The following is a 57671-nucleotide window of genomic DNA, read 5'->3' as shown; positions in this document are numbered from 1 at the left end:
TAACCTGCTTCTAAAATTTCTCTCATGTAACGATACAAAAATGTGAGTAGTAGCGTTCGTATATGCGCTCCATCCACATCAGCATCGGTCATAATAATAATTTTATGGTATCTTGCTTTTTCGATATCGAAATCTTCTCCAATACCTGTTCCTAGTGCGGTGATGATCGCTCTAATTTCCGTAGAGGATAAGATCCGATCTAAGCGTGCTTTCTCTACGTTAAGAATTTTTCCGCGTAAAGGTAAGATGGCTTGATAGTGTCTATCTCTACCTTGTTTTGCGGAACCGCCCGCAGAATCTCCCTCGACGATATACAATTCGCTAATGGAAGCATCTTTTGATGAGCAATCCGCAAGCTTACCAGGAAGTGAACTTACTTCTAATGCGTTCTTCCTTCTTGTGAGCTCTCTTGCTTTTTTAGCTGCTTCTCTTGCTCTCGCTGCTTGCAATGATTTTTCGATCAATTTTTTTGAAATCGCAGGGTTCTCATTCAAAAATTCATGCAGTTTTTCTGCAAAACTAGATTCTACTATACCACGAACTTCACTGTTCCCTAATTTCGTTTTGGTCTGTCCTTCGAATTGTGGTTCAGGTATTTTAACGGAAATGATGGTAGTTAGACCTTCTCGAACATCATCTCCAGTGAAATTAGAATGATTATCTTTAACTAAATTGTTTTTACGAGCATAGTCATTAATGACTCTCGTTAACGCACTTTTAAATCCAGATTCATGCGTCCCACCTTCATGCGTATTAATGTTGTTCGCAAAGGAGTATATGTGCTCGCTATAGCTAGTGTTATATTGCAAAGCAATCTCAAATTGAATATGTTCCTTTTCACCTTCAATGTAGATCGGTGCTGGGTGAATGGGTTCTTTAGAACGATTTAAATATTCTACGAATGAAACGATTCCACCATCATATTTAAACGTATCACTTTTATCTGATCGTTCATCGATTAACACAATTTCTATGCCTTTATTCAAAAAAGCTAATTCCCGTATTCTTGTTTGTAATGTTTCATATTCATAGACGATCGTATCCGTGAATACTTCAGGGTCTGGCTGAAAAGTAGTGATCGTACCGGTCTCTTCCGTTTCCCCAACAATTTTCAAATCGTATTCTGGAACTCCTCGACGATATTCTTGTTGATAAATGTTGCCGTCTCTTTTTACTTTTACTATTACTTTGGATGACAAAGCGTTTACAACGGACACACCTACACCATGAAGTCCTCCAGATACTTTGTATCCTTCGCCACCAAATTTACCTCCAGCATGAAGAACGGTCATTACGACTTCTAGTGCAGGCTTTTTCATTTTTGCATGTTCACCAACAGGAATACCGCGACCATTATCTTCGACGGTAATACTGTTATTTTCATGAACGATAACGGTTATTTTATTACAATAACCTGCAAGTGCTTCATCGATGCTGTTATCTACAACTTCCCATACGAGATGGTGAAGACCTTTTACACTTGTAGATCCAATGTACATGCCTGGTCTTTTACGAACAGCTTCTAACCCTTCAAGAACTTGAATTTGATTTTCGTCATACGTATGCTGGTTAAGTGTCATGAGTTAATCGTCACCTACTTCTAATTTAACTTTCTTCTTTGTGAGTAAATACTTGCTTTCATACGTTTTCAATGTATAACACGTATCCATAGATACAAGGGTAAATAATTAAAGGTATAGTCTCTTTTTTAAAGTAGAGGAAGAAATGGGTGAATAGTATATTTCTTTCACCGTTATTACGATTGATTTGGGATTTTCTTTCGTAATATAAACAATATTGGATTTGTTATCACTTGAGGTTTGGGAAGTATGATTATCTTTCTCTTGAATATACGGAACAACGGAGCTGTCTAAAATAGCGATAAGCTCGTTTGTATATATTACTCTATCTCCACCAATATGAATATGCACTATTTTTCTCCTTACTTTCTTAAGACATGTGGTTATAACTATATATAAAATGAAAATGATTGCAAACTATAACGTTACGTATAGAAGAACAAATTTTTTACAGCAAGCATAGACTTAAAAATATAAAACATCTCACTAACGTAAAAAAAATAGTATTAAAAATGATCATATGTTAATGAACGTTGCCGTCATGAATTTCAAAAGTAGAGGCTTTTAGCTTATTCGTATCAATACTGTCCGCGCTAGTTGTCGTCACAATCGTTTGTAATCTCCCATTGAATGTATCGATCAACTGATTTTGTCTAAATTGATCTAATTCGGATAGTACATCATCTAATAAAAGTATCGGATACTCTCCAACTTCTTGATGAATTAATTCAATTTCCGCGAGTTTAATGGATAGAGCCACCGTACGTTGTTGACCTTGTGAGCCGTATATGTTGGCTTCTTTATCATTTATATAAAAACGTAAATCGTCACGATGAGGTCCTACTAATGTCATTCCTCTTTTGATTTCTTGTTTTTGCATCTGTGTTAACTTTATCATAAATTGCTCCATTAACATAGATGCATCTTTTATATCCTCGAGTGGAAGCCCTGTTTCATATTTAATGCGTAACTGTTCTTTACCGTTGCTTATACTGAAATGAATTTGATTGGCCCAACTTTCTAACGTCTTTATAAATTGTTGACGTTTCAAGATGATTTTAGTACCTTCTGTCGCTAATTGTTCATTCCATATCGCAAGCATGGCTTCATCTGAAGATGACTGTATCTTTTTTAAGCAATGATTCCGCTGGGTTAAAATCTTTTGATATTGATAAAGATGATGGACGTAAGTTGGAAAGACTTGCCCTATCTCCATATTCAGAAATCTTCTTCTTATCGCAGGAGAACCTTTTACAATATTCAAATCTTCTGGCGCAAATAAAACGACGTTTAGAGCCCCGATATACGTGCTTAATTTTTTTTGCTCTAAATGGTTAACTTTTGCCTTTTTCCCTTTTTGTGATATGGATAAATCCAATTGAATAGGACCATATTTTTTTTGTATTTCTGCACTCAGTTTTGCTTCTTCATGCGACCACTGAATAAGTTCTTTATCATTGTGTGTTCGATGTGATTTGGTTAAAGCAAGCACATAAATTGACTCTAATATATTCGTTTTACCTTGTGCATTCTCCCCAATAATGAGGTTAATAGATGGATCTAGTTCAATATGTGCTTGATTGTAGTTTCGATAATGAGCGAGCTTGATTTCTTTTACAAACAACACTACTCCCCCTGTAGGATGTTAATCAAATCAGATTTTCATGATACAGAAGTAATGTATACAACCACTTAATTTTTCGAAATGGTATACGTATCATGTCCTTCTATTTCCACTTTATCTCCGATGTAACACTTACGTCCTCTTCGTTGATCATGTTCACCATTCACTCTAACCACTACATCTTGTAAAAACATTTTTGCTTGACCACCTGTGGATATGAGATCCACCATTTTCAAAATCTGTCCTAGTGTAACAAACTCATCTTGAATATTAATTGCTTTCATCTTTACCATCCTTAAGCATATTTAAATTTTATAGTGCATAGATTTAGCCTGTACGATAAGGAAGGATAAGAAACACACATTCGTTATCATCTTCTGGTGTTATTAAGATAGGACTCATCGCACCTGTAAATTTAATTTTCACTTGCTCAGCGTCTAGCACTTTCAAAACGTCCAGCATATATTTGGAGTTAAACGAAATGTTAACTTCATCTCCAGAAAACTCATCCATTTTGATTTCTTCATTTATTTTTCCAAACGTGGAGGAACTGGAAGAAATACTAATGCCATTGTTTTCGTCTACTGTCATTTTTACGATGTTTGTGTTTTGTTCTCGAGACAATAAACTAGCTCTATCAATCGCTTGCAGTAATTTTTGTTTATTTACAATGACATCTGTTTTGCTTTGAGCAGGGATGATTCTCGTCGTATCAGGATACACTCCATCTAAAATGCGACTGTAAAATAATATATTATTTATTTTAAACAATATTTGGTTATCTGATACGATAATATGAATGGCTTCGCTTTGTTCGGATAAAATTTTATACAACTCATTCAAATTTTTACCTGAAACGACGATATTTTTGAACGTAATATCAGCTGCGCTTTCCACATGCATTTCTTTTAAAGCTAATCGATGACGATCTGTTGCTGTAAACGTTAATTTGCCATGATCTAAACTAAACATAACTCCAGTTAAGATAGCTGCACTTTCATCATGTGAAACGGAGAAAATAGTTTCTTTAATCATTAATTTCAAAATATCACTGGAAATAACCAACGTGTTGTTTTCATTAATACTTGGTAATAGTGGATATTCTTCTGGATCAAGCCCGTTGATTTCTACTTCCGTTTGTCCAGATCGAATCATCGTTTGAAAATTATCTTTTACTTCCACTTCCACTTGTTTATTAGGTAACTTTCGAATTAATTCTGTTAGTAATTTAGCAGGTAGAACGACACTTCCTGTTGCTGTAATTTCTGCGATAACATGTTCTTCATCTTCTAATGGAATGTGAGTTTGAATAGAAATGTTCGTATCACTTGCAGTTAAGTAAATCCCTACATTGGTTGCTTCCATTTTGATTCCCGTTAAAATAGGTATCGTTGTTCTGTTAGATATTGCTTTTGCTGCATGTTGAATATGATGATTTAGCGTTGATGTATTAATAGTAAATTTCATTTTTCAAAACACCTCTTCTTTAAAACTGGTTCTATGTACTGCACAGGACGCATATAATAATAATTTATTATATAGTAATCATAGTAGGGCCTGTGAATTTGTGGATATGTGGTGCATACATACGAAATGATGCCTATCCACATGTTGATAACTTGTGCATAGGCATGGATTGTTTTTAACAAGATCATTTGTTAGTTGTTTGTGTATAAAATACCTCTATAATACGTTGCATGAATTTTTGCATACAACGTATTACCGTTGATCATAAGATAGAGAAATCTCCAAATCACACCTTTTACCTTGCAACTTAGGCGTAAACTTATATCCCATCGTTTTTCTTGTTATATATTAGGTATGATTTTTAATTTTATTAATTAAAAGATTGATGGATTTATAGAGATCGGCATCTTCTTTTATCATTCGTGAAATCTTTTCATGCGCATGGATGACAGTAGTATGGTCTCTCCCTCCAAATGCTTCCCCTATTTTAGGTAAAGAGAAGTCCGTCAGTTCTCTGGAAAGATACATGGCTACTTGTCTTGGGAATGCTACAGCTTTTGTTCTTTTACGTGCTTTAAAATCTTCAATTTTAACGCTGTAGTAAGCGCCTACCTCTTCATGAATTTTTTGAATCGTAATCATTCTTGGCTTATTAACTGGAATAATGTCTTTCAAAGCTTCAGCTGAAAGATGCGCAGTAATATCTTCATTAATTAGAGAAGAATAAGCGACAACTCGAATTAACGCACCTTCAAGTTCACGAATGTTCGTATCGATTTGATTTGCAATATACAGCATAGCTTCATTCGGAATATCTAATTTTTCAGCTTTTGCTTTTTTCCGTAAGATGGCGATCCTTGTTTCCAAATCAGGGGGTTGAATGTCTGTAATGAGTCCCCATTCAAATCGAGATCGTAATCTTTCCTCTAATGTAGGAATTTCTTTCGGTGGTCGGTCACTAGAGATAATAATTTGTTTTCGTGCTTCATGCAGTGCATTGAATGTATGGAAAAATTCTTCTTGTGTTTGTTCTTTTCCAGCTAAAAACTGAATATCATCAATAAGAAGGATGTCTATATTTCGGTATTTATTTCGAAAGCTTTCTGGGCGATTGTCACGAATAGCATTGATAAATTCATTCGTAAACTTTTCAGATGAAATATACACCACTTTCGATTGAGGATTGTGCTCCAATATATAATGCCCAATTGCATGCATTAAATGGGTTTTACCTAATCCTACTCCACCGTATAAAAACAATGGGTTGTATGCTTTGGCTGGTGCTTCAGCCACCGCTAAAGACGCTGCATGAGCGAAGCGATTACCAGAACCAATAACAAAAGTATCGAAAGTATATTTCGGATTGAGCATTTTTGCAAAGGTTGCTTCATTACTTTCTTTCGTAACTGCCTTAGCAACGGGTGCAGTTTCTATATTTTTTTCTTCTTCTTCACTAATAATTTTTAGCTGAAGTTGTTTTCCTAAATATTCTTGCACCGTAGTTTGAATCAAGGTAGTGTATCTACTTTCCAGCCAATCTCTGGCAAAAACAGAGGGAGCACTAATAATAAGTTTACTATCTGTAAGAACGACTGCTTTTGTAGATTTAAGCCAAGTGTCGAAACTAGGCTTACTGATTTTTGTTTGAATAATGTTCAAAACTTCATTCCATATTGAATTGTTCTGGCTTTCCACGATTGTTCACTCCTTCTACCCTTAGCGTGGTAGCCTGTAAATAATAAAAGAAAATGTCGAATAATCCACAATATTATATTATCAACAGATGTATTTATAAGAGGCTAAATGATTTGTTCACAAGTTTATACACACCTTGTGGATAAACTCAGTATAAGATATGATCTATTCACATACAAAAGTAACACTATCATATCAAACTTATACATGATTTTCAATGATGGATACACAACTATCCACAATGTTAATCCAATGTGTATTTTTTTTATTAACAATTCTACATTCTGTTTATAAAATGTTGAAAATGCGACAAAGTTCATGTGTATAAAATAAATTATCCACACATTATTTCGGGGTTATACATCAAATTTCAACGAGAAGAGATGAAGTTGAAGTTATCCACTGTGGAGAAAAAAATAAAAAGGTAACTTTCATGATTTGTGGATATTTAAAATCATCTAACTGAAGGTAGGTAAAATATATTGACTTTTTGTTATGAAAATGATTTAATGTTATAAGGTGTTTTGGGGAAATATAGTTCGTTAAATGATGAATTTCCTCTAAGGAGGTGTGCATAGATGAAGCCAACTTTTCAACCGAATGTAAGGAAACGTAAAAAAGTGCACGGATTTCGTAAAAGAATGAGCACAAAAAACGGTCGTAGAGTCCTTGCATCTCGTCGTCGTAAGGGAAGAAAAGTATTAAGCGCATAAGACAAAGGCCACAACTTGTGGTCTTTTTTCTATGCGTTAAGTTTGAACCATGTAGTTGAGGGAATGATAGAAAGTAAGCTATATGTGATGATAATGGTTCGAAAAGAGAGTAGATTATGGAGAAGAAATATAGATTAGCCAAAAACGAACAGTTTAAGCGTATTTATCGTAATGGTCAATCCATGGCCAATCATCAGTTTGTTGTTTATTCGAAACCTTCAAAAGGAACAGAGCATTTTCGAGTCGGTGTAGTCGTGAGTAAAAAAATCGGAAATGCTGTCGTTCGTAATCGAATGCGAAGAGTCATGAAAGAAATTCTTCGTCATCATAAACATGATATTATATCTAATGTAGATATTATTGTATTGGCACGAAAAGCAACATTAAATATGAACTATAAACAATTGGAAAGCAGCATGAAGCACGTGTTACGAAAAGCGGGTTTAATTTCTAAAAAGCAACGTTGATTGCGTTTTCTTGTGCTGCATTCTATGATATAGTTAGATTAGCAAAATTGGACGAGTTGTTATGAATAGGAGGAACATCATTTTGTCTCGCAAACTTAGAATTATTTTATCCGTCATCCTGTTGTTTTCAGTATTTTTGGCTGGATGTAGTGACATCGGTGAAATTGAGCCCAAAACGACAGAGGAGATAAAAGATCAAGGTTTTTTCTTTAAATATTTTGTTTATCCGATATCTTTTTCATTAGATTGGTTTGCTGATAACTTTATAAATAGTTATGGCATTTCGATTTTAGTTTTGACGATCATCATTCGTTTTGTACTACTACCATTAAATTTGAAACAAGCACGCAGTACAAAGGCGATGCAAAAAATACAACCGGACATACAAAAGGTAAGAGAAAAATACAAGAATGATCCGAGAAAAATGCAAGAAGAAACGATGAAGTTGTTTCAAAAACATGGGGTCAATCCCATGGGTGGTTGTTTACCACTTCTGATACAAATGCCGATATTATTTGCTCTATATTATGCAATTATGTGGAATGTTGAAATAAGAGAAGCGACTTTCTTATGGATGCAATTAGGTGAGCCAGATCCGTATTATATTCTTCCGATTTTAGCTGCATTGACGACCTATTTACAACAAAAAGTCATGATGAGCATGCAACCTAGTGCGATGAAAAACAATCCAATGCAAGTGGTATTTATGATATTGCCTATTGTTATCTTTATTATGGCAATTAACTTTCCATCTGCTCTTCCGCTTTACTGGGTATATAGTAACATCTTTACGATTATACAAACCTATTTTATATATGGGAGACCAGAAAAAGAATAAGGGTGTGATTTCCTTATGAAAATTACTGTGTCAGGTAAATCGATTGAAAAAGCAATTGAAAACGGACTAAAGCAACTAGGGACGACAAAAAATAAAGTCAATATTCATGTAGTTGAACAACCATCTAAAGGCTTTTTAGGCTTAATTGGAAGCAAAGAAGCCAAGGTTGAATTAAAATTGAAAGATCCTATTGAAGAAGCAAAAACGTTTATACATGATGCTATTCATGCCATGGATCTTGATGTTAAAGTCAACGTCATACAAAAAGATGGAATGTTGTATTTTAATTTAACTGGTTCTGAACTCGGTATCTTAATAGGTAAAAGAGGGCAGACACTAGATGCTTTGCAATACTTAGTTAAAATTATTGCAAATCGTTATTCCGACAAATATATAAAAATTGTTGTGGATGCGGAGGAGTTTAGGGCACGGAGAAAAAAGACACTCGAGAAGCTTTCATTGAGGTTAGCAGATAAGGTTATGAAGCAAAAACGAGATGTGATGTTAGAGCCGATGAATCCTCACGAAAGAAAGATCATTCATGCACAATTACAAGACCACAAATACGTCAGGACATATAGTAAAGGTGAAGAACCTAATAGGCGTATCATTATTACGTTAAAGTAATGTATATATTACGTCACGCTTATTTGTACTAGAAGCTTGCTTATAATGGTTGACAGGGGTGTTCTAAACTCATTTTTGAGTAGAATTACCCCTGTTTTATGATATATGAATATGTATGTACGATATGTAAACAAGAAAAAAACCATTTTAAATGACATATTCACATGCAGAATATAAGGTAGCACGTATTTTATATTTTGTATGTTTCTTCATGTGTCATTGCGTTGTTTCTTATATAAATGAAGGGGTTCGGTTACATTATTAGGGAGAAGGTGATGAGAATGAATGCATCAACAGATACAATTACTGCGATTGCTACAGCGGTGGGTGAGGCAGGTATAGCTGTGGCTAGGGTGAGTGGTACAGAAGCGATAAACATAGTGGATAAAATATTTTTAAGCAAAAAGCCACTTACGGATGCACCCTCACACAGTGTACAATATGGGTATATTTACGATCCACAGTCTGGTGAAAAAATAGATGAAGTCCTAGTCACAATCATGAGAACACCCAGATCTTTTACGAAAGAAGATGTGGTGGAAATAAGTTCACATGGTGGGTTTATATCGATTAATGCTATTCTACAAATGCTGCTTGATTACGGTGCTCGTATTGCGGAGCCAGGGGAATTTACAAAAAGAGCGTTTCTCAACGGTCGCATTGATTTGGCTCAAGCAGAAGCAATTGTAGATATTATCCGCTCTAAATCGGATAAAGCACAACAATTAGCTTTGAAACAAGTGGATGGTATGCTATCCAATCGAATTGCATTACTTCGTGATGATTTAGTTAGTTTGATGGCACATATCGAGGTAAATATTGATTATCCTGAACATGATGTGGAAGATCTAACGCACGCTTATATCCGAACTAATTGTCATCAAAGTATAGAGGGGATTTCTTCTTTGCTGCATGCTGCTAAGCAAGGTAAAGTATTGAGAGAAGGCATTGCAACGGCCATAGTAGGGAAACCAAACGTAGGGAAATCATCTTTATTGAATATATTAGTGCAAGAAAGCCGTTCTATCGTGACCGATATTCCTGGTACGACAAGAGACGTAATAGAAGAGTACATTACGATAAATGGTATACCGATAAAATTATTGGACACTGCTGGGATAAGAGAGACAGAAGATATTGTCGAAAAAATCGGTGTAGAGCGTTCTAAAGCTGCTTTACAAGATGCAGATCTTGTGTTGTTTGTTGTGAATAACCACACACCTTTAGATACAGATGAAATAAAGTTGCTACAACAATTAAAAGATCGACAAATGATTATCATCGTCAATAAAATAGATCTGGAGAGTAAAGTCGATTTAGAACAATTGCAGCAGCTAGTTCCTCGTGAACAAATTATAAAAATGTCGGTGGTGGAAGATACAGGATTACGAAAGCTCGAAGAAAGAATTACGGAAATGTTTGCAAAAGGAAATATTGAGTCGAATGATATGACATATATAAGCAATGTTCGACACATTCATTGTTTGAAGCAAGCAATTCAATCTTTACAAGATGCAATCGAAAGTTCTAAAGCAAGTATTCCTATAGATATGATACAAATAGACATTAAACAAGCATGGGAAAGTCTTGGCGAAATTGTCGGTGATACCGTACACGAGTCATTAATAGATCAGATTTTCTCCCAATTTTGTTTAGGAAAGTAAAAGTAATGTTGGAGGTGACCGCATAGTGACATATGTAGCTGGAGAATATGATGTAATTGTTATTGGTGCAGGGCATGCAGGGTGTGAATCTGCATTAGCTGCTGCTCGCATGGGTTGTAATACGATGCTCATCACCATAAATTTAGATATGGTTGCTTTTATGCCTTGCAACCCTTCTATCGGAGGACCTGCGAAAGGGCATGTAGTAAGAGAAATAGATGCACTTGGTGGAGAGATGGGAAAAAATATTGATAAGACATTTATCCAAATGCGCATGCTTAATACTGGTAAAGGCCCTGCAGTACATGCACTTCGTGCGCAAGCCGATAAGTTTATGTATCAGCATAAGATGAAAGAAACGTTAGAAAAAGAGCCAAATTTAAAAATGCATCAAGGTATGGTGGAAGAACTCATTGTCGAAGATGGAGTGTGCAAAGGCGTCATTACGAAAAGTGGGGCAACGTACTACAGTAAAACAGTCGTGCTTACGACGGGGACTTATTTAAGAGGAAAAGTGATTATGGGCGAACTACAATACGAAAGTGGCCCTAACAATCAACAACCTTCACTTAAACTTTCAGAAAGTTTACAGCAGCACGGTTTTGATTTAGTAAGATTTAAGACGGGAACCCCTCCACGTGTGCATCAAGATACGATCGATTTTGAACAAACAGAAATTCAACCGGGAGATGAGAACCCCCGATACTTTTCATTTGAATCAAAAACGGGGGAGAACAAACAGCAGCAACTACCATGCTGGTTGACGTACACTTCGGAAAAAACGCATGAAATCATTAACGAAAATTTACATCGTGCTCCGATGTATTCTGGTGAAATCAAAGGGACGGGACCAAGATACTGTCCATCTATAGAAGATAAAATTGTTCGATTTAGTGATAAACCAAGACATCAAATCTTTTTGGAACCAGAAGGGGAATTCACCTCTGAATATTACGTTCAAGGCCTGTCCACCAGTATGCCTGAAGATGTGCAGCTGAAAATGTTACGCACTATTCCTGGACTAGAGAAAGTAGAAATGATGCGGACAGGGTACGCCATTGAATATGACGCGATAGTACCGACACAATTGTACCCTTCTTTGGAAACGAAGCGGGTTGAAAATTTATTTACAGCTGGACAAATTAATGGCACATCTGGTTATGAAGAGGCTGCAGGTCAAGGCTTAATGGCAGGCATTAACGCAGGTAGGAAAGTACAAAATAAAGAGCCTATCATTTTGGATCGATCATCTGCTTACATCGGTGTACTGATCGATGATCTTGTTACAAAAGGAACGAATGAACCTTATCGCCTGTTAACTTCACGTGCAGAATATCGTCTTTTATTGAGAAATGACAATGCTGATTTACGCTTAACGGATATCGGATACGAAATAGGTTTAATCCAACAAGATCGTTATGCGAAGTTTGAAAACAAAAGAGATATGGTGCAAAAAGAAGTAGAACGCTTAGAACAAGAAAAAATTAGACCGACGGATGAAGTGCAAGCGTTGCTAGAAAAGTTAGAAACGACTTTATTAGATAATGCCATTCCAGCAGCAACGCTATTAAGAAGACCACAAATAAAATACAGTGATCTAGAACTCATTGCACCATCACCATTTCCATTAAATGAGGAAATGAAGGAACAAGTAGAAATTCAAATCAAATATAAAGGATATATAGATAAGCAACTTCAGCACGTGGATAAATTGAGTAAAATGGAAAGAAAACGTTTATCTGACAACTTGGATTACAGCAGTATTCATGGTCTTGCTATGGAAGCGAGACAAAAACTAGCAGAAATCAGACCGTTGTCTATCGGTCAAGCATCAAGAATTTCTGGCGTTACTCCTGCTGATATTTCCATACTACTTGTTTATCTTGAAAATACAGCAAAAGTTGAAGAAGGTAAAATATAATGAGTAACAGTGGGCAACATCTCAAACATTTGTTAGAAAAAGAAGGATTAACGCTTTCTGATGATCAACTTACACAATTTGAAGTGTATTATGAGCAATTAATAGAGTGGAATCAGAAGATTAACCTTACGGGAATTGTGGAAAAAGAAGAAGTGTTTATTAAACACTTCTACGACTCCATAGCTCCAGCATTTTATCTACCCATGAACAATATACAATCTATTATCGACATTGGTGCTGGAGCAGGTTTTCCTTCTATACCATTAAAAATAGTTTTTCCTCATTTACATATTACGATTGTAGATGCATTAAAAAAGAGGATTACATTTTTAGAACATCTTGTTGATGCATTACACATACAAGATGTAAGTTGCTTACACGGTAGGGCAGAAGATGTGGGTCAGCAAACAGAACATAGAGAACATTATGATTTGGCTACGGCACGAGCAGTAGCAAAATTAAATGTATTAAATGAGTTTTGTTTGCCGTTTGTCAAAGTTGGAGGTTGCTTCGTTGCATTGAAGGCCAATATTGAAGATGAAGAACATAAATATGCGGCATCTAGCGCTGTGAAGTTAGGTGGATCGCTAACCTCTACGCATGAATTCACTTTACCTATAGAAGAAGCTAAACGACAAATTATAGTGGTAAATAAAAAAGCAAAGACACCAAAGAAGTATCCACGAAAAGCAGGAACACCTTTAAAAAAACCACTCGTCTAGTGAGTAGCAACAATGAGCTGAATGTGAAGAAGGTTGGACATAAATCTTTTTTTATTGTTTCTAATATGTTTCATTCACAATGTTTCACGTGAAACATTGTGAACAATCTTCATTATGAGCAGGAATCAAGTTGTTTTCGGAGAATTGATTAATAGAAACAATATAAATTGAATAAATGTGTTTAACTAACGCATTACTACTATGCATAAGATGAGAAATTGTCTACATCAAGCTTTACGCCTTGGAACGGAGGCGTAAACTTGTATTTCACTATTTCTTCATTTTATATAGATTTAAATCATAGCGTGATATCTTTTTATTTATCTACTTTACTATAGTAAATAAAGTGGTAAGTTTAATAAGATGTATACATCATGAATAACGTCTTAATCATCAAGTCATTAAAGTAGTTCATACTAATGATAGAATATAAGCATTACAATGTAAAAATTTTCATTGCAAAAATAATGGATTGATATGGATAGGTGGTCAAAAGATGAAAGAACATTTCTCAAAAATATTTGGTTTAAACGATAGGGAAGAAGTTGAAGAAGTAAAAGAACTTCCACTAGATAAAATTGTCCCAAGTCCTTACCAACCGCGTACTATTTTTGATGATGAACGTATTGATGAGTTATGTCAAACGATAAAAACGCACGGAGTTATACAGCCTATTATTGTACGTATACAGCAAAACGGAGACATGTATGAAATTATTGCTGGGGAGAGAAGGTTTCGTGCAGTACAAAAGTTAGAAATGGTAACCATCCCAGCGATTATAAAGCAATTTAACGATACACAAGCAGCTTCTATTGCACTAATCGAAAATTTGCAAAGAGAAAATTTAACTTCCATAGAAGAAGCAAATGCATATCATAAATTAATAGAATTACATCATTTAACGCAAGAAAGTTTAGCGCAACGTCTGGGAAAGAGCCAATCTACTATTGCTAATAAACTTCGCTTATTGCATTTATCTGATGTAGTAAAAGAAGCATTGTTGCAGAGGAAAATTACGGAAAGACATGCTAGAGCTTTATTATCATTACAAACAGAAGAACTGCAAAATAAAGTATTAAGCGAAATAATTGAAAAAGAATTGAATGTGAAGCAAACGGAAATGAGAATTAAGTTTTACAACCAAGTTAATGAAAACAAAAAGAGTAAAAGGATTTCTTTCTCAAAAGATGTTCGTTTAGCTGTGAATACAATTCGTCAATCTATTGATATGATTTCAAGTTCGGGAATGAATGTAAAAACAAATGAAAAAGATATGGGTGAACATTACGAAATAACGATAAAAATTGAGAAACAGAAATGATTATAGTAATAGAGTATGTTAAAATAAACAATATAGTCAGATTGCTTGAACAATAAGCAAATTAAATAGAGAGAAATGAAAAAATTCATTCTTTCATTATAAGTAGCTAGCGTTTATAGATATCTATAATTGAGCAGAACATCGCCATTTGCTTCTACTTCAAACAAGCAAATTTGTATGTAACGATGGTATGGAAGATTTAGCATTAGCCGCTATTTTACCTGAATGAGATCCCAATTTTTAAACCCACCTCAAGTTAACTACTACTGGGTGATGGGTCATAACAATATGAATTTTGAGGTGTTTAGTTTGTCGAAAATTGTAGCAATAGCTAATCAGAAGGGCGGAGTAGGAAAAACAACGACGTCGGTTAACTTAGGTGCTTCATTGGCTTCACTAGGCAAAAAAGTTCTTCTGGTAGATATAGATCCACAGGGTAATACAACAAGTGGTGTAGGCATTAATAAAGCGGACGTTGATCAATGTATATACGATGTCATTATTAATGATGTAGATCCAATCGATACCATTGTGGATACTGAATTAGACAATTTAAAAATTATACCTGCAACGATACAATTAGCGGGAGCAGAAATTGAATTAGTACCTACTATATCTAGAGAAGTCAGACTGAAAAAATCTTTATCGCAAATAAAAGATAAATATGATTATATTTTAATAGATTGCCCACCTTCTTTAGGGATTTTAACGATTAATTCATTAACTGCTTCAGACTCTGTTATTATTCCTATTCAATGTGAATATTATGCGCTCGAAGGTTTAAGTCAGTTGTTGAATACGATTAGATTAGTACAAAAGCATCTCAATACAGCTTTGCAAGTAGAAGGTGTTTTGTTAACAATGTTGGATGCGCGTACGAATTTGGGAATACAAGTCATTGAAGAAGTGAAAAAATATTTTCAGCACAAAGTGTATCAAACGATAATACCACGAAATGTGAGATTAAGTGAGGCTCCCAGTCATGGTCAAACGATTGTAACATATGACCCCAAAAGTAGAGGAGCACTAGTATATATGGATTTGGCAAAGGAAGTGATAGCCGATGAGTAACAAAGGACTCGGCAAAGGATTGGATGCATTAATTTCTACTTTAAGTGTAAATGAAGATGATAATATTGTTGAAATACCACTAACTCAATTAAGACCGAACCCTTTTCAACCAAGGAAAACATTTAAAGATGAAGCGATAAATGAATTAGCATCTTCTATAAAAGAGCATGGTGTATTACAGCCTATTATCGTTAGATCTGTATTGAAAGGGCACGAAATTATTGCAGGGGAGAGAAGATGGAGAGCTGCACAAGCTTGTAATCTCGCAACGATACCTGCAGTAGTAAGAAACTTTAATGATCAACAAGTTACAGAAATTGCATTGATAGAGAATATTCAGCGTGAAGATTTAAATTCGTTGGAAATCGCCCAAGCTTATCAACTGATGATGGACCAATTTTCCTTGACACAGGAAGAATTATCTACAAAAGTAGGGAAGTCGCGTTCTCACGTCGCTAATTTTTTGAGGTTATTACAACTTCCAGACGAAATAAAGCACCATGTTTCACGTGGAACAATTTCTATGGGACATGCTAGAGCACTTGCAGGAGTAAGTGATAGTGCAACAAAAACGAAGCTAACTAACTTAATTATTAGAAATCGTTGGAGTGTTAGAGAGTTAGAAGAAGCAATACAAAACATGTCCACTAAGAAACAAAAAACAAAGAAAAAAGCGGCTAAAACAGAAGAGAAACAAGATCCATTTATTCATAGTATAGAGCATGAGTTGAGAAATAAATTTCAGACTGCGGTGAAAGTGAAACATCAAAACACCAAAGGTGTAATTGAATTTTCTTACTACTCTCAAGATGATTTGGAGCGCCTTTTGGAAATACTACAAATTAGTGTGGATTAATTTCAAACTTTGAAATGAAGAATGAACATATTTAAAATACGCAGGAAAAAATATGAACGCCCTATGATGGTGAAGTTAGTTTGCATTGCCATTTATGATGGGCGTTTCATTTTTATTCAAAGAGGAAATGATGATATATAAAGATCGATGTACTACTATTATTTTAAGCATGTAAACATAGAAAGGATAAGGAAGTATGAGCGTTATTTATTTGGATCATGCGGCTTCATCTTGGCCTAAACCTGCTGGAGTAGTAGATGCGATGGTCGAAGCAGTAACAACGTATGGAGCAAACCCAGGAAGAGGAAGTCATCAATTAGCTGTACAGGCAAGCAGAAAACTGTTCCAAACTAGAAGTAACATTGCGAAGCTATGTCACATTAGAAATCCAAACGACATTGTATTTACTAAAAACACAACAGAAGCATTAAACCTAGCTATCTTAGGCTTTGTAAAAGAACAAGATCATGTTGTTTGTACGACGGTCGAGCATAATTCCGTAAGAAGACCGCTTGAGCATTTGAAGCAGCAAAAAGATGTATCCGTCACTTATGTTCAAGGAGATAAACAAGGACATGTAGACGTACAAAAAATAAAAGAAGCCATCAACAGTAAAACTGCATTAATTATATGTAGTCATAGCTCCAACTTATTAGGAACGATATCACCTATAAAAGAAATAGGTGCGCTAGCCAAAGAAAAAGGGATTGTATTTTTAGTAGATGCAGCTCAGACGATAGGGGTTTTACCTATTGATGTGGTGGATATGAACATCCATTTATTAGCCTTTCCCGGTCATAAGTCATTATTAGGGCCGCAAGGAACAGGGGGATTATACGTTCATAATTTGATAGATTTAGAGCCTATTTTGTATGGTGGGACAGGGAGTCAATCGGAATTGATTCACCAGCCAACGGTACGTCCTGATCGTTATGAATCGGGTACCGCCAATACACCGGGTATAGCAGGTTGGAATGAAGGTGTTTTATATGTACAAAAAAAATCAATACAACATATATACGATCACGAGTGGAAATTGACGGAAGAGATGATGAGGGAATTAAATAAAATAAAAGGGGTTTCGTTGCTAGGACCGAGCATAGATGAAAAACGCACCGGGGTTGTTGCGTTTCAAATGGAGGGGATGGATGCATCAGAAGTAGCATTTATTTTAGATCAACATTATAGCATCGCAGTAAGATCGGGATATCATTGTTCACCCCTTGCACATGAAACAGCAGGAAGTATAGATAACGGAGCCATTAGAGCAAGTGTTGGATATTGTACAACTGAAGAAGAAGTAGAATCACTCATCAGAGCGGTAAAAGAAATAAGTCATGCTTATTAGGTTTGAGTTTCATGATCTAATATCTCTGAAGTATATGATGGTGTCGAACGTTTGAGCTGATGAATCACTCTTATTAGCGACTCAGAAATGACGTTAGCAATGTTGATGACGAGGTGTAATCTTGTATTTTGCAATACGAATATTTCCATAAAGCCAGCCACATTCACTACACCTGTTATATGCATATGACCAACAGGTGGCAACTTTTTCTTCACACCTGCACCTGGCTTAATTGGCCCTTGTCCAATAATAATATGACCGATACTAGATATTTGACCTAAACATGCATCAATAGCGATAATATAAGAGTGTGGATGTTGTTGATGAATCATATTTAGTTTGTCTTCTAAATTTACGGCATGGATGGGATCTTCTAGAGTTCCATAGACAGGAACAGATGATGAAATTGACTTTAATTGACTCCCTACAAGTGGTCCAAGGCAGTCTCCTGTAGATCGATCAGAACCAATGCAAACCATAATAATTTCTTTAGATAAAGTCACATTTAATAGATGAGACAACATTCTTTTTTCTACTTCTTCGATCGTTTTTGGTAAGGAATGATCTATTTTAAAAGGTTCTATTTCCTTTTTAGATGGCAAACGAAATAAAGATAAATCCATATTAACCCTCCAATATTATTATGTATATAAAGAAACATTGAATAGTCTTTTATAGTATATGGAATTATTCTATGAAATATACGAATGACAACATATTAAATAGTAATAAAGTAAACTTGTGTTGAAGTTTACGTAAAACAGCCAAATATAAAAACATATAAACACAGCAAACAAGCTGCATATCGTTTTCTTCACTGTGTGAACTGTAGCATGTTAAAATACTACTTATTTAGTGGATAAAATTATAGAACATCGTTACACTATAGTTATCATTTAATAAGGGTGGTAACCATGTTTAATATTATTATTGCATTTGACTCGACGCAGCAGGCATTACTGGCTGAAATGGTGCTGGAAAATGAAGATGTTGAGATTGATACATTGCCGACACCCAAAGAAATAACAGCTGGTTGTGCACTTTCTATCGCTTTCCAAGAAGTAGATATAGATGAAGTAAAACGAATTTTAGTAGATGAAAACGTACAAATAAGAGGGTTATTTCTCCAAGATAACGATACATACAGACCGTTGACATAATAGAGTAGAAGGAGATGATAAGCGATGACAAATGAAAAAAAATATGGATTACATGATGTTGTGCAAATGAAGAAAGGTCATCCATGCGGAAGTAATGAAATGAAAATTATACGTATGGGTATGGATATACGTATAAAATGTGTAGGTTGCGGTCACAGTGTACTTATCCCTAGATCAAAATTTGAAAAGAAAATGAAAAAAGTATTACATGCTGCTACCCCAGAAGAAAATGAGGAATAATATTTCATGCTACTATAATCAGCTTAACATGTTAAGGGCTGAGGTACTTAGGGTTTGTTGTTTTATGATATAACATCTGTGCCCTCCATTGCTCTCATTCACTTCCTATGCTAAAATATTTTTTGTTGCAAATTTGGAAAGGTACCCAAGAGGCTTAAGGGGGCTGACTCGAAATCAGTTAGGCGTTCGTGAGAGCGTGCGTGGGTTCAAATCCCACCCTTTCCGCCACATGTTGACTTATTTATCATGCATTCATGTGATCAATGCTACCAGATGGACAATAGTATCCACCTGGTTATCACCCATTCCATTCCTCATCATAAGCTAATCATTTCTTATTTAAGATTTTATCTTCATGTAAGCAACACCAATATTAATTTTCTCTTTGTTTTCGCTTCCACTTTCGATTGTGATTGGTGGTCTCCGGGAAAGCATCTCCTTTTTGCAAAAAAGTCATTTTGGGATCCGTTATACCCATATGAAACGCTTTTTCTCCAATTTCGATATATCTTCCGTCGTTGGGGACTTTATCGCCTGGCTCAAATTCCGTTTTTTCACCCATGTACAGGATCACTTCCTTTCATTTTCATAAAGATATAAGAATAAGAAATAACGATGCACAAGTTTACGTCTCAGTAGCCAGACGTAAAGGTTGATGTAGAAATTTCTTTATCTTATGCTTAGCGGTAATAAGTTGTTTGAACAACAAGTTCATTCAACTTATCTATAAGATGGAGAAATCACGGGATATAAGTTTACGTCTCAGTAGCCAGCCGTAAAGGTTCTCATCTTGAAATTTCTCCATCTTATGATTAGCGGTAATAAGTTGAACAAATTCATTCAACTTATATATAGTTTTTCAAATACATAAAAATATATGTATGTAAGCTGTTGTAGCCTTGTATAGCGCAGAGCTACATGTTCTTAATGGGCGTAACTTCTGTAACTTCTTTATATTCCATTCCTCTAATTTAAATAGCTTTTAACAAAAGTATTGCAAAAAATCATCACATATAAATTGTTCAATATGGTTCTTGCTATTGCCTATAAAGTTTGGTATAGTAATTGAATGTGAGCAAGTTGGCTCCTTGCTATCATACTCATGATAGCCGTTAGTCCAAAGGGAGGTGAATTAGATGCGTAAATACGAGTTAATGTACATTATGATGCCTGATCTTGAACAAGAAAAGGTGGATACAACGGTCGAGAGATTCCGGAAAATTATCGAAGATGGTAATGGAACGATTGAAAAACATGACTTGATTGGAAAACGTCGTCTAGCTTATGAAATTGATAAGATCAAAGACGGTATCTACACTAACGTTTTCTTTACAGGTACGACTGAAATCGTAAACGAATTAGATCGTGTAATGCGAATTTCAGACGATGTTATTCGTCACTTAATCATTAATGATGTTGCATCATAGGATAAATTACTGAGCCATCGTTAGATCAACGTCTATCGATGATTTGGAGGGGATGTAATTGTTGAATCGTGTTATTTTAATAGGAAGACTAACTAAAGATCCAGAATTACGGTATACACCGTCTGGAGTAGCTGTTACACAATTTACACTAGCCATTGATCGCCCATATAAAAATCAGCAAGGGGAAAAAGAGGCTGATTTTATACCAGTTGTAACATGGAGACAATTGGCTGAAACATGTGCAAATTATTTGGGTAAAGGCAGACTTGTTGCTGTTGAAGGTCGCTTGCAAGTTCGTCATTATGACAATAATGAAGGGCGAAGAGTGTATGTAACAGAAGTTGTTGCAGACAACGTTCGATTCTTAGAATCAAGCACAGCGAAACCGCAAAACAATAACAACATGGATCCTTTTGGAGAACCACCAGCGGAGAGATCTTCTTTTAACGCGAATCAAAATCAAAGCAATCCTTTTTCAGATGACGGTAAGCCTATAGACATTTCAGATGATGATTTACCATTTTGATAATCTAATATAGAAAGGAATGAAGATCGAATGTCAGCTCAAGAAAGAAATAATGAGTCCAGAGAAAGAAGATTCAATGGACGTAGACGTGGTAAGCGCCGTAAGGTTTGCTTTTTCACAGTAAACAAAATCGAATACATCGATTACAAAAACATTGATTTGCTGAAAAAATTCGTAAGCGAGCGTGGTAAAATTCTTCCTCGTCGTGTAACGGGAACTAGTGCAAAATATCAGCGTCAATTAACTAAAGCGATTAAAAGAGCTCGTCAAGTAGCTTTATTACCATACTCATCTGAGTAATGGATAGATAAAAATATAAGCAGTCTGGTATTTTACCTAGCTGCTTATATTTTTTTGTTTATATGAATATAAGTTGATTGAACTTGTTCAATAACTTATTACTGCTAATCATAAGAAGGAGAAATATCAACACCACACCTATACGGCTGGCAACTGAGTCGTAAACTTGTATTCCATCATTTCTCATCTTATATATAAGTTGATTGAACTTGTTCAATAACTTATTACTGCTAATCATAAGAAGGAGAAATATCAACACCACACCTATACGGCTGGCAACTGAGTCGTAAACTTGTATTCCATCATTTCTCATCTTATATATAAGTTGATTGAACTTGTTCAATAACTTATTACTGCTAATCATAAGAAGGAGAAATATCAACACCATACCTTTACGGCTGGCAACTGAGTCGTAAACTTGTATTCCATCATTTCTCCTTCTTATATATAACATCTACATTGCAATACATGACGAAAGTTACATATTCATGTAGATAGTAGCACTAAGGCTTGTTGTAAGAATAGATCATACATGTGATCAGCATAATAATGTGCATATATGTTATAATCATGAGGTATCCAGATATCATAAACAATTAGTCGAAGTAAGAGGTGAATGCGTTGCATCCAAGAGTAAAAAGCTCTTTGGTATGGAGTATAGTATTTATCATATGTATGTTTTTTTCTTACACTACATTGATTTTATTTATTCCTATGATTCCATTACTAATATTAAGATTGAATAATAATATACGCTCCTTCTTGACGTATTATATAGTGAGTGTGTTGTTGTTAGCTTTTATTTTTTCAGACATATTAAGTTTGTATATATCTCTAACTGTATTACTTCCTGTGTTAGTCATGGGGAGGATGTATCATAAACATGAAAAAGCTTTCCCTGCTATCGTGTCAGGTGTCATTGTACTCATCGCTGAGGTCATGGTCGGTATATACATTTTATTTTTATCCGGCATTAGCATTGCGCAAGAAATAGAACAGTTTTTCAATGAGAATATGATGGAGGCTTTACCTGAGCAATTTATGGGTATGCTTTCACCTGAAATGGTTAGTATGTATGCTTCTATGATTGCACAACTTATACCGCTGTTTGTTGTTTTATATGCTGTCACAATGATTACACTGGTTCATGCGATAGCGAAACAAATTTTAAAAAAGATAGGAATGCCATATTACGAATTAAAGCCTGTTCGTGAGTGGATGTTGCCAAGATCGTTTGTACTCTGGTACTTTTTATTTTATGTGATCTATTTATTTTCTTCTACTGACAATAATCAACTGTCTTATTTTTTACTTAACATCATGAGCTTGGCGATGATTACATTTTCTATCCAGGCTATTTCGTTCTTCATGTTTATTGCGAGAAACAAAAGATGGGCTAAGGTCATTCCTTTTTTGGTATTATGTGTGATGTTGATATTCCCTCTTATTATCATGATCATAAGCCTTGTAGGACTTTTAGACACTGCTTTTCCAATTCGAAAGCAATTAAAGAAATGAAACGAATTTCATTTGTATGAGGAGCGTATTACATGCCTAAATATTTCAAAACCCGTTGGCGTGATAATTACAACATAGCTGTTAGCGTTTTTATTCTGCTCATTAGTTCATTGTTCATTTATATAGATTGGATGATTGGCATTGTTGTTCTCATTTTAGGGGCAACCATTATTTATTATTCGTATCTAAAAGAAGTGAAGTTCAATGAACAGATAGAAGATTATATTTTAACTTTATCTCATCGAATAAAAAAAGCAGGCAATGAAGTATTTGATCATATGCCAATAGGTGTCATTTTATTTAATGACAAATGGGAAGTGGAATGGCATAACCCTTTTGTAAAACAAATTTTTAACGAAGATCATTTGTTGAATCAGTCTTTACATGCTTTAATTCCAGAATTAGAACAAACAACAGAGTGGAAAGAACCTATACAACTTCAGTTTTCTAATCAACGGTATTATCAAGTTGAAATGAAGCTCGAAGAACGATGTATGTATATAATAGATAGAGATGATTATACGCAGCTATTAAAGCGTTACGAAAATGAAAAATTAGCTATTGGTATCATTCAATTAGACAATATAGATGAAGTATCCCAAGGCATGAATGATGAAGAGCGCAGTATTATTAGTGCAAAGTTAGCGGGACTGATTACGCATTGGGCTAATGAACATAAAATGTATATTCGTCGTATTGCCGCTGATAAATATTTAATCATCTTAGTACATGAAGCGTTAGTAAACCTTCAAGAAGATCGCTTTTCTGTGTTGGATGATGCGAGGGAATTAACACAAGATTACAAACTACCGGTCACATTAAGTATTGGTATTGCGGCTGGAGATGATAATTTAACAGAACTAGGCAAAGTAGCACAAGCAAGTTTAGATATTGCACTGGGTCGAGGCGGGGACCAAGTGGCAGTTAAAATAGATCAACAACTATCTTTCTTCGGCGGCAAATCTAATGCGATAGAGAAACGAACGAGAGTAAGAGCGCGTGTTATATCTCATGCATTAAGAAACCTCATCCATGAAAGTGAAAATGTAATTATTATGGGACATCGTTTTCCAGACATGGATTCCGTAGGAGCTGCCATTGGTATTTTAAGAGCCGTTAAACTGTGCAACAAAGAAGGTTACATCGTGATAGAGCATGTCAATGAGTCCATAGCGCGATTAATGGATGAACTTAAGAAAGAAGAAGATATATTTAAGTGGATCATTACACCAGATGAAGCCATGCAAATCATGACACAGGGTACGTTAGCGGTTGTAGTAGATACACATAAATTATCTATGGTTGCAGAACCAAAATTAGTGGAAGAGGCAGAACATATTGTAGTCATTGATCATCATCGCCGTGGTGCGGAGTTTATGAATGACGCTGTCCTTATTTATACCGAGCCTTACGCATCTTCTGCTTGTGAATTGGTGACGGAACTCCTGCAATATTTCGATGAGAAGTTGAGATTAAGTGACTTGGAAGCGAATGCCATGCTAGGTGGTATTATTGTAGATACGAAAAGTTTTGCATTAAGAACAGGGTTTAGAACATTTGAGGCAGCCGCCTTTTTAAGAAGGCAAGGTGCAGATTCCACGGTTGTACACCGTATGCTAAAAGAAGATTTACAAGAGTACGTACAAAAAGCAGAAGTGATTAAAAATGCAGAAATATTGCTCGAACACGTTGCCATAGCGACGACGACGCCAGGGCAGGAGCACGCCCAACTTACTGCAGCAAAAGTAGCAGATACATTGCTTAACATGAACAACATTATGGCATCGTTTGTCATTTATGAACGGGGAGACGGTTTGGTTGGAGTAAGTGCAAGGTCTTTGGGTGAAATTAACGTCCAAGTTATTATGGAGCAATTAGGTGGTGGTGGCCATCTAACGAATGCCGCCACCCAAATGGAAGGCACCGTAGAGGAGATCATGGAACAGTTGAAATCGGTAATAGAAACAAAACTAAGAGAAGAGGGGTTACTGACATGAAAGTTATTTTAATGAAAGATGTAAAAGGGCAGGGCAAAAAAGGGGAAGTCAAAAACGTCTCTGAAGGATACGCTCGTAATTTCTTATTTCCGCAAGGACTAGCTAAAGTAGCAACAGACGGGAATGTAAAACAACTAGATCAGCAAAAACAAGCAAATGATAAAAGAAAAGAACAAGAACTTGAAGAAGCAAAGCAGTTTGCAAAGCAATTGGAGGAACTAACGTTAGTCATTCATTCCAAAGCGGGTGAAGGCGGAAGATTATTTGGATCTATTACAAATAAACAAATTGCGCAAGAACTTGCAAAACAAAAGGTAACCATTGAGAAGAGAAAAATAGAATTACCAACACCTATCCGTACATTAGGAGTAAGTAATGTAAAAATAAAATGTTACCCAGGAGTTAGTGCACAACTAAAAGTGCAAGTGGTGGAAGAAAAATGACCGCATTGCATGGGTTAAAAAAAGAGGTACATGCAAATGAGTGAAATGTTATTTGACCGTATTCCTCCACAAAATATAGAAGCAGAACAGGCAGTACTGGGGGCTATATTTTTAGAGAGTAATGCACTAGTAACGGCAATGGAAAAATTAAGAGTAGAAGACTTTTACCAGACTTCTCATCAATATATATATGAAGCGATGATTGAGTTAGGAGAAGAGCAACAGCCCGTTGACCTTGTAACGATAACAACCCGATTACAAGCCAAAAATTTAATGGAAGAAATCGGTGGTGTGACGTACTTAACTCAACTTGCTTCTACAGTGCCGACGGCTGCTAATATTGAACATTATGCAGCAATTGTCGAAGAAAAATCGTTGACTAGAAAATTAATACGTACCGCTACACAAATCGTATCAGAAGGGTATGCAAATGCCGAAGATGTGAGTCAGCTTCTTAATGAGGCGGAACAACGCATTATGGAAATATCCAGTCGTAGAACTTCATCTGGTTTCGTGCAAATTAAAGACGTGCTGATGGATGTTTTTGAAAGAGTGGAGTTCTTATATCAATATAAAGGGACAACAACAGGCATTCCTTCTGGATTTACGGATCTCGATCGGATGACCTCTGGTTTCCAGCCTAGTGATCTCATTATTGTTGCGGCAAGACCATCGGTAGGAAAAACGGCTTTTGCACTTAATATTGCACAAAATGTCGGAGCACGTGCAAAAAAAGGGGTGGCGATCTTCAGTTTAGAGATGTCAGCCTCACAGCTAGTGCAGCGTATGTTATGTGCGGAAGCCAATGTTGACGCCAATAGACTACGAACAGGACAACTGGAAGCAGAAGACTGGGAAAAGATGACCATGGCGATTGGAACACTGGCCGAAGCGGAAATTTACATCGATGATTCACCTGGAATTACCGTTGCAGAAATTCGCTCTAAATGTCGACGTTTGAAGAAAGAAAAAGGTTTAGATATGATTGTCATTGACTATTTACAGTTAATACACGGTCGAGGAAAAAGTGATAACCGGCAACAAGAAGTTTCAGAAATATCGAGAACGTTGAAACAAATTGCCAGAGAGCTAGAAGTACCTGTGATTGCACTGTCACAGTTAAGTCGTAGCGTAGAGCAAAGGCAAGACAAAAGGCCGATGATGTCGGATCTAAGGGAATCAGGTTCGATTGAGCAGGATGCGGACATTGTATCCTTTTTGTATCGTGATGATTATTACAATCAAGAATCAGAGAAAAAAAATATTATCGAAATTATATTGGCCAAGCAGCGTAATGGTCCAGTGGGTACGGTTGAATTGGTATTTTTAAAGAATTATAATAAATTTGTCAATTATGATCGAGCACATGAGGAACAAACACCAATATCGTCATAAAAAACGAACAATTATATGTTGACCAATATAATTGTTCGTTTTTTGTTTGACTTTTTAAATGTCCCTTGATAAACTAAGGAGGTCTGAGCCAACGATAGCTTGGAGAGACGTAGGCAAATTATAAGGTGCAGTTAAACACCAAATGGAGGTATGAAAATGTCAACTGTAGTGGTTGTAGGTACACAATGGGGAGACGAAGGAAAAGGTAAAATAACTGATTATTTGGCTGAGTCAGCAGAAGTTGTTGCCAGATATCAGGGTGGAAACAATGCTGGGCATACGATAATCATAGATGATAAAAAGTATAAATTACATCTAATTCCTTCTGGCATTTTCTATTCAAATAAAGTATGCGTGCTGGGAAATGGAATGGTCATTGACCCTAAAGCACTTTTAGATGAAATAGATTATATTATTGAAAATGGTTTTTCTGTCGACAATCTAAAAATTAGTAATCGAGCGCATGTGATTATGCCTTATCATATTTTACTGGATCGTCTGGAAGAGTCGCGAAAAGGCGATAACAAAATAGGCACAACAGGTAAAGGCATCGGTCCATGTTATATGGATAAAGCAGCGAGAAACGGAATTCGTATAGCGGATTTGTTGGATGCAAAAGTGTTAAAAGAAAAACTCACTTTTATCGCATCAGAAAAAAATAATTTGTTAGAGCAAGTGCATGGTGAAAAGCCTTTAAATATTGAAGAGATGATTCAAACGTATTTAAGTTATGGTGAAAAAATAAAACACTACGTTACAGATACTTCTGTTATCCTTAATGATTCCATTGATGATGGAAAAAGGGTGTTATTTGAGGGCGCACAAGGTGGCATGTTAGATATCGATCATGGTACGTATCCATTTGTGACGTCATCGAATCCGAGTGCCGGTGGAGTCTGCATCGGATCTGGAGTAGGACCGACCAAAATACATCATGTTGTAGGCGTAGCAAAAGCGTACACTTCTCGTGTTGGTGACGGCCCGTTCCCAACGGAGCTTCATGATGAGCTTGGTAATTGGATTAGAGAAAAAGGAAAAGAATATGGCACAACGACGGGTAGACCGCGTCGAGTAGGTTGGTTTGATACTGTTGTAGTAAGGCATGCTCGTCGAGTGAGTGGTATTACAGGTTTAAGCTTAAATTCAATCGATGTGCTTACTGGTCTTGATACCGTAAAAATATGTACGGCATATAAATACAATGATGAGCTTATTGAGTATTATCCAGCAGACTTAAACGTATTGAGTCAATGCGAAGCAGTGTATGAAGAAATGCCAGGGTGGAAAGAAGACATAACAGGAGTAACATCGTTAAGTGACTTGCCTGCTAATGCAAGAGCATATATTGAGCGTATTTCTCAGTTAACGGGTATTCCTATTTCTATCTTCTCCGTAGGTCCAAACAGACAACAAACGAACTTGATTCGACCTATATATGCATAAATGACGAGGAAGATTATTTATCGTAAAAAAGATAAAGAAGATCAAACTCTATACACTTTAAAATGTAATACATTGTAGCTATGTAAATCCTAACGAACAAATCGTTAGGATTTATTTTATGTTTACAGGAATATATTAACATCAACCTCGTCCATACTAGTTAAAGATCATCATTTAACTATATAAGATGAAGAAGTGATGGAATACACAAGTTTACGCCTCGGTAGCCACGCGCAAATGGTAGTGTAGAGATCTCATCATCTTATGCATGGTGGTATAAGTTGGTTGAAAAAATTACAAAATTCATTCAACTTACATAGAGGAGGTATTCATTTGAAAAAAGTTTGGTTTTGGTACATACTACAGTTTACATTTTCAATCTGCTTAGCCGTAAGTATATCATTATCTACGACATGGTTAATGATTAATACGGTAGTGGAACGGTCTATTCAACAATTTATGACAAATGAAATGACGGTGAGCTTTTCTCACTTAATGTCTCAATATATGAACATAGTAGGAGGAAATGCAACAGGAATAAGTAAGAACTTAGACCTGTTGGAAGTAGGAGATAGCAATCAAGAAGAAGCAAAACAAAATGATGATGCAGAATATAATAGCATAGATGAAGAAATATTAAATGAAGCAGCAGTTCCAGTTTTTCAAAATCAGCCGCCACAGTCTGAGCTAGAAGGGGAAGAGGATACTCTATTGTTTTCTGCCGAACAATTAGAAAGTACAAAAGATTCGCTAAGTGATGAGGAAAAGACGCAAATCTTTACATTATTAATTTCCAAGTTGCCGCAAGAACAATTACTTCAATTTTCAGAAATGATGGAAGGTGGAATCACCGAAGAAGAAAGTATAGAAATTATAAACACCATTTCTCAATACTTATCAGAAGAAGAAGTGAGTACTATATCGGAAATGTTAAACATATATTAGAATCGTAACGCTTTCGTAAACTAAACAGCAGTTTTTGTGGCTTTTTCCTACCTTATGATGGTGTTCGTCCAAAACAAAATTTGAACTTAATTGGATAGTATGTTACCCTATTAGAGGAAAATTCTATAATTGAGGGGTATCATATGAATTTTTTTAAGAGAAAAGAAAACTTGGAATCATTCAATCAAGATAAAGACAATAATAGCCGAAAAGTTATGGAATGGATCAAAGTATATCGAGTTCGTTTATCGCTAGTAGTTTTGACAATGTGTGTATTATTTGCTGTCGCGTATGGTGGGTATAGCTACGTCAGTGCGAATGTACAATCCGTTTACCATACATATTTTAATGGAGAGTATGTAGGTGCACTTAGTGACCCAGAGAAAGTCGAAGCATATGTAGAAGGTAGAAAACAAGACATAGAAAAGCAGTATGAAGATTACACGATAGCGTTTAACGATGAAGAAATTGAGTTTGAAATGCAGGAAGGTTTTAAATTAGAAGCAGAAGATGATATGGTTCTCAGTGAATTAGATGCTTTACTTTCATACAACATTGAGGGGTATGAATTGGTTGTTGATGGAGAAGCCATCGCTATGTTGAAGAACCAGCAAGAAGCAGAGCAAATATTAGAGCGACTGGAACAAGAATATACTTCCGATGTGGAAAAGCAAGCATCTGTTGAAAATATAGAATCCGTTTTGTTAAGTATAGAAGATACAAACAGTGAAGAATTAGTAGGACAAAAATTTATTTCTTTAGATAGTGTAGAAATCATAGAAGATGTGGATGTGGAACAAGTTTCGGTTCCTTTAGAGGAATGGTCAGATTCATCCTATGCTGATCCTGAAGAGCTATTTGAATCTATCCAAACTGGCGATGTAACGCCTGTTGTATACGAAGTGCAGCAAGGTGATTGTATCTCTTGTATTGCTACGGACCATGATATACCTCGTTCTGTCATTTATGATAATAATGAATGGATACAGGATGATAAGTTACAAATTGGTGATCAACTAGATCTCACAATTAGAAAACCTAAAATATCTGTCAAAACAGTAAAAACAGAAAATGAAATTGCATCGGTTCATTACGATACCATTTACGAAGAAGATGAAGAGCTGCTTAAAGGCCAGACCGAAATCATCCAGCAAGGGCAAGAAGGGATGAAAGTGATGACTTTTGAGTTAACCTATGTCAATAACCAGCTGTCTTCAGAAACGGTTGTAAATGAAGAGCAAGTGCTTGAACCCGTTGCAAAAATAGTAAGAAAGGGAACCAAGGTGATCCCAGGAATAGGATCAGGAATGTTCTCATGGCCAGTATCTTCCCCAAACATCACAAGTTATTATGGACATCGCTGGGGATCCATGCATAAAGGGTTAGATATGACATCGTCAGATAAAAATATTTATGCAGCAGATAGTGGAACGGTTGTGACGTCAGAATACCACGCTGGATACGGCAATTATGTGGTAATTAATCATAACAACGGTTATCAAACGTTATACGCTCACTTAAGTCAATTAAATGTATCCGCAGGAACTAATGTAGAAAAAGGAACCGTACTTGGCATTATGGGGACTACAGGAAATTCTACAGGTGTTCACTTGCATTTTGAAGTGAAAGTCAATGGCACAAATCAAAATCCTTCTAGTTATTTAAATTAATGATCCAGAAGAAGATAAATAGCATGAAATACACATGATCAAAAGAACAGTCTACGGGCTGTTCTTTTTTTATAAAAATAAAAATCTGTATTTCACATCATTTTCACATCACTTATCTACGAATTGTCCGAATTTATTGTTCATAATAAGCATTGTAACAACAACAAAACAAAATGATAGGAGATGATAAAATGAAAAAGAAAGTGATGAGTATGTTAACAGCAGCAGCGATTATTGGTGGGGTGGTTAGCAGCCCTGCGGCATTTGCAGACGCTTCCACATTAGACAGTGATCAGCAGGTGAATCAAGAGGTATCCAACAAAGATCATGGTAAAGATAAGGGTAAGGATCGTGGTAAAGACCGTGCCAAAAACCATGGCAAGCATAATAAGCATAATGGCGAAGCAAAAAACATCATAGATGAATTGCTGTCAACAGAATTAACGGCAGATCAACAAGGCATAAAAGATAACATAGATGATATGTATACACAATTAGAGACGCAACGATCCATTGTGAAAGAGAAGCGAGAAGCTTTGAAACAAGCAATAGCAGATGGATTAGATGAAGAAACCCTGAGTAGTATGAAAGCTGAATTAGAAGAGCTTAAAGAAGCAATAAAAGAATGGAAGAGTGAAAGCAAAGAACTTCTGGACAGCTTTTTAGAAACTGAATTATCAGAAGAACAACAAGCATTAGTAGCACAGTTACAAGCATTAAAATCCGAACACAAACCTGGAAAAGACGGTCAGCATAAACAGCTAATCAAGCAATTTCTAGAAACGGAGCTTACTACTGCGCAAGAGGAAATTGTTACTGCATTAGAAGCACTTAAAGACCAATATGATGGTGAAGAAGATAAAGAACAAGCAAAAGCTGAACGTGCTGCATTAATTGAGTCACTATTCAATACGGATCTATCTGAGGAACAACAAGCACTTAAAGAACAACTAGAACAACTAAAAGTAAAAGTAGAAAACAACTAAATAACTTCTTCATGCACCGACAACATATAACCGACAACGAATATAAAATCAAATAATAATTTTCATTAGTAAAGTCATCTCAGCCTTTTTTCGGGTAATACCGAAGAAAGGCTGTTTCTATGCAAGAGAGACTTTTATGAATATGATAGAATAGAGTGGTACACTGAGAGTGAAGAGGAGTGTTTGTTGTGTCTAAAATATTAGTTGTCGATGATGAACAGCCTATTGCTGATATATTGAAATACAACCTTGAAAAAGAAGGGTACGAAGTAGCTTGCGCCTTTGATGGTGGAGAAGCGGTTAAACTTGCATATGAACAATTACCAGACCTTATTTTATTGGACCTGATGTTGCCTGTAAAAAATGGCATCGACGTGTGCCGCGAAATTAGGATGCGTTTAAATACACCGATTATTATGTTATCAGCGAAAGACTCTGAAGTAGATAAAGTGGTAGGTTTAGAAATCGGAGCAGATGACTATGTTACCAAACCATTTAGCACGAGAGAAATATTAGCTAGAGTGAAAGCACATCTAAGAAGACAACGAAAATCGGAAGAAGATCAAGAACAAGCAAACCAAAAGAGCCTATTATCTTACAAAGATATTGTGATTGATAATGAAATGTATATCGCATATAAAAATGACATGCAACTTGACCTAACCCATCGGGAGTTTGAACTGTTGCAGTATATGATTAAAAATGCAGGTAGAGTGATGACGAGAGAACACCTGCTGCAAACCGTATGGGGATATGACTACATGGGAGACGTCAGAACGGTCGATGTGACCATTAGAAGAATAAGAGAAAAAATTGAAGATGATCCAAGTCATCCAACTTATATCATGACACGGAGAGGATTAGGTTATATGATGTATAACCCTAATACTGGAGGAACAAAATGAAGCGGGTTCACTTTTATCAAACGATGCAAATGAAGCTAATTATTATTTACGTATTGCTCATTACGATTGCAATGCAAGTAATTGGTGTCTATTTTGTTCGTACGATGGAAGATTCATTATATAAAAGCTTCTCTGATGACTTGCAGCTGAACGCAAATTTATTAGCAGAATATGTTAGCCCTTATTTGCAAGCGTTAGAGGAAGAAGAAGATAACAATTTTAATGAGTTGAAAGATGTCGTCAACCAATTTCAACAAATCATGGGAGCAGAAATCCAAGTCATAGATCGACATGGTGTAGTGTTAAGCTCATCGTTTCAAAAACAAGATATAGGGAAAAAGAGCACGGACTCGGATGTAAGTAGAGCGTTGCAAGGTATAGAAAATAACGCTCGTCAAGTCATTGATGCCTTTCAAGTGAGGAAAAGCGCACTCGCGCTCCCCGTAAAATATAAAAGTGAAACGATAGGAGCTGTGTATATTATGGCTTCGATGGAAGAAATGTTTGCTACTATCGATAGAGTGAAGCAAATTTTTCTTGCAGGAACGATTATTGCTTTAGTACTTACTGCTTTTTTAGGTGTTATTTTATCCAATACCATCACGACACCGATCAAAGATATTACGAAGCGAGCCACGCAAATTGCAGAAGGAAATTACAATCAAAATGTGGCTGTAGCAGGAAATGATGAAATAGCTAACTTGGCGATGACGTTCAATTATATGACCAATCGATTGCAAGAAGCGCTATCTTCCATACAAGAAGAAAAAAACAAGCTAGCCTCTATCTTGATCAATATGAGTGATGGGGTCATTGCGATTGACGACCAAGGAAACATTATATTAATTAATCATAAAGCAAGTGACATGCTGCAAGTGCTAGAGCAAGATATAATAGGAAAAAAAATATCACATTACTTATCTATTCCATATGAACAAATGAAAAGCACACAACATAATACGTACAACGTTATAGAGCTAGAGCATACAGAGCAAAAAAATGTGAAAGTAAGAGTGACGTTCACTTCCATCTATCATAAAGATAGCAGAAAAAAAGATACGATAATTGTGTTGCAAGACGTCACACAACAAGAACAATTAGAGCAATTGCGGAAAGATTTTGTTGCTAACGTATCACATGAACTAAGAACACCATTAACAACGATAAAAAGTTACTTAGAAGCGTTAGAAGAAGGCGCTGTTCACGACGAGAAGCTAGCATTAAAATTTATCGGCGTTACGAGAAATGAGTCCGATCGCATGATTAGAATTGTGAATGATTTATTGCAGTTGTCTCGTTTAGATTCGAGACAAACGACCGCCAATAAAGAGTTTGTATCTATGGAACTGATGCTGGAAGAAGTAGCAGATCGATTTTCATTTCAAGCGAAACAAAAACATATTCACATTACGTGGGAAGTAGAAGACGGTATTGCTGAAGTCTTTATTAATAGAGATTTAATTGATCAAGTGTTGGACAATCTAGTTTCCAATGCGATTAAATATACGTTGGAGTATGGTCGCATTTATTTAGTGGGTAAGCATTTGGATAGTAAACAGATTGAAATCAAAGTACAGGATTCTGGCATTGGTATTCCTCAAGAAGATCTAGACCATATCTTCGAACGTTTCTACCGTGTAGACAAAGCGAGATCAAGGAATATGGGAGGAACGGGATTAGGCTTATCCATTGCCCGGGAAATAGTGAAAGAGCATGGAGGAGACATTTCCATACAATCCAAGTTACAAGAAGGTACAACAGTTACGTTTACCTTACCTGTTGTTGAACGGGGGGAACATAACGTATGAAAGAAAAAATAAAATCAGTATTGCTTTTTCTTCTTATTGTCACTAGCTTATGGCAAAGTTACTTACTTGCGTATTCTCAGCCCAAATTTAGTCCGATTCATTTTGCTACTTATGTGGAAAATGAATTACAAGGGTCAAAAAAAGAAGAATCAGCATTCTTCTTTCCTACATCATTGGTTCTACATTTTGGTGAAAATAAGCAAACGGTGCTTAATCCTGATCATGCATTTTATGAAAAAATCTTTTATGATAAAATTAGTAAACGTAAATTTGAAAGTTTTCAGCTGGTTTCACTGGAAGCGGAAGCGTTACTTGCGTTACAGCGTAGTAGTAGAGGTGTCGAAATTAAGTTTGAACAACTCGTTCCGGTTCCTATTTTGCAAAATATGATGCAGTTGGAAAACAACTATACACTACAATCGGAAAAAATAAAAAGCATATGGATTGGCAGCAACGAAGGTAATGACGAGGTCAACGTCTATTTCTTCGCAGCTAGTAACAATGTATATCAATCTATTAACGCTGATTTTTTACTGGATGATATAGAACAGTATTTAACCTTTGGTCAATATTTAAATGAGCAGGTCAATTACACAAGCGTAGATACGATACATGGGGCCTTTTACTTGCCTGAAAAAGAAATACCTTCAGCAGAGATTACAATGAGCGTAAACGAATATACAGCGGAGTCATTTATTAATAGTTTGTTTGTTGATCCTAGTACGAGTCGAAGCTTTCCACAAACAGACGGTTCGCAAATTTATACTGACGGAAAAAGAGGGTTACAAATCGACGAAAACGGGAACTGGATGAGTTTCACTAATCCTGTAGCACCCACCCAACAATCATCCACAGCATACGCTAATCTAGCAACAGCGATCAAGTTTGTAAATCAACATGGTGGATGGAATGGTACGTACCGTTTATATCGTTTCCCAGAACAAACGGAAGAAATGTTTCGCTTCGTATCTTATTACAATACATTACCTATCATTCAAACAGAGGAAAGTATTTTTGGTTTAGTACAAGTGCAAATGGAAGAAAACGTAGTGACAAGTTATGAGAGATCGATGCTTGAATGGGATGAAGAAATATCTAGAAGCAAATATATGCTCTCTGGTGGGGAAGAACTTACAGCACTCATTAATGACTATAGCGAACCAATTGTGACCGTGTTCCCAGCTTACGAAGTAGTGAGAGAAACAGAGAATGTTACATTCATTCCAAGATGGGCAGTGGAAAAAGAAGACGGTACATTCGATTTTATAGAATAAGGGAGTAATGACCAAATGGAGTGGGGTAGGGCTAAAACGATATTAATTATTGCATTTCTTGTTTTAAATGTGATGCTTAGTTATCAACTATGGACGGATAACAATTTATTTTGGCAAAGTAATGTAGAGACGGAGTTTAAAGAGAGCGTCATGCAGTCATTAAAAGAAAATAACATCACGTTATCCCAAGAAATACCTACCCATACGCCTGAAGTTGGAGAAATTACGATTCAAACTCCGATAGAAGAAGTTGGCACATTTGATTTCTCTCCCCCCGATACCGTAGAACAACTTGAAGTGCAATGGAAGCAAGTATTGGCATTTGGAGATCAGTATGAATGGGATGACTTCAACAGTGCTGATGGCGTGTATGTATATAATCAGCAATATAATGGTTTCTCGATGTTTGAGATGAATGTCGTTGTCGATACACAGCAATCCCAAGCCATCACATACAGACAAATATACGCAGCAGTAAACAGTAACGATAACGATAACCGACAAGAAGTACTCTCTGCTTTTCAAGCATTGAAGTTACTCATCGATAATTACTTACAAATAGGAGCAAACATCACGAGTGTTGAACTAGGATATCACGGAAAAATATTTGATCTAGAGACACAAGTACTCGCTCCCAAATGGCGATTTACATTAGCAGATGGCACGACATATTACGTTCATGCTATCAATGGGGAAGTAGAAGAATTGAAAAAAGGGAGCATGCAGTAGGTGAAAACATTTAAATTTAGTGTACTCGCAAGCGGTTCAACAGGAAATGCTACACTGGTGCAAAATAAAGATACTACCATCATGATAGATGCAGGACTAAGTGGTAAAAAGTTAGAACAACTGCTGGAGCAAAGAAATATGCAAGGGGAGCAGATCGATGCGATTTTTGTTACACATGAACATGCAGATCATATTAAAGGATTAGGTGTCATGTGTAGAAAATATAAACTGCCAGTGTATGCCAACCAAGCCACTTGGAATGCGATGCAAGGTAAGATTGGAGAAATCGATCCACAATTTATGCAAATCATCGAGCCTGGGGAGATGCAAACATTTGGAGAACTGCAAATGAAAGCTTTTCCTATTTCCCATGATGCTGTTAACCCCGTTGCGTACTGGTTTAAAGAAGGAGATAGTAAACTAAGCGTAGCGACAGACCTTGGCTATATGAGCAGCAATGTAAAAAAAGAAATACAAGACTCTGACGTCATCGTATTGGAATCGAATCACGATGTGAACATGCTTCAATTTGGCAAATATCCTTGGAATATTAAACGCAGAATATTAGGAGATACAGGACACTTATCGAATGAAGCAGCGGGACAAGCCATTGCGGACTTATTAGAAGTAGAGCAAGTAAGAAGAATATATTTAGCTCACCTTAGTTTAGATCATAATATGATGGAGCTGGCTAAAGTAACCATTCAACATGAGCTAAAAGAAAAAGATTTGAATTTGGAGCAACATAATGTCAAACTGATGGATACGTATCCATACACACCAACGCTCTGGGATGAAGTAGGCAATTGAGGCTTAACATGCTTAACATATAAGTTAGAGAGGAAGTCAATACAGTGCAATTTGACATCATTACCGTCGGCAAAATAAAAGAAAAGTATTTAGTCCAAGGCATTCAGGAATATGTAAAGCGGATGCAAACCCATGCAACAGTGAATATGATCGAAGTGCCTGATGAGAAAGCGGGAGAACAATTAAGCCCCGCAGAAGCCTTGCAGGTGAAAGAAAAGGAAGCGGAACGCATACTAGCGAAAGTAAAGAAAGATGTGTATGTCATTGCACTAGCTATTGAAGGAAAAGTATGTACCTCAGAGCAGTTAGCGAAAAAAATAGATGACCTAGCCACGTATGGAAACAGTCATATTGTATTTATTATTGGTGGGTCGTTAGGGTTATCTGCTTCCGTACTGCAAAGAGCGAATCACTTGCTCTCGTTCGGCAAACTGACGTATCCACATCAGTTGATGCGCCTTATGTTAGCGGAACAGCTATATCGCAGTATTAAGATCAATCGCGGTGAGCCGTATCATAAGTAGTTGTGAACAAGAAGATTGAGGTAACTGTCCAAAATGTTCAATGGTCTAAGTATATTTCAAACAACGAATAATAACATTTAATCAAAATTAGGGGATATTCTAATGGATAAAATTTATAAAAAAGTTCTTTACTTGTTGAAATATAATTATGAAAGAGGTAATTGGAGTAGTCGCTTAGAAGATAAAGAAACAAATAAAGTTATAACCTCGATAGCTAAACATCCAGAATTCTCAGAGATAATAAACATTGAAGACACTGAGGAATGGTTAGTACAAATATTTAGTTGGTTGGAGTTTCATAAGAAAGAAGATTTTAGTTTAGATGATTCAAAGCAAGTTCTTGATTTACTCAAAGTTAACCTTCAATTGAATGTTAAGGAGTATTGGGTTGTCTTTCCTTTAGTAAATGCAACTTTGAATGATACTATCTGCTTAAGTGAAGATATATACATCATAGGAGGGGAAGATAAGGTATATCAAATGCATTATATAACCAAATTGTCCTCTGATGAGCTTGAATCAAGGTTTGAACATACACTGAATTCTAGATCACCTATCTTTCTATCACATCCATTAATTGCTATAAAAATTACACATCAATATTCTAGTGTTAATCATATTGCTTCTGACCGTGCTTTTTATGCAATCAGCGTATTAAATATACTCTATAGAGCTTATATTTACCCAGAACATGAATACTCCAGAATGCATTTAGCAATAAAAAGATTCGGTGAAAATAAAAGCATGTTAAAAAACATAGACACACTAAACTACCATATAGCAGTCCATGGCGACAAAAACTGGAAACATATACCTATTAATTTTAGTTACAACTGTAGATTTAGTTTAGAATGGTTAAAGAACCAAAAATATGTGGACCGGTTTGTGAAACTTTATCATTGGACAAGAGAAAGTGATAATTTAAATGAGTTAGACTTTCGATTCTTAAGAGCGATAAAATTCTTCATGAAGTCAATTAATAATGGGAAAAAAATAAAATCGTTAGATAGTGAGTCCGATGCAGTCTTATATCTCAATATTGCTGCTGAAGTATTATTCTTGAAAAAACACGAATCGGATAAGAAAAAGAAGTTGAAATTTCACTTGAATCACTTAGTTCGTTTAACTGATATAGACCAAACAATTGCTATTGATAAGATATGTAAATCTAGAAACGATTTTGTACATGAGGGGCTAGAATATAGAGAAGATTATTTTTCTAGAAATGAAGTAGATCCTTTTCTTACCGATGCTAAAGGAGATACCGACTTAGATGTATTTAATAAAATAATCTCTGTCATTATCAGTAAAGCTGATCTTTACGTTGAGTATGCAAATGATAATAAAAAGCATAGTAACTATACCACTAAACAATCATGGTTTAACCTGTTAAAGGATAGCTATGAAAGCTCTCAATATCTTATTAAAGGTATTTAAAAGAGGGCATTTCTAGCCGTCAGCGCTAAGAAACAGTGGAGAATTGAGAGGGTTTTTAGGGCGGTCATTGTATATGAAAGGTACCATGAGTCATGTAAAAAATAAAAATGTGAAATTATCTTAAGCTGTTATGCAAAACCATTTAGTTAGTAAAAGAGAGATCTTATTTTATACTAGTAAAATGTTTGATTAAATGCAAACATTTATGTAACAGTAATTGTTTACATAATCAGTTACAGCAACATAGTGCCTCTTGTTTCACGCTTACCTCGCAACACTTATCATGGTATGACATGCTATAATAATAGATAGCAATGAAAAAGAATGGAGACAACATAGATAAAAAAATCGGAGAGGAATGCTAATGATTAATGAAACTAACATTTTGATTTACCACACAGAAGAAGGAAACACAAAGATAGATGTTAGCTTAGAAAATGAAACGGTTTGAATGACACAGAGGGCAATTGCTGAGCTGTATCAAACAACTTCTCAAAATATAACTCTTTATATAAAAAATATTTATGAAGAAGGTGAATTGGAGGAAGAGGAAACTTGTAAGTATTACTTACAAGTTCTATTTATCTGAAAAAGAAGACAAGCAACTTAACCGTATTGTTACAATGTACTTAGATTATGCGGAAGTGACTTTGAAAAATTCGTAAGGGACAACAGACTAAAGTAATAACAAATGCATTGATTTAATTGAAAAATTAGTGCTTATTTCAATAGCTCAAAATATACAAATTCTAGATGCATCAAGGCATACATGGTATAATGGAATGAAGTACATAGATTTAAGGGCGGTCGGCGTACTTCCTCATAGTAGGAGGTGATGCCATGAAGGTATACGAAGTTATATCCCTTATTTTGAAATTTGGGACATTTCTTATTGCGTTGCTTTCGTTTATCGTGGTATTAATCACCACAATAAAATAGACCTCCCTTAGAGTTTGGAAAGCTCGGGAGGTCTAAACCTTACGACGCCGACTGCTCTTAAAGCAATCTATTGTGCTATACCACAAGTGTTTGCCGCACTTGTGGTTCTTTAATTAGTATAGACAGTTTTATTAATTTCATTATATCACAAACAGTTGAAGTTTACACAATACTTCAATTAGCATTTTTTCTTTCTTTTTTGTTGCAAGCAATTCTGATATTTTCCATGAGTTTATACTATATAAAAAAATAAATTTATCAAATACACAGTAAAATCTCATTATGCTATACATAATAAACGAATCGGCTCCACTTAGCTAATTAAACTTTCTCATTTTTCATGGATTTTCAAAAAAATACTCTCAAACAACTCATCATCGATAAATGCATCTAACTTCCACATGCCACTTTTAGGTAAGGTTAACTCAGATACCATGTGGTCATCTGCGGTAAAGTGTGGAGACAACGAATTAGAATGGCTATGGATTAAAGTTATGGATTCATCGTCTTTTTCGTGTGTGGCAGTAACTTTAACCGTTCCTTGTAATTCTGTTTCATCACCCCAAAGATACCACATACATTTATTTCCTGCATCCGGGTACAAATTAAGAACGTCATAAAGGATTGCAAACCGTCCTTCCTCCCCAATCATTTGACGGTCGTTAACTAAAAATATATCACTTTCCTCCCAATTTGCTGTCGCTTGACAACCAATAACGGTGAGAGAAATAATAAGTGCAAACAAAAAAATAGATAATTTCTTCATCATTATCTCAGCCCCTTTTAAATTAAAACATTCAGTTTAGAAAATAAATGGTGAAGATTTGCTCCACTCTACTCATTACCTGATATCAAAAGAGCACCATTATTCACTCATTCTTCATACTCATGCACTTTCACAAATATACTCCCAAACAGCTCATCATCGATGAATGCATCTAACTTCCACATTCCACTTTTCGGGAGAGAAAAACCTGATGGTAACTTGCGCTTTTCACTACTATTTTGGTATTGCCATGGATCACGATAGCTAAAAAGCGTAATAGACTCTTCATCATCATTTTCATGCGTAGCAGTAACCTTAACATCTCCTTTTAATTCCTCTTCCTCACCCCAGAAATGCCACATATATTTTTGTGGTTTATCTGGATAAAAGCGTATAGCTGCTTCGCTATCATCATAAATAAATCCAATTTTTCCTTCCTCTCCAATAAGCGTATAAGAGCCAGATGTGAATAAATCACTTTCCGCCCAATTTGCTGTTGCTTGACAACCAATAATGGTTAAACACATAAAAATCCCAAACATAACAGTAGAAATTTGCTTTTGCATTATCTCAGCCCCTTTTAAATGAAAATACACCGTGAAGATTAGCTCTACTCATTGCCTGATATCAATAGAGCACCATGATTCACTCATTCTTCATACTCATGCACTTTCACAAATATACTCCCAAACAGCTCATCATCGATGAATGCATCTAACTTCCACATGCCACTTGTCGGGAGAGAAAAAACTGATGGTAAGTTGCGCTTTTCACTACTATTTTGGTATTGCCATGGATCACGATAGCTAAAAAGCGTAATAGACTTTTCATCATCATTTTCATGCGTAGCAGTCACCGTAACAACTCCTTTCAACTCCTCTTCACTACCCCAAAAATTCCACATGTACTTATGTCCTTTATCTGGGTAAAAACGGGCAACGTCGCTATCATCATAAATAAATCCAAGTTTTCCTTCCTCTCCAATAAACGTATAAGATTCTGATGTGAATAAATTACTTTCCACCCAATCTTGTGTTTTACTTTCAGAAGAACAACCTATAACCGCTAAACAGATAGCAATCACAAACAAAGGAATAAAAATGTTCTTTTTCATTGTATTAAGCCCCCTTATATCGATTAACAATTAAAACCATTTTATCATATTTTTCAGATAATTTTGCATACATTCATGCCGGTTCATCTCTATCCATTTATTCAGAGGGAAACATCTAGTTTCATTATTTTCTAAGCTTACATGATTGTGCTAAAGATGGTGATACTAAAAACATCATTGGAAGTAGGGGGCGGCTTATGATTTCTTTTCAACCGAACTGTTGGTCCGAATACGATCCTTTAGAAGTGGTACTTTTATGTACACCAGCTTCGGTAAGTATTACAAATCAAGAAAATGCGAATATGGTGCAATCGAATGCCCCTATTCATCATGAGAAGGCAGCGGAGCAACATCATCATTTTAAAGCTACATTGAAGCAAGAGGGCGTTGAAGTGATAGATGTTGAAGAACAGTTAAGTGATGACATGAAGCAGTTGAGCTCACAGCTTGTACATCGAACCTTTGTGAGAGACATCGCCTGTGTGATAGGGAACAAAGTGATTCCAGGAGTACCTGGGGTTACGATGCGAAGTGCAGAATATGACATGGTGCATAAACTCATGGAAGGCTGGTTCTCCAAAGAAACCTTTCTGTCTGCTAATCAACACATAGATTGGGTGAGACGTACATCACCTTTGGAATTTGGTGACGTATTCATTTTAAATAAAGATGCTGTTTTCATTAACGTTGGTAAACGTAGTAGTGAAGAAAGTGTAGCAAGATTGCTGCCGCATCTAAAGTCGCAAGGGTTTTCGGAAGTCGGCATTATCGATTTGCCACACCAGTCCGATACGCTGCATTTAGATATGAATTGTAATGTAGCAGGGGAAGACATCGTTGTTGCGAAGCAGGGGCTACATCATTTTCCTGTTCGATTAATTACAGAATCCACTCATCAATATATGATGATGGAACAGTTTCTCATGCGTCATGGATTTGAAGTGATATGGGTAGATAAATATGCGGCTATACCCGATTTTAACTTCCTAACGATACATCCTGAAGCCATTGTACTAAGTAAAAATGCAAAAAAATCAGCATTTCGTCATCATGATAAATTAAAACATAAAAAAATGATAGAAGTGGACGTTAATGAGTTAGAAAAAGGCGGTGGTGGTATTCGATGTATGACGCTGCCATTACGTCGAGCTTTGTCATGATGAAAGGTGATATCTAATGGCTGCATCAAAAACAAAAAAAGGGAAAATGGCGTGGTGGCAATTATCTTTACTAGGTTGTGGTTGCACCATCGGTACAGGTTTTTTCTTAGGTTTCAGTTTAGCGATACAAAAGGCTGGACCCGCTGTTATTATTCTTTTCCTATTAGCTGCGCTGGCAACGTATTTTGTATACGAAGCATTAGGGAAAATGGCAGCAAAATATCCGGAAAAGGGCTCCTTCAGAACGTATGCAAAAAAAGCATTTGGCAAATGGGCCGGATTTAGTAACGGTTGGATGTATTGCACATCGGAAATTTTAATTATGGGTAGCCAACTCACTGCACTATCTATTTTTTCTCGGTTTTGGTTTCCGAATGTTCCTTTATGGATTTTTTCGCTCTTCTTTTCTATCGCTGGACTAGCCGTCCTGTTTACGGGGATGAAGGGATTTGAACGTATGGAAAATTTGTTTGGCATCATTAAAACAGCAGCGATTGTCATGTTTATCGTCATTGCGATTGTCATGCTAACGATGGGGGACAAGCAAGCGTTAACACAGGAAGCATGGAGTCAAAATATAGATCAGTTTTTCTCAGAAGGTGCAAAAGGACTATGGTTAGCATTCCTTTTTGCTTTTTATGCCTATGGAGGAATTGAAGTGATGGGATTGCTTGCGATTGATTTAAAACACCCGAAACAAGCCCCTTTGGCAGGCAGCGTGATGATTATTGCACTCACCATTATCTATGTATGTTCTATTGCACTAGCATTATCCCTTTTGCAGTGGGATGAATTTAATATCAAGCAAAGTCCGTTCATTACCGCGTTATCTCCTTACGATATCCCGTTTGTGCCGCACCTTTTTACTGCTATTCTCATTATTGCGGGGTTTTCTACAATGGTAGCGGCGTTGTACGCTGTCATGACGATTGTGATTACATTAGCCGAAGACAAGGACGCCCCTCCTTTTATAGCGAAAAAAGGAAGATGGAACATACCGATTCCTGCTTTTGTTTTTACCAGCATAAGCTTATTATTATCGGTTGTGGTTGCCTTTTTACTCCCCAAAAAAATATTTGAATATATAACGACAGCAGCCGGCATTATGTTGCTTTACAACTGGATATTTATTTTAGTGACGTATTTTAAACTTATGAAGGTGTCCAAATGGAGTATCGTTAAGGTGTGTGTAGGCATAGGGTTTATTCTGATTGCTATATCTGGGACATTAGGGGAAGAGACGAGCAGATATGGTTGGTATGTCAGTATGGCATTCCTGCTCATCATTAGTATTGCCACATGGATACGATACTTTATTTATGAAAGGGACACTGGCTAGGACTAGCTTCATCATCGCTTAAAAAATATTGCTTCCACTCATGGTTATCTCCCTCACCGTACCATTTGAGATCAGGATGAGCGGGAATATCATCGTACTTGGCTAATCTACTGCGTATCGCTTTTTTCATATTGCGACCGAAGGAGGTAGAATCGTTGAGATCTTTAAATACCCATCGTGGCTGAAAGGCAAGCATGAAATAGGGGAAGTAACGGCTTTTTCTTTCTTTATGTGCTGGTGTGGCACAAAAAGCAAAGTAAGGTTCTCCATGAAAACAAAACTCCCATTGATGATCGTTGGGATCTGTTGGGATTTCTTCTGGCCATTCTTTTTTATCGAATGAACGCAACTGATTTAATACGTTCCAAAACATAGCTCTGTAACTTTCCGTATCTGCCTCTTTCCATTTCTGCTGATCATTATGAAAAAACACAACGAGGGATGCATACCTTCCTGTATTTCTGGAACAAGCTGTGTAAGCTTCCATCACGTTTGCTAACGTTTGCACATCTTGTTCCGCATCTTCTATAAAAGCAAAGCGAAGTGAATCCTCTTTCAAACTGGTTCTTCCAGGGATACAAGGATATGTATTCCCTTCATCGTTGACGATGTTTAATAAAGATGAAAATGCTTCTTGCTCCCATGGTTTTAATGCATCCATGTTGCTATCTATCCACGATTTCTTCAATAGTAAATCCATTTTACAACTCCTCCTTTACAACATCAGCATATTAGAGGAAATGAAAATGGGTGACTGTCTATGTATCATACATTTGCGCTACTTTGAACCACGGTGTCTATAAGATGAATGAACTTGTTCAACCAACTTATTACTACTAGGTATTAGATGGCTACTGAGACGCAAATTTGTATCTCATTATTTCTTATCTAATCTATACGTAATGAAGTTACCTTAAAAATATAAGCTTCCACGCTTCTAATCCAAAGTAGACTGCAAATCCAATGAGAAATATTCCAGCGAAAATGGAAGTCCACTGTATCGCAACGGGACTCATAACCTTTTTAAACATACTCGAAATGGCCGCCATAAAAACATCCCATAATACAATACCGACAAAAATACCACCACTATAAATCAACAATTCCATCGAACTATGTAAATGGCTTGTCTTGGCTAGCACCGATCCGTATATGCCGAGCCAAAATATAATGTTTAGCGGGTTAGAGATGGACATAAGAAAACCGCTGCGAAACGATTTTAATTTCGATTCATGAAGGGCAGTGTTTCTGAGCTGTACCGTTTGTTTGGAAGCCGTAATGCTTTCAATACCTGTATACATGAGTATAAAAAAGCCCGCTGTCCATAGAAAAGCTTTCATAAATGGCGTGGTTAAAAAGTGTGCGACACCAAAATAAATGAGCAGCATAAACAAGATATCACCAAACATCGCGCCAATCCCTAGTAACCATGCGTGAAAAAATCCTTGGTGGATGCCTTTGTTAAATTGAGCAGCGTTGATTGGCCCTACTGGCACAGATAATGAAATACCTAATAATAAATAACTTAAAAATGCATTCATATAATTTCCCTCCAACACTCGCTGATAAAAATGAACTTGTCTCATCATTTCTTCATCTAGATAAGTTGAATGAACTTGTTCAAGCAACTTATTACCGCTAATCATAAGATGAAGAAACTACAGTAACCTTTACGCCTGGCAACTGAGGCGTAAACTTATATCTCATTATTTCTTCATCTAGATAAGTTGCATGAACTTGTACTTGTAATATTATATTCAGCGCTATAACTTGTACGACATTTTTGTTTATCATCATAGACAAACTTTATTTTGAATGTTTTGTGACGAGATGGTGAGAAGTTTTCAAAGCGTTGTGTTCACATGTATAATGGAGGAAGTAGAGGATAGAAGGAGAGATTGGATGAAGATCGTACAGTGTGAATGCGGTCATAATAACCCTTATGGTACACAAGTTTGCGAAATTTGTGGCAATCCATTTGACGAAAATGAACAATTGTTGAATATGCGGTATGAAGGAGCTGCTAGACGCTCACAGACGTATAACACAACGATAGTAGATAAAATATGGAACTTTTTCTCTTCTGTCAAAGTTGGAATATGGTTAATTGTATTGGTACTGCTTGGTTCCGTACTTGGCACGGTACTTCCACAACAGCAATATATTCTTAGTAACGCGCCTCCAGAAACCTTTTATGAGGAGCAGTATGGATGGTTTGGCTGGCTGTATTATACACTGGGCTTTCATGAACTATTTAAGTCATGGTGGTTTTTATTATTACTAGCTTTACTAGGGCTATCTTTAATTGTTGCTAGTTTGGATAGGATCATTCCGTTATATCGTTCCTTGAAGAAACAGCGCGTGACACGGAACACTTCTTTTTTAAAAAGACAGCGTTTATTTTCTGCTAGTGAAGTAGAGCATCCAGAGGAATCCATACAAAGCGTGAAGAAACAACTAGAGCAAAAACGTTATAAAGTAAAAGAAGAGAACGGCAATGTGTTAGCTGAAAAAAATAGATTTTCTAGATGGGGACCTTACGTGAATCATACGGGGTTAGTGATCGTGTTATTTGCTGCCATGTTAAGGTTTATTCCGGGCATGTATGTAAATGAAACCGTTTCAATCCGTGAAGGTGAATACATGGCGATCCCTGGAACCAACTATGAGTATTATCTTGAAAATGAAGAGTTTTCTATTGAGTACTACGATCCTACGGATGAAAAATACGAGGCAGCTTTAGAGAGAATAAACGGGCTGCAAGCTAAGACATATCAAACGGATGCTAATTTATATAGAAATATTGGCTCCACTATTCCTGGTGCACAACCAGAACTAGAATTCGTGAAATCAGGGAAAATTATTGTAAATGAACCCTTTACATTTGATAGCATCTCACTCTATCAAACGGGGTATGGAACAGAGTTTTATAAAATGATGTTTCAGTTAGCGAATAAAGAGACCGGAGAGCAATTTGGCACGGTCGAAGTGAACTTGGATAACCCACAAGAAGTACATGATTTAGGCAATGGTTATAAAGTAAAAGTACTGGACTATTTCCCAGACTTCGAGATGAAAGAGGATGGACCAGCGACGAAATCAAAATTTCCGAACAACCCAGGCATCGCTTTTTCTATGATTAGTCCTGAACACCCAGAAGGGGAAATTAGTTTCGTAGCGATTCGAACGAATGTAGAGCTTGGTGATAACGACTACAAAATGGAGTTTATATCCATGCTAAATAGAGATGTTACACAGCTAACAGTGAAAAAAGATCATACGCTTTGGCTTATCGCACTAGGCGGATTTATATTTATGATCGGGCTAACGCAAGGGATGTACTGGAACCATCGTAGAGTTTGGTTGCAGCAAGTAGACGGTGAAGTGTGGATTGCTGCACATACCAATCGTGGATGGGATGGCTTTCAACAAGAGATTACACAATGTATTCAGGATACGAAACTGTCAGAGCCAGTGGATCAAGATGTGACTGTAAAAAAAAGTAAGGAGAGTGAGTAACGTTGTTACAATTAAGCAGTAATTTATTAGGGGTTGCGTTTTTTTGCTATTTATTTGCTACGATCATGTTGTTTGTTGCTTCTGTAAATAAGAGAAAGCAAAACAAAGAGGAGGAATCTACTAAAAAAGGCATGGCTGTGAAATGGGGAATAGTGATCGCATTTATCGGCCTCATATTTCAAATTGCCTATTTTACTACGCGTTGGATTGCCGTCGGACATCCTCCAGTGAGTAATATGTTTGAGTATCTCACTTTCTTTGGCATGATGATCGTTGTCGGATCATTTGTGATTTATTTTATATATCGCAACACATTAGTAGCGTTATTTTCACTTCCTATTAGCATGGTTATTATCGCCTATGCAAGTGTCTTTCCTACCGATATTAAACCGCTTGTGCCAGGTTTGCAAAACTACTGGTTGCCAATTCACGTTTCCACTGTTGCACTAGGACAAGGACTTCTCACTATTAGTTTCATTGCTGGGTTGATTTACTTATTAGCGGTAACCAATCAAAGCAAATCCAGTAAACAAACACGTATGATCGAAGTAGTCATGTACGGTATTTTGAGTATTGTGGCTTTCGCTGTCATCGTACTTTCATTTGAAATCGTAAAATATGAACAGACGTTCACATGGCAAAATGAGCAAGAGCAATCATTAGAGCTAACATATAGTATGCCTGCTATTATTGCTCCTAACGATAGTCAAGTAGTCGGCGATGCTGGAGGATTCACCTCTCTAGTAGAAGCTCCCGCTTGGATGAAAGGTGTTAATGCTGCTCGCAAACTTAATAGTTTCGTGTGGGCGATGCTGGGAGGCCTTGTGCTGTATGGCATGATCCGCTTCATATTGCGCAAACGAATTGGTGCAGCAATACAACCATTATTGAAAAATGTAAGACCGACGTTGCTTGATGAGATTGGATACCGTTCCGTTGCGATTGGATTTCCTATATTTGTACTCGGTGGTCTAGTGTTTGCCATGATTTATGCACTCGATGCATGGTCGAGACTATGGGGATGGGACCCGAAAGAAATTGGAGCCCTTGTCACCGCTTTATTTTATGCGGCTTACTTGCATCTTCGTATATCTAGAGGATGGCAAGGTAACCGTTCCGCATGGCTAGCAGTAATCGGCTTTATTATTATTATGTTGAATACCGTATTCGTTAATCTCGTCATAGCGGGTTTACACTCATACGCATAAGAAGGTGAAAAATAGATGAGTCAGAGTAACAACGTGAAACAAAAACGATTGATACTTCGCACCGTTATTTTAGCTGTGTTTATCATCGTGCTTGGCTACACCATATACAGTAATGTATTTAAAAATCCTGCTCCAGTTCAAGTCGGAGATATTGCACCAGATTTTGAGCTGCAAACGACAAATGGAGAAACGGTGAAGTTAAGTGATTATCGAGGCAAGGGCGTCTTTTTAAATTTCTGGTCTACGTATTGTGAAGGCTGTGAAATTGAAATGCCTTATATGGATAGTCAATATCAATTTTTCAAAGATAAAGGTGTAGAAGTGCTCGCTGTGGATGTTGGAGAACCTGCACTTACAGTGAAGAAGTTTGCGGAAAAGTACAACTTAACGTTTCCTGTTTTACTAGATGAGAAGCAAGAAGTAACGAAACGATATGGCGTATTACCGATTCCGGCTACGTTTATTATTGATAAAGATGGAGTTGTGTTGGATTATATCGAAGGCTCCTTGCCAGAGCAAAGCATTAGAGTGTTGATGTCTAAAATTGTGCCATAGCGTATTTTTCCTTTACGTACATTTACTCCATACAAACAGCCTGTTACAAAGTCGACGATGACTTTCTAGCAGGCTGTTCCATGTGCTACGTGCTACGTTGTGTGCCCATTGGCACGTTTGTACTTTTGCTGCACCCATTTCGTATTGGATAACGAAAAGAGGAGGAGTGCAGACCAAATAAAAGTAAAAGCCACAGCATGATCTTGTGTGAATGATTCCTCATAAAATACAGTGCCGATCAGCAAAGATATCGTCGGAGCAATATACTGCAAAAATCCTAACATGAATAAAGGAATACGCTGCGCTCCATATGCAAATAAAATTAATGGTGTTGCAGTTGCAATCCCACTTCCAATTAGTAGCACAATATCTCTTGGTGAGGAAGAAAGAAAGGAGAAATCACCATTTGCATTACCATATATGATGTAGAGAAGTGCAAAGGGGAATACAATCACTGTTTCCATCGTTAGACTAGTAATCGCATCGAACCTACTTCTTTTTTTAGCTAGACCGTATAAACCAAATGAAATGGCAAGCGTGAGTGCCATCCAAGGCACAGAACCAAACGAAATGGTTAAATATAGTACGCCCGTAAAAGCGAGTAAAAATGAAATCCACTGTAATTTATGTAATCTCTCATGTAAAATAATCATACCTAACAACACACTAATCAGTGGGTTAATATAATAACCTAAGCTTGCTTCTACAATTCTTTCGTTGTTCACCATCCAGATGTACAGCATCCAGTTAATAGAGATAAGTAGCGATGCAGAAAGTAACAGCATCATGGCTTTCTTATGCTGAAGCATATGTTTTGCTTGTAGTAGAAACTGATCCTTTTTATGCAATATCAATACAAGTAAAATAGAAAAAACAAAGCACCAAATGATACGATGTGCTAAAATTTCATCTGCACTTCGATGCCCTAATACCTTCCAATAGACGGGCAAAACACCCCATATAATATACGAACCAGCCGTTGCAATTAAACCGGCTTTGTAATCTACTACGTTAGCGTTGTGCATGGACATGTTGCATCCTCTTTTCTTTATTTTACGATGTTGTTAATTGCTATATAAAGAGCACTCTATATACATAGCATAATGTAAGGCAGATGCAATCTATTATGACATATATACAAGCGTCATACATTATATTTATTTTGTGAATTCCCTATGTAGGAACAAAAAATATGGTATATTGAATAGTATGACTTATCGAATAATTTAGTCAAGTGTACAATAATAATGACATTATCCGATGTAGGTGAAGGACGGTGGCTATATTGCTTAGTGTGAAACAAGAGAAAAACGGAATACATGTTGCAAAAGTAGGCGTAAAGGGTTTGCGCATGACCATTTATATTTATATATACTTGATCGATGATTGTTTAATTGATACGGGACCGAGCAGATCCGGTAAATATATTATTCCTTATTTACAACAAAATCGCTTTGATCAAGTTATACTGACACATCATCATGAAGATCATACAGGCCAAGCCGCATGGATACAACAAAATAAAAATGTGCCACTATACATTCATGAAAAAGGAAAAGCCATATGTGAAGAGAGTGGAAATTACCCTTACTATCGTAAAATGTATTGGGGAAAGCGTGAAGCATTTCAAGCACAAAAACTGCATGACGTATTGGAAACGAAGAACCATACTTTTGAAGTCATTCATACCCCCGGTCATGCCGAAGATCACGTCGTATTGTTCGATAAAAATAATGGTTTTTTATTTAGTGGGGATCTATACATTCTAAGAAGACCGACGAACATTTGGGGATTTGAGAATATGAATGGGATCATCAATTCCATCAAAAAAGTAATGCCATTGGATTTTGAATCTTTATATTGCTATCATGCGGGTGCTATACCAGACGGAAAGAAGCGGTTGAAACAGAAGTTGGAATATTTAGAGGAGTTAAAAGGAAAGACGGTAGCATATAATCAACAAGGCATGACCGAAAAAGAAATTGTAAAGCAATTATCGTTGAAACGTAACATTCTTAGCTATTGGTCGTTTGGTGCGTATTCACCGTTGAATCTGGTGCGGTCTCTATTAGAGGAGGAAGAATAGTAGTGAAGAACCATACAGACAGCCAACTTTAAATTAGCCTTCACCCATATGATACGGTCACTATCATGCTCAAGCATCATATGGGTCATAGCAATTAAAGCAACTTCTCGCCAAGTAATGAGCCTAGTAAGGCGATAGCTACGTTAGCTGTTTTATTTTTTTCATCAAGAATGGGATTGACTTCTACGATTTCAGCTGAAGTAATCAGCTCTGATTCAGCTAGAAGTTCCAGTGCTAAATTACTCTCACGATACGTAATTCCACCTAGTTCAGGAGTGCCTACGCCTGGAGCATCTATCGGATCGAGGGCATCCAAATCTAGGGAAAGGTGAATCCCATCTGTTTTTGGTTTTAAATAATCTATGGTTTTTTCTATCACGCTGGTCATACCAATACGATCAATATCGTGCATCGTAAATGTTTTGATGTTATGTTGTCGTATAAACTGCTTCTCTCCTGCATCAAGGGAGCGTGCACCTATAATAACGATATTTTCTGGTTTAACTTTTGGTGCATAACCAGCAATGGTCGTTAACTTTTCATGGCCAAGACCAAGGCTTGCTGCAAGTGGCATACCGTGTATATTACCTGATGGGGAAGTATCGGGAGTGTTTAAATCTCCATGAGCATCATACCAAATAACACCTAAATTTTCATAATATTTAGATATACCAGCAATGGAACCAATAGAAATACTATGGTCACCACCAATGACAAGTGGAAATCTTTTTCTAATCATGACTTCGTCTATTTTAGCTGCAAGTCTCTCATTTGTATATGCAACAGCGTTTAAATTGCGAATGTTATGGATCATGTCATCGTTGTGGTGTGATGTGGATATTTCCATATCACCGAGGTCGTCTACTTCATAGCCTAATTTCTCAATTCTAGTAATGAGTCCAGCATACCGAATGGCACTTGGCCCCATGTCAACGCCTCTTCTTGTTTGTCCTAAATCCATAGGTACGCCTATAATAGAAAGTTTTTGATTCACGTCAATCATCCTCCCAATCAATTTGGTGGAGCTCTGCTGTAGAATTATATTTTACCATTATCAGATTAATTTTGTACAATTAATTGTCTATAAATCTACAACATACGGCTTGTATAAAGAGCATAAACATGAACGGATTGTATAAATAATAAAAAAGGAAAAATAGTACAAATGAACGAATGTATAAGTTATAAAAGGAAAATGCTTGACTAACTAATTTAACAAATGTAATAATAATTCTAATTATTTATTAATTATTTATTATTTTTTTATTTCGTTTCTTTATATTTTTTTTAGAATTATAAGTTATATATTGTTATTTAAAGCATAATTTACTGATTTTTCTTTACATAGTCAGGAGTGTTGACCATGACATCTATATTGCAGGTTAAAGGATTAAAGACAACTTTTTTTACAGATGAAGGGAATATACCGGCAGTGGATGATATTGATTTCCACTTAGATGAGGGAGAAATATTAGGCATTGTTGGTGAATCAGGTTGCGGGAAAAGTGTAACTTCACTTTCCATTATGGGGCTCGTTCCCAATCCACCCGGTAAAATCACGGATGGAAGCATAACCTTTCAGGAAGAAGATTTAACGAAAGCAAGTGAAAAAAGAATGCGAGAAATTCGGGGCAATGAGATATCGATGATTTTCCAGGAACCGATGACCTCTTTGAACCCTTTATTTACGATAGGTAATCAATTAATAGAAGCAGTGAAGTTGCATGAGAAAGTTTCGAAGCAAAAAGCACTTCATAGAGTGATAGAAATGTTGAAAGTAGTAGGTTTACCTAGAGCAGAAGAAATGGTGAATGAATATCCTCATCAACTGTCTGGGGGCATGCGGCAGCGGGTCATGATTGCGATGGCGTTTATTTGTAATCCTAAAATATTAATTGCAGATGAACCTACCACAGCATTAGACGTGACCATTCAAGCACAAATATTGCATCAAATGAAGGAATTAAATCGAAAGCGTAATACTGCCGTCATGTTAATTACGCATGATTTAGGTGTAGTGGCAGAAGTATGTACAAGAGTGATCGTGATGTACTGTGGACAAATTATTGAACAAGCAGATGTGAACACAATCTTTCAGTCTCCTAAACACCCGTATACAATCGGTCTATTACAATCTGTACCAGATATAAGAGAAAAAAGATCGCGGTTGTTTTCTATAAAAGGTAATGTGCCTAAGCCTGGTTCTATACAGAAAGGATGCAGATTTGCAGGCCGATGTGAGCAAGCTCACGACCGTTGTTTTGCAGAAGATCCGCCATTATATAAAGGAGATGGTCAGGGCCATCAAGTTCGTTGCTTTTTACATGAAAGCATAGAGGAGGCACATCATGTCGAAGACACTATTACAAGTCCATAATTTAAAAAAGCATTTCCCTATTTATGGTGGGATTTTGAATAAAAAAGTAGGCGAAGTAAAGGCCGTGGATGGATTAACATTTTCGGTTAAAGAAGGGGAGACGCTCAGTCTTGTAGGGGAAAGTGGATGTGGGAAATCGACCACAGGCAGACTCATTATGCAATTAATTGAACCCACAGATGGATCTGTTATATTTGAAGACCAATCCTTGACTGAATTATCAAAAAAACAAGTTCGCTTAACGAGAGAGCGCATGCAGATGATCTTCCAAGATCCATATGCATCGTTAAATCCACGTCATAGTGTACAAAAGATATTAGAAGAGCCGCTTATCGTTCATGGCATTGGGTCCAAAGAAGAACGCAAACAGCGGGTAAAAGAAATGCTGGAAGTGGTTGGTCTTAGTAGTTATCATGCAAAACGCTACCCTCATCAATTTAGTGGTGGGCAGCGTCAGCGTATTGGTATAGCAAGAGCATTAATGACAAAACCCAAGCTGATTATTGCAGATGAGCCGGTATCTGCTTTAGACGTATCGATACAAGCTCAGGTGCTCAATTTGTTGCAAGATTTACAGAAGAAATTTCAACTGACCTATATATTTATTGCGCATGATTTAGGTGTTGTGCGTCATATAAGTAAATCAGTAGCGGTCATGTACTTAGGTAGAATTGTAGAAATTGCAGATAGTGAGACGTTGTATAATGGGGCATTGCATCCGTATACCAAAGCGTTGCTATCTTCTGTACCTATTCCTGATCCTACGATTCAAAAAGAAAGTATACCTTTATCTGGGGATTTGCCAGATCCATCGAAACCACCTCAAGGATGCGCGTTTCATTCCAGATGTGAAGCCTGTATGGATGTGTGTAAAACGCAAAAACCTACTTTGATGGAAGTGGAGAAAGATCATTATGTTGCTTGTCATCTTTATGAAGAAGATAAGCAGTTCAATGATAAATAAAGAAAATTAGGGGGAATTTTTTATGAAGAAATGGAAATTAGCAATGATGATGTTACTTATTTTCACCTTGTCTTTTGCACTTATTGGATGTGGTGGGGACGATGATGAATCAGGTAACGGATCAGACGAAGAAAAAATATTGATCTTTGGTCGTGGTGGGGACTCTGTAACATTAGATCCAGCTAAAGCCACCGATGGAGAGTCTTTGAAAGTAACAGCGAATCTGTATGAAAATTTAGTGACTTATGGAGAGGAAGACACATCTATTAACCCACAATTAGCAACAGAGTGGGAAGTAAGTGAGGATGGCCTACTTTTTACGTTCAAGCTGCGTGAAGGTGTAAAATTTCATGATGGCACAGATTTCAATGCAGAAGCGGTTGTAACTAATTTTAATCTATGGGCATCAGATTTAGAGAGTTACTATTATTATAATTCACAGTACGGAGACGGCAACAATGGCACCATTATCGAGGAAGTCAAAGCAATAGATGATTACACTGTGGAATTTAAATTAACAAGATCCCAAGCGACATTTTTACAAAACATGGCGATGGACTCTTTCGGCATAGCAAGCCCAGCGGCCATTGAAAAATACGGAGAAGATTTCAAGAAAAATCCTGTAGGTACAGGTCCATTCAAGTTTGAAGAGTGGAAAGAAGAAGAGCGAATTGTTATTGTGAAAAACGAAGATTACTGGAAAGAAGGGTATCCTAAATTAGATAAAGTCATCTTCAAACCGATTGCAGATAACCAAGCTAGATTGAATGCACTTTTTACTGGTGATATTGATTTAATGGATGGTATTAGTTACACGGACATTGCGCAAGTAACGAGCAAATCAGAGTTTCAAATGTTCGAACGTAAATCCAACACAATCGGTTATTTAGGATTAACGAACACGAGAGAACCGTTAGATAATAAACTTGTGCGACAAGCGTTAAATCACGCAGTGAATAAGCAAGAAATTGCGGATGCTTTCTATGGTGGATACGCAGTGCCTGCAATTAATCCGATGCCACCATTAATTAATGGTTACCATGAAGGTGTGGAGGATTATGCCTTTGATGTGGAAAAAGCGAAGAGTTTACTTGCCGAAGCAGGCTATGGTGATGGATTTGAAATGGAACTTTGGGCAATGCCAGTACCAAGACCATATATGCCAGATGGCAGAAAAGTTGCACAATTGTTGCAAAAGCAATTTGAAGAAATTGGTGTAACAGCAGAGATCGTTTCTTACGAATGGGGAACGTATTTGGATAAAGCCAAAGCGGGAGAAGCGGATGCATTCTTACTTGGATGGACAGGAGATAATGGAGACGCAGATAATTTCTTGTATACGTTGTTAGGTAAAGACAACATTGGTAGTAATAACTATGCTTACTATGGTAATGAGGAAGTAAATGATTTGTTAGTTCAAGCACAGACAGAGACAGATACAGCGGAGAGAGAAAAATTGTATATGGAGGCACAAGAAATCATTAAAGATGATGCGCCATGGATTCCGCTCGTTCATGCTAAGCCTTCTGTAGCAGGAAAAGAGAATATTATTAACTATATTCCTCATATGACAGGGAATGAAAGTCTAGAAAAAGTAGATTTTAAGTAAAGTATACGAAAGAAGAAGAGAGATCCAACTCTCTCTTTTTCTTTTACTTCTAACGATAGGATACATATTAATATAAGCAAGACACTATCTATCATTTCAGACTGGAAAGAAGTGAGATTATGCTAACGTATACGTTACGAAGATTATTGATGTTAATTCCGGTGTTGCTAGGAATGGCATTGATCGTATTTTTCATTATTCATGCTATACCTGGTGATCCAGCGCAAATTATATTAGGACAGCAAGCAACAGAAGAAAACGTGGAAGCGTTGAACGAGCAATTAGGCTTGAACGAACCGTTGTATGTACAGTTTTTTAGCTATCTCGGAAATATTTTAACAGGGGATTTAGGTGAATCATTCCAGACTAACAACGCAATCAGTGAAGAAGTATGGCCCTTTCTTGCAGCTACGATCGAACTATCTTTTGTTGCGATGCTGATTGCGATTGTTATAGGGGTCAATGCGGGTATTATTAGTGCGTGGTTTCAGAATTCATGGTTTGATTATAGTGCAATGTTGTTAGCCTTGATTGGTGTTTCCATTCCAATATTTTGGCTCGGTTTAATGGAACAGTGGGCGTTT

57 protein-coding genes and 1 tRNA gene (2 of these 58 cut by a window edge) are annotated in these 57671 nt (G+C 36.5%); 43 read left to right on the top strand and 15 right to left on the bottom strand.

The genetic code is table 11. The features are described from left to right. From gyrB to dnaA, 6 genes are all read right to left on the bottom strand, one after another. Window positions 1–1580: the 5' portion of a DNA topoisomerase (ATP-hydrolyzing) subunit B gene (gyrB, locus tag D1Z92_RS10425; protein ID WP_128895610.1), read on the bottom strand. It extends 331 nt beyond the left edge of the window; 1580 of the gene's 1911 nt are visible here — the first part of the coding sequence; it begins with the start codon at window positions 1578–1580; its stop codon lies off the left edge, out of view. Between the two features lie 108 nt (window positions 1581–1688). Beyond that, complete coding sequence (gene remB / locus D1Z92_RS10420; protein WP_128895609.1) at window positions 1689–1931, bottom strand: extracellular matrix regulator RemB; 243 nt, start codon at window positions 1929–1931, stop codon at window positions 1689–1691. 172 nt (window positions 1932–2103) lie between these two features. Further along, the gene (recF, locus tag D1Z92_RS10415; protein ID WP_128895608.1) at window positions 2104–3204 is read right to left on the bottom strand and encodes a DNA replication/repair protein RecF; all 1101 of its coding nucleotides are present in this window, start codon (window positions 3202–3204) and stop codon (window positions 2104–2106) included. A gap of 68 nt (window positions 3205–3272) precedes the next feature. Beyond that, window positions 3273–3488, bottom strand: a complete 216-nt coding sequence (gene yaaA / locus D1Z92_RS10410; protein ID WP_128895607.1) for a S4 domain-containing protein YaaA — start codon at window positions 3486–3488, stop codon at window positions 3273–3275. Between the two features lie 43 nt (window positions 3489–3531). Next, window positions 3532–4671, bottom strand: coding sequence for a DNA polymerase III subunit beta (dnaN, locus tag D1Z92_RS10405; protein ID WP_128895606.1), 1140 nt, complete (start codon window positions 4669–4671; stop codon window positions 3532–3534). A gap of 348 nt (window positions 4672–5019) precedes the next feature. After that, complete coding sequence (gene dnaA / locus D1Z92_RS10400) at window positions 5020–6366, bottom strand: chromosomal replication initiator protein DnaA (RefSeq protein ID WP_128895605.1); 1347 nt, start codon at window positions 6364–6366, stop codon at window positions 5020–5022. 578 nt (window positions 6367–6944) lie between these two features. On the opposite strand from dnaA, the gene rpmH reads away from it, so the two are divergent. The 11 genes from rpmH (at window position 6945) to D1Z92_RS10345 (ending at window position 17914) form a co-directional block, all read left to right on the top strand. Then, the gene (rpmH, locus tag D1Z92_RS10395; RefSeq protein WP_128895604.1) at window positions 6945–7079 is read left to right on the top strand and encodes a 50S ribosomal protein L34; all 135 of its coding nucleotides are present in this window, start codon (window positions 6945–6947) and stop codon (window positions 7077–7079) included. A gap of 116 nt (window positions 7080–7195) precedes the next feature. Further along, entirely contained in the window at window positions 7196–7546 is a 351-nt protein-coding gene (gene rnpA, locus D1Z92_RS10390) for a ribonuclease P protein component (protein ID WP_128895603.1), read from the top strand. A 61-nt stretch (window positions 7547–7607) separates the two neighbouring features. Next, window positions 7608–8384: a membrane protein insertase YidC gene (locus tag D1Z92_RS10385; RefSeq protein WP_128895602.1), complete on the top strand. Its 777-nt coding sequence runs from the start codon at window positions 7608–7610 to the stop codon at window positions 8382–8384. 15 nt (window positions 8385–8399) lie between these two features. Next, complete coding sequence (gene jag / locus D1Z92_RS10380; RefSeq protein ID WP_128895601.1) at window positions 8400–9011, top strand: RNA-binding cell elongation regulator Jag/EloR; 612 nt, start codon at window positions 8400–8402, stop codon at window positions 9009–9011. A gap of 281 nt (window positions 9012–9292) precedes the next feature. Then, entirely contained in the window at window positions 9293–10675 is a 1383-nt protein-coding gene (gene mnmE, locus D1Z92_RS10375; protein WP_128895600.1) for a tRNA uridine-5-carboxymethylaminomethyl(34) synthesis GTPase MnmE, read from the top strand. A gap of 25 nt (window positions 10676–10700) precedes the next feature. Continuing rightward, window positions 10701–12596, top strand: coding sequence for a tRNA uridine-5-carboxymethylaminomethyl(34) synthesis enzyme MnmG (gene mnmG, locus D1Z92_RS10370; protein WP_128895599.1), 1896 nt, complete (start codon window positions 10701–10703; stop codon window positions 12594–12596). Beyond that, the gene (gene rsmG, locus D1Z92_RS10365) at window positions 12596–13318 is read left to right on the top strand and encodes a 16S rRNA (guanine(527)-N(7))-methyltransferase RsmG (RefSeq protein WP_128895598.1); all 723 of its coding nucleotides are present in this window, start codon (window positions 12596–12598) and stop codon (window positions 13316–13318) included. Before mnmG ends, rsmG begins: the two co-directional genes overlap by 1 nt. A 496-nt stretch (window positions 13319–13814) precedes the next feature. Next, window positions 13815–14639, top strand: a complete 825-nt coding sequence (gene noc, locus D1Z92_RS10360; RefSeq protein WP_128895597.1) for a nucleoid occlusion protein — start codon at window positions 13815–13817, stop codon at window positions 14637–14639. A gap of 309 nt (window positions 14640–14948) precedes the next feature. Beyond that, window positions 14949–15710 (top strand): ParA family protein, encoded by a 762-nt coding sequence (locus tag D1Z92_RS10355; RefSeq protein WP_128895596.1) that lies wholly within the window; start codon window positions 14949–14951, stop codon window positions 15708–15710. Beyond that, window positions 15703–16566: a ParB/RepB/Spo0J family partition protein gene (locus tag D1Z92_RS10350; RefSeq protein WP_128895595.1), complete on the top strand. Its 864-nt coding sequence runs from the start codon at window positions 15703–15705 to the stop codon at window positions 16564–16566. Before D1Z92_RS10355 ends, D1Z92_RS10350 begins: the two co-directional genes overlap by 8 nt. Window positions 16567–16762: 196 nt before the next feature. Then, window positions 16763–17914: an aminotransferase class V-fold PLP-dependent enzyme gene (locus D1Z92_RS10345; RefSeq protein WP_128895594.1), complete on the top strand. Its 1152-nt coding sequence runs from the start codon at window positions 16763–16765 to the stop codon at window positions 17912–17914. On the opposite strand, the gene yyaC is transcribed toward D1Z92_RS10345, so the two are convergent. Continuing rightward, on the bottom strand, window positions 17911–18537 hold the full coding sequence (yyaC, locus tag D1Z92_RS10340; protein ID WP_128895593.1) for a spore protease YyaC: 627 nt from the start codon (window positions 18535–18537) through the stop codon (window positions 17911–17913). The genes D1Z92_RS10345 and yyaC overlap by 4 nt on opposite strands. Before the next feature lie 291 nt (window positions 18538–18828). Between yyaC and D1Z92_RS10335 the strand changes: the two genes are divergently transcribed. The 3 genes from D1Z92_RS10335 to D1Z92_RS10325 all read left to right on the top strand — a co-directional run bounded on the left by D1Z92_RS10335 (window position 18829) and on the right by D1Z92_RS10325 (window position 19542). Next, window positions 18829–19074, top strand: coding sequence for a putative Se/S carrier protein (locus D1Z92_RS10335; RefSeq protein ID WP_128895592.1), 246 nt, complete (start codon window positions 18829–18831; stop codon window positions 19072–19074). Window positions 19075–19098: 24 nt separating this feature from the next. Next, window positions 19099–19314, top strand: coding sequence for a DUF951 domain-containing protein (locus tag D1Z92_RS10330; protein WP_128895591.1), 216 nt, complete (start codon window positions 19099–19101; stop codon window positions 19312–19314). Window positions 19315–19449: 135 nt separating this feature from the next. After that, window positions 19450–19542: transfer RNA gene (locus D1Z92_RS10325), tRNA-Ser, on the top strand. Between the two features lie 145 nt (window positions 19543–19687). Here the strand turns inward: D1Z92_RS10325 and D1Z92_RS10320 are convergent. Then, on the bottom strand, window positions 19688–19876 hold the full coding sequence (locus D1Z92_RS10320) for a YjzC family protein (protein WP_128895590.1): 189 nt from the start codon (window positions 19874–19876) through the stop codon (window positions 19688–19690). Between the two features lie 574 nt (window positions 19877–20450). Between D1Z92_RS10320 and rpsF the strand changes: the two genes are divergently transcribed. The 19 genes from rpsF to D1Z92_RS10220 all read left to right on the top strand — a co-directional run bounded on the left by rpsF (window position 20451) and on the right by D1Z92_RS10220 (window position 40390). After that, window positions 20451–20741 carry a 30S ribosomal protein S6 gene (gene rpsF, locus D1Z92_RS10315; protein ID WP_128895589.1) on the top strand — a complete coding sequence of 97 codons (291 nt, stop codon included), beginning with the start codon at window positions 20451–20453 and terminating at the stop codon, window positions 20739–20741. Between the two features lie 58 nt (window positions 20742–20799). Beyond that, complete coding sequence (locus tag D1Z92_RS10310) at window positions 20800–21267, top strand: single-stranded DNA-binding protein (protein ID WP_128895588.1); 468 nt, start codon at window positions 20800–20802, stop codon at window positions 21265–21267. A 30-nt stretch (window positions 21268–21297) separates the two neighbouring features. Beyond that, entirely contained in the window at window positions 21298–21567 is a 270-nt protein-coding gene (gene rpsR, locus D1Z92_RS10305; RefSeq protein WP_128895587.1) for a 30S ribosomal protein S18, read from the top strand. Between the two features lie 612 nt (window positions 21568–22179). Next, entirely contained in the window at window positions 22180–23085 is a 906-nt protein-coding gene (locus tag D1Z92_RS10300) for a DUF2232 domain-containing protein (protein ID WP_276318875.1), read from the top strand. A gap of 32 nt (window positions 23086–23117) precedes the next feature. Then, window positions 23118–25082: a DHH family phosphoesterase gene (locus D1Z92_RS10295; RefSeq protein ID WP_128895585.1), complete on the top strand. Its 1965-nt coding sequence runs from the start codon at window positions 23118–23120 to the stop codon at window positions 25080–25082. Beyond that, entirely contained in the window at window positions 25079–25525 is a 447-nt protein-coding gene (gene rplI, locus D1Z92_RS10290; RefSeq protein ID WP_128895584.1) for a 50S ribosomal protein L9, read from the top strand. Before D1Z92_RS10295 ends, rplI begins: the two co-directional genes overlap by 4 nt. 36 nt (window positions 25526–25561) lie before the next feature. Then, window positions 25562–26920: a replicative DNA helicase gene (gene dnaB, locus D1Z92_RS10285; protein WP_128895583.1), complete on the top strand. Its 1359-nt coding sequence runs from the start codon at window positions 25562–25564 to the stop codon at window positions 26918–26920. Between the two features lie 156 nt (window positions 26921–27076). Further along, window positions 27077–28363 (top strand): adenylosuccinate synthase, encoded by a 1287-nt coding sequence (locus tag D1Z92_RS10280; protein WP_128895582.1) that lies wholly within the window; start codon window positions 27077–27079, stop codon window positions 28361–28363. A 333-nt stretch (window positions 28364–28696) separates the two neighbouring features. Beyond that, window positions 28697–29308, top strand: coding sequence for a hypothetical protein (locus D1Z92_RS10275; protein ID WP_128895581.1), 612 nt, complete (start codon window positions 28697–28699; stop codon window positions 29306–29308). 143 nt (window positions 29309–29451) lie between these two features. Beyond that, window positions 29452–30978 carry a M23 family metallopeptidase gene (locus tag D1Z92_RS10270; protein WP_128895580.1) on the top strand — a complete coding sequence of 509 codons (1527 nt, stop codon included), beginning with the start codon at window positions 29452–29454 and terminating at the stop codon, window positions 30976–30978. Window positions 30979–31169: 191 nt separating this feature from the next. Beyond that, complete coding sequence (locus D1Z92_RS10265; RefSeq protein WP_128895579.1) at window positions 31170–31964, top strand: hypothetical protein; 795 nt, start codon at window positions 31170–31172, stop codon at window positions 31962–31964. A 188-nt stretch (window positions 31965–32152) separates the two neighbouring features. Beyond that, the gene (gene yycF / locus D1Z92_RS10260; RefSeq protein WP_128895578.1) at window positions 32153–32869 is read left to right on the top strand and encodes a response regulator YycF; all 717 of its coding nucleotides are present in this window, start codon (window positions 32153–32155) and stop codon (window positions 32867–32869) included. After that, the gene (locus tag D1Z92_RS10255; RefSeq protein WP_128895577.1) at window positions 32866–34677 is read left to right on the top strand and encodes an ATP-binding protein; all 1812 of its coding nucleotides are present in this window, start codon (window positions 32866–32868) and stop codon (window positions 34675–34677) included. The genes yycF and D1Z92_RS10255 overlap by 4 nt, the downstream gene beginning before the upstream one ends. Continuing rightward, window positions 34674–35951: a YycH family regulatory protein gene (locus tag D1Z92_RS10250; RefSeq protein WP_128895576.1), complete on the top strand. Its 1278-nt coding sequence runs from the start codon at window positions 34674–34676 to the stop codon at window positions 35949–35951. The genes D1Z92_RS10255 and D1Z92_RS10250 overlap by 4 nt, the downstream gene beginning before the upstream one ends. A 15-nt stretch (window positions 35952–35966) precedes the next feature. After that, entirely contained in the window at window positions 35967–36680 is a 714-nt protein-coding gene (gene yycI / locus D1Z92_RS10245) for a two-component system regulatory protein YycI (RefSeq protein WP_128895575.1), read from the top strand. Then, entirely contained in the window at window positions 36681–37490 is an 810-nt protein-coding gene (locus D1Z92_RS10240) for an MBL fold metallo-hydrolase (protein WP_240666654.1), read from the top strand. A gap of 44 nt (window positions 37491–37534) precedes the next feature. After that, the gene (rlmH, locus tag D1Z92_RS10235; protein WP_128895574.1) at window positions 37535–38014 is read left to right on the top strand and encodes a 23S rRNA (pseudouridine(1915)-N(3))-methyltransferase RlmH; all 480 of its coding nucleotides are present in this window, start codon (window positions 37535–37537) and stop codon (window positions 38012–38014) included. 102 nt (window positions 38015–38116) lie between these two features. Further along, the gene (locus tag D1Z92_RS10230; protein WP_128895573.1) at window positions 38117–39451 is read left to right on the top strand and encodes a HEPN domain-containing protein; all 1335 of its coding nucleotides are present in this window, start codon (window positions 38117–38119) and stop codon (window positions 39449–39451) included. Between the two features lie 840 nt (window positions 39452–40291). Continuing rightward, window positions 40292–40390: a putative holin-like toxin gene (locus D1Z92_RS10220; protein WP_128895572.1), complete on the top strand. Its 99-nt coding sequence runs from the start codon at window positions 40292–40294 to the stop codon at window positions 40388–40390. A 331-nt stretch (window positions 40391–40721) separates the two neighbouring features. On the opposite strand, the gene D1Z92_RS10215 is transcribed toward D1Z92_RS10220, so the two are convergent. From D1Z92_RS10215 to D1Z92_RS10205, 3 genes are all read right to left on the bottom strand, one after another. Further along, window positions 40722–41159: a DUF4871 domain-containing protein gene (locus D1Z92_RS10215; protein ID WP_128895571.1), complete on the bottom strand. Its 438-nt coding sequence runs from the start codon at window positions 41157–41159 to the stop codon at window positions 40722–40724. A gap of 104 nt (window positions 41160–41263) precedes the next feature. After that, window positions 41264–41722, bottom strand: a complete 459-nt coding sequence (locus D1Z92_RS10210) for a DUF4871 domain-containing protein (protein WP_128895570.1) — start codon at window positions 41720–41722, stop codon at window positions 41264–41266. Window positions 41723–41805: 83 nt separating this feature from the next. Further along, complete coding sequence (locus D1Z92_RS10205; RefSeq protein ID WP_128895569.1) at window positions 41806–42270, bottom strand: DUF4871 domain-containing protein; 465 nt, start codon at window positions 42268–42270, stop codon at window positions 41806–41808. Between the two features lie 197 nt (window positions 42271–42467). On the opposite strand from D1Z92_RS10205, the gene D1Z92_RS10200 reads away from it, so the two are divergent. Both D1Z92_RS10200 and D1Z92_RS10195 read left to right on the top strand, forming a co-directional pair. Further along, window positions 42468–43430, top strand: coding sequence for an arginine deiminase family protein (locus D1Z92_RS10200; RefSeq protein WP_128895568.1), 963 nt, complete (start codon window positions 42468–42470; stop codon window positions 43428–43430). Window positions 43431–43446: 16 nt separating this feature from the next. Next, entirely contained in the window at window positions 43447–44769 is a 1323-nt protein-coding gene (locus D1Z92_RS10195; protein WP_128895567.1) for an amino acid permease, read from the top strand. Here D1Z92_RS10195 and D1Z92_RS10190 read toward each other — a convergent pair. Together D1Z92_RS10190 and D1Z92_RS10185 are read right to left on the bottom strand one after the other, a co-directional pair. Next, on the bottom strand, window positions 44744–45469 hold the full coding sequence (locus D1Z92_RS10190; protein ID WP_128895566.1) for a YqcI/YcgG family protein: 726 nt from the start codon (window positions 45467–45469) through the stop codon (window positions 44744–44746). The genes D1Z92_RS10195 and D1Z92_RS10190 overlap by 26 nt on opposite strands. Before the next feature lie 208 nt (window positions 45470–45677). Then, window positions 45678–46310: a LysE family transporter gene (locus tag D1Z92_RS10185; protein WP_128895565.1), complete on the bottom strand. Its 633-nt coding sequence runs from the start codon at window positions 46308–46310 to the stop codon at window positions 45678–45680. 361 nt (window positions 46311–46671) lie between these two features. On the opposite strand from D1Z92_RS10185, the gene resB reads away from it, so the two are divergent. From resB to resA, 3 genes are read left to right on the top strand one after another with little or no spacing between them, the layout of a single operon-like run. Then, entirely contained in the window at window positions 46672–48288 is a 1617-nt protein-coding gene (resB, locus tag D1Z92_RS10180; RefSeq protein WP_128895564.1) for a cytochrome c biogenesis protein ResB, read from the top strand. A gap of 2 nt (window positions 48289–48290) precedes the next feature. Then, complete coding sequence (gene ccsB, locus D1Z92_RS10175) at window positions 48291–49496, top strand: c-type cytochrome biogenesis protein CcsB (protein WP_128895563.1); 1206 nt, start codon at window positions 48291–48293, stop codon at window positions 49494–49496. A gap of 15 nt (window positions 49497–49511) precedes the next feature. Beyond that, a complete protein-coding gene (resA, locus tag D1Z92_RS10170; protein ID WP_128895562.1) occupies window positions 49512–50051 on the top strand; it encodes a thiol-disulfide oxidoreductase ResA in 540 nt (179 codons plus the stop codon). A gap of 92 nt (window positions 50052–50143) precedes the next feature. Here the strand turns inward: resA and rarD are convergent, their stop codons facing one another. Beyond that, entirely contained in the window at window positions 50144–51082 is a 939-nt protein-coding gene (rarD, locus tag D1Z92_RS10165) for an EamA family transporter RarD (protein ID WP_240666653.1), read from the bottom strand. Between the two features lie 245 nt (window positions 51083–51327). Here rarD and D1Z92_RS10160 point away from each other — a divergent pair, with 245 nt between their 5' ends. Continuing rightward, complete coding sequence (locus tag D1Z92_RS10160; protein ID WP_128895561.1) at window positions 51328–52137, top strand: MBL fold metallo-hydrolase; 810 nt, start codon at window positions 51328–51330, stop codon at window positions 52135–52137. A 94-nt stretch (window positions 52138–52231) separates the two neighbouring features. Here D1Z92_RS10160 and rocF read toward each other — a convergent pair whose 3' ends face one another. Further along, window positions 52232–53140, bottom strand: coding sequence for an arginase (rocF, locus tag D1Z92_RS10155; RefSeq protein WP_128895560.1), 909 nt, complete (start codon window positions 53138–53140; stop codon window positions 52232–52234). Window positions 53141–53500: 360 nt separating this feature from the next. On the opposite strand from rocF, the gene D1Z92_RS10150 reads away from it, so the two are divergent. From D1Z92_RS10150 to D1Z92_RS10135, 4 genes are all read left to right on the top strand, one after another. Next, window positions 53501–54514 (top strand): ABC transporter ATP-binding protein, encoded by a 1014-nt coding sequence (locus D1Z92_RS10150; RefSeq protein ID WP_206099737.1) that lies wholly within the window; start codon window positions 53501–53503, stop codon window positions 54512–54514. Beyond that, window positions 54486–55478, top strand: coding sequence for an ABC transporter ATP-binding protein (locus D1Z92_RS10145; RefSeq protein ID WP_128895558.1), 993 nt, complete (start codon window positions 54486–54488; stop codon window positions 55476–55478). The genes D1Z92_RS10150 and D1Z92_RS10145 overlap by 29 nt, the downstream gene beginning before the upstream one ends. Window positions 55479–55500: 22 nt before the next feature. Next, window positions 55501–57087 (top strand): ABC transporter substrate-binding protein, encoded by a 1587-nt coding sequence (locus D1Z92_RS10140; protein ID WP_128895557.1) that lies wholly within the window; start codon window positions 55501–55503, stop codon window positions 57085–57087. Window positions 57088–57206: 119 nt separating this feature from the next. Beyond that, a protein-coding gene (locus tag D1Z92_RS10135; RefSeq protein WP_128895556.1) for an ABC transporter permease crosses the window boundary here: on the top strand, window positions 57207–57671 show its start. It continues 540 nt past the right edge of the window; only the first 465 of its 1005 coding nucleotides appear in the window; its start codon is at window positions 57207–57209; its stop codon lies off the right edge, out of view.

The organism is Longirhabdus pacifica (assembly GCF_004115085.1).
Lineage (GTDB): Bacteria > Bacillota > Bacilli > Paenibacillales > DSM-105158 > Longirhabdus > Longirhabdus pacifica.
The sequence above is the reverse complement of the archived record's forward strand: the minus strand, read 5'-3'. Positions and strand labels throughout refer to the sequence as shown.

Bases quoted from the DNA above. Each gene is read 5' to 3' on its own strand.
- yaaA (WP_128895607.1), bottom strand. From the start codon at position 3,488: ATGAAAGCAATTAATATTCAAGATGAGTTTGTTACACTAGGACAGATT.
- dnaN (WP_128895606.1), bottom strand. From the start codon at position 4,671: ATGAAATTTACTATTAATACATCAACGCTAAATCATCATATTCAACAT.
- rpmH (WP_128895604.1), top strand. From the start codon at position 6,945: ATGAAGCCAACTTTTCAACCGAATGTAAGGAAACGTAAAAAAGTGCAC.
- rnpA (WP_128895603.1), top strand. From the start codon at position 7,196: ATGGAGAAGAAATATAGATTAGCCAAAAACGAACAGTTTAAGCGTATT.
- D1Z92_RS10385 (WP_128895602.1), top strand. From the start codon at position 7,608: ATGAATAGGAGGAACATCATTTTGTCTCGCAAACTTAGAATTATTTTA.
- jag (WP_128895601.1), top strand. From the start codon at position 8,400: ATGAAAATTACTGTGTCAGGTAAATCGATTGAAAAAGCAATTGAAAAC.
- mnmE (WP_128895600.1), top strand. From the start codon at position 9,293: ATGAATGCATCAACAGATACAATTACTGCGATTGCTACAGCGGTGGGT.
- rsmG (WP_128895598.1), top strand. From the start codon at position 12,596: ATGAGTAACAGTGGGCAACATCTCAAACATTTGTTAGAAAAAGAAGGA.
- noc (WP_128895597.1), top strand. From the start codon at position 13,815: ATGAAAGAACATTTCTCAAAAATATTTGGTTTAAACGATAGGGAAGAA.
- D1Z92_RS10350 (WP_128895595.1), top strand. From the start codon at position 15,703: ATGAGTAACAAAGGACTCGGCAAAGGATTGGATGCATTAATTTCTACT.
- D1Z92_RS10345 (WP_128895594.1), top strand. From the start codon at position 16,763: ATGAGCGTTATTTATTTGGATCATGCGGCTTCATCTTGGCCTAAACCT.
- yyaC (WP_128895593.1), bottom strand. From the start codon at position 18,537: ATGGATTTATCTTTATTTCGTTTGCCATCTAAAAAGGAAATAGAACCT.
- D1Z92_RS10335 (WP_128895592.1), top strand. From the start codon at position 18,829: ATGTTTAATATTATTATTGCATTTGACTCGACGCAGCAGGCATTACTG.
- D1Z92_RS10330 (WP_128895591.1), top strand. From the start codon at position 19,099: ATGACAAATGAAAAAAAATATGGATTACATGATGTTGTGCAAATGAAG.
- D1Z92_RS10320 (WP_128895590.1), bottom strand. From the start codon at position 19,876: ATGGGTGAAAAAACGGAATTTGAGCCAGGCGATAAAGTCCCCAACGAC.
- rpsF (WP_128895589.1), top strand. From the start codon at position 20,451: ATGCGTAAATACGAGTTAATGTACATTATGATGCCTGATCTTGAACAA.
- rpsR (WP_128895587.1), top strand. From the start codon at position 21,298: ATGTCAGCTCAAGAAAGAAATAATGAGTCCAGAGAAAGAAGATTCAAT.
- D1Z92_RS10295 (WP_128895585.1), top strand. From the start codon at position 23,118: ATGCCTAAATATTTCAAAACCCGTTGGCGTGATAATTACAACATAGCT.
- rplI (WP_128895584.1), top strand. From the start codon at position 25,079: ATGAAAGTTATTTTAATGAAAGATGTAAAAGGGCAGGGCAAAAAAGGG.
- dnaB (WP_128895583.1), top strand. From the start codon at position 25,562: ATGAGTGAAATGTTATTTGACCGTATTCCTCCACAAAATATAGAAGCA.
- D1Z92_RS10280 (WP_128895582.1), top strand. From the start codon at position 27,077: ATGTCAACTGTAGTGGTTGTAGGTACACAATGGGGAGACGAAGGAAAA.
- D1Z92_RS10270 (WP_128895580.1), top strand. From the start codon at position 29,452: ATGAATTTTTTTAAGAGAAAAGAAAACTTGGAATCATTCAATCAAGAT.
- D1Z92_RS10265 (WP_128895579.1), top strand. From the start codon at position 31,170: ATGAAAAAGAAAGTGATGAGTATGTTAACAGCAGCAGCGATTATTGGT.
- D1Z92_RS10255 (WP_128895577.1), top strand. From the start codon at position 32,866: ATGAAGCGGGTTCACTTTTATCAAACGATGCAAATGAAGCTAATTATT.
- D1Z92_RS10250 (WP_128895576.1), top strand. From the start codon at position 34,674: ATGAAAGAAAAAATAAAATCAGTATTGCTTTTTCTTCTTATTGTCACT.
- yycI (WP_128895575.1), top strand. From the start codon at position 35,967: ATGGAGTGGGGTAGGGCTAAAACGATATTAATTATTGCATTTCTTGTT.
- D1Z92_RS10230 (WP_128895573.1), top strand. From the start codon at position 38,117: ATGGATAAAATTTATAAAAAAGTTCTTTACTTGTTGAAATATAATTAT.
- D1Z92_RS10220 (WP_128895572.1), top strand. From the start codon at position 40,292: ATGAAGGTATACGAAGTTATATCCCTTATTTTGAAATTTGGGACATTT.
- D1Z92_RS10215 (WP_128895571.1), bottom strand. From the start codon at position 41,159: ATGATGAAGAAATTATCTATTTTTTTGTTTGCACTTATTATTTCTCTC.
- D1Z92_RS10210 (WP_128895570.1), bottom strand. From the start codon at position 41,722: ATGCAAAAGCAAATTTCTACTGTTATGTTTGGGATTTTTATGTGTTTA.
- D1Z92_RS10205 (WP_128895569.1), bottom strand. From the start codon at position 42,270: ATGAAAAAGAACATTTTTATTCCTTTGTTTGTGATTGCTATCTGTTTA.
- D1Z92_RS10200 (WP_128895568.1), top strand. From the start codon at position 42,468: ATGATTTCTTTTCAACCGAACTGTTGGTCCGAATACGATCCTTTAGAA.
- D1Z92_RS10195 (WP_128895567.1), top strand. From the start codon at position 43,447: ATGGCTGCATCAAAAACAAAAAAAGGGAAAATGGCGTGGTGGCAATTA.
- D1Z92_RS10190 (WP_128895566.1), bottom strand. From the start codon at position 45,469: ATGGATTTACTATTGAAGAAATCGTGGATAGATAGCAACATGGATGCA.
- D1Z92_RS10185 (WP_128895565.1), bottom strand. From the start codon at position 46,310: ATGAATGCATTTTTAAGTTATTTATTATTAGGTATTTCATTATCTGTG.
- resB (WP_128895564.1), top strand. From the start codon at position 46,672: ATGAAGATCGTACAGTGTGAATGCGGTCATAATAACCCTTATGGTACA.
- resA (WP_128895562.1), top strand. From the start codon at position 49,512: ATGAGTCAGAGTAACAACGTGAAACAAAAACGATTGATACTTCGCACC.
- rarD (WP_240666653.1), bottom strand. From the start codon at position 51,082: ATGTCCATGCACAACGCTAACGTAGTAGATTACAAAGCCGGTTTAATT.
- rocF (WP_128895560.1), bottom strand. From the start codon at position 53,140: ATGATTGACGTGAATCAAAAACTTTCTATTATAGGCGTACCTATGGAT.
- D1Z92_RS10150 (WP_206099737.1), top strand. From the start codon at position 53,501: ATGACATCTATATTGCAGGTTAAAGGATTAAAGACAACTTTTTTTACA.
- D1Z92_RS10145 (WP_128895558.1), top strand. From the start codon at position 54,486: ATGTCGAAGACACTATTACAAGTCCATAATTTAAAAAAGCATTTCCCT.
- D1Z92_RS10140 (WP_128895557.1), top strand. From the start codon at position 55,501: ATGAAGAAATGGAAATTAGCAATGATGATGTTACTTATTTTCACCTTG.